Genomic DNA, 55,423 nt, shown 5'->3' with positions numbered 1-55,423 from the left:
GGATCGCGCGTCTGATCGGGATATCGTACGTCTCCATAGGTCTCTCGCCGGACGATACGGCAAGAATATCCGACAGTTACGATATTCCCTATGACCTGCGCCGTCGCACACCCGACCCGTCTCACCTCTCCTCGCCGACAGTATCTTGTCGCCGGCCGTCGAACGACCGGACGTTATGTCAGACGAGGTTACCCGGCTGTTGAAGAAGGCCTATCAGGACGAGATCGAGACCGTGATGAACTATCTGTCGAACTCGATCGTCCTCGACGGCGTCCGCGCAGAGGAGATCAAAGAGTCACTCCAGCAGGACATCCAGGAGGAGCTCACTCACGCCGAGCAACTGGGGAACCGACTCAAGCAACTCGACGAGCAGCCCCCGGGATCCGCCGAGTTCGAGGCGAACCAGATGAGCCTCCAGCCGCCCCAGGACAGCACCGACGTCCTCTCGGTCGTCGAGGGCGTTCTCGACGCCGAAGAGGACGCAATCGAGACCTACCGTGCCCTCATCGACGCCGCCGAGGAAGCCAACGACCCCGTGACGGAGGATCTCGCGGTGACGCTCCTCGCCGACGAGGAGGCCCACCGCACGGAGTTCCGGGGCTTCGAGAAGGAGTATCTGCAGGCGTAACTGACCGATCGAGTCGGCAGGTCCGAACACGTCCCTGTTTTTGCAGCGGTGTCTCTCTTATCCGACGCACGACCGATCACAGCAACGCTGCCCCGACGAGTGCGGCGACGACGACGAATCCGAGCGCGTCCGCCCGCCCGAATCGAAGCGCCGGAAGCGTCGGATTCCACGCGAAACAGCGCGCCCGAAGCGCGAGCGCGAGCCGGTCGGCACGGGCGAACGCTCGCCGGATGCCGGCAGCCCCGACGAGTCGCATCCGGTCACGCAACGGACGCTCGTCGCCCAACCGCGCCGTCGAGGCCTCGCGGACGCGCCGAAGGTCCGCACGCAAGAGCGGGAAGAACCGGAATACGAGCGCGACGCCGACGCCCAGGAGGCGGCCGACGCGACCCGGCACGAGCCGCTGGATCGCCGCGCGAGAGTCCCGAACGGGCGTCGTGTGGAGGTACACGGCCGAGACGAATAGGATGAGGAGCACCCGATAGCTCGCTAGCAACGGGTCGACCGCCGCGTTCGGCTCGATCCCAGCCGAAAGCGCGCTGACGTCGATATTCACTGCGGCGATCAGCGGCCCCGCAGCCAGAAACGGGAGCGCGGGGAGGTAGCCGCGGATGGCGCGCGCAGGCGACAGCCGCCCGGCCGCGAGAAACGCGGCTGTGAGGACGGTGAGCACGGCGAGTCCCCGCGGCGTCGTGTGTGCGAACGCCGCGGCCGCGAACGCCGCCTGTGCGAGCAGTTTCGTCCGCGGATCGAGTCGATGAGCGAGCGAGCCGCCGGGGTGGTAGGTCAGCATCGGCGCTGGGGTGCCTGGTGGTTGGCGCTCGGCCGCTCGGCGTTCGCTGCGCCCTCGGGCACGCGGACGTCGTGCTCGGGTAGCGACGCGAGGGCGCCAGCGGGAGCGTCGTCGACGACGACGCGACCATCAGCCATCGCGACCACGCGGTCCGCCAGCCCGAGCACGTCGCGGAGGTCGTGGGTGACGATCACGACGCCCGTTCCCGAGTCGGTGAGCGTCCGAAGTCGGTCGAGCACGGACTCGCGAGCCGGTGCATCGAGGCCGGTGAACGGCTCGTCGAGGACGAGATGGTCCGGCTCCATCGCGAGTGCGCCGGCGATGGCGACGCGCTCGCGCTCGCCGCCGGAGAGTTCGCCGACGCGCTCATCCTCGCGACCCTGCAGATTCACGGCCGCCAGCGCGTCCTCGACGCGGCGATCGATCTCCGCGCGCGAGAGGCCGAGGTTCTCCGGTCCGAAGGCGACGTCCGCGCCGATCGTGGCCGCGACGAGTTGATCTCGGGGGTCCTGAAACACCATCCCGACGGCGGCCCGGGCGGCGACGAGGTCGTCGCTCACTGGACGGCCGTTCACTTCCACGATCCCCTCGTTCGGTTCCAACAGACCGTTGAAGTGGCGGACCAGCGTCGTCTTCCCGGACCCGTTCGCGCCCGCCAGCACGACGCACTCGCCGTCCGGGATCGTGATCGAGACGTCGTCGACGGCGACGACGTCCCCGTAGCGGTGGTGGAGTCCGTCAGTGCGGATCATCGTTTGCTGCGGGTCATCGTTTGCTGCGGGTCACTGCCCGTCGAATCTCGGCGTCTTCCATCGCGATTCAGGCCGCTGCGGCGGCGTCACTGCGGACGACGCCGACGGCCGCGGCGATCTTCACGGCCTCGAAGGGGACGAACGCGAGCGCGCTCACGGTGAACGCCTCCACGAGACCGACGTTCTGGACGACGGCGAAGCCGACGGTCCCGAGCGCGTAGATGACGACCGTCCCCGCCAGCATTCCGGCGACGAGACGGGTCGTGGCGACCACTTCGGGGTCGTCGAGGCCGTCGAATCCGTGGACGACGGCGCCAATGAGCGCCGCGGCGATCGGGTACGACCAGAGGTAGCCCGCGGTGTAGCCAACCAGGGGGCCGATTCCGGCCGAGCCGCCGGCGAAGACCGGCGCGCCGGCAGCCCCGGCGGCGAGATAGAACACGATCGATACGCCGCCCCAGACCGGTCCGAGGAAGACTCCGGCGAGAAAGACGCCGAGGACCTGGAGACTCACTGGGACGGGCGAGATCGGATTCGGAAACGATACGTACGCGAACGCGCCGGTGAGCGCCGCGAACAACGCCGCCCGCGCGACGTTGCCGACGACGTCCTCGCCGACGAGTTCGACTGATTCCGTCTCTGCTGCCATACCCGCCACTGTCTCGTAAACCTGTATGAAAGATTCGGTTTACGACGCCACGCTTTAGTACGCCGGCCGCTCTTAGGAACGCCTGATGAACGATAAGACGGCCGAACTCCGGGACATCTTCGTGGAGACGACTGGCGAGGAGAGCGTGACCGAGTCGCAGTCGGATTCACGGGGCTCCCTCTCGTCGACGGCCGACGACGCGACCGTCGCGGAGCGACTCGCGGAGTTGGTCACGGCGATGCGCGAGCGCTACGACTTCGCGTCGTCGCTGTCGGACGCGGACCTCCGCCGCGTCGTTCGTGGCTTCTTCGACCCCGACGCGGTGGGTGCAGACGCCGACTCGTGGTCGTCGGCCGCCGACGCCGCGCTCGCGGAGTCGCTGTCGGCGGACGTCGACGCCGACGAGGTGTTCCGCGCGCGGATGGACCTCCACCTCGTCGCCGACGCGGACCGCGCGGCGCCGTTTTCGTTCGATCGGTTGCGGAGCCTCCTTCAGCAGCGCTCCGCCGAGGCCGTCGACGACGACGCGGTGGCCGCCGAACTCGCGTCGGGGGCCGACGCCAAATCAGACGCTGACGCTGCGTCGGACGCGAACACCGACCTCGACGCCGAAACGGTCCGCCGCTACCGCCGCGTCGCCGAATCAGATCTCGCGTCTCGGCAGGTAAATCACCGCTTCCGCGACGCGTTCTCCGATCTGCTTACCGACGCCGACCTCTCGGCGCGACTCGCCGAAGACGCCCGTCGCGACGGCCTCGAAGAGGCGACCGAGGACATCGAAACCGACGTTTCGCTGTAGATTCTTCTTCCCGCGGGCCGTCGTCTTGGAATCCGATCACTTTCGCTCCGGGTGGCGAAGACTCTTACCCGATGAGAACCCTACTCCGGTGCGATGGCGCAGGCCCCCCAGGACTCACGCGACCTCACCGACCGGTTCATCCAGTTCTACCGCAAGTACTACCGCGACGAGATCGGCAAGCTCGCCCAGCAGTACCCGAACGAACAGCGGTCGCTGTACATCGACTACGAGGACCTCTACAAGTTCGATACGGAACTGGCCGAAGACTACAAGAAGAAACCCGACCAGATCCGCGAGTACGCCGAGGAGGCGCTCCGCCTCTACGACCTCCCGGCGGACGTCAAACTCGGCCGCGCGCACGTCCGGCTCGCGCACCTCCCGGAAACGGTCGACATCCGCAGCATTCGCGTTCACGACGATCATATCGGCCGGATGATCGCGGTCCAGGGGATCGTCCGCAAGGCGACCGACGTCCGACCGAAGATCACCGAGGCCGCTTTCGAGTGCCAGCGCTGCGGGACGATGACGTACATCCCGCAGTCCGACAGCGGCTTTCAGGAACCGCACGAGTGTCAGGGGTGTGAGCGCCAGGGGCCGTTCCACGTCGACTTCGACCAGTCCGAGTTCATCGACGCACAGAAGATCCGCGTCCAGGAGAGCCCCGAGGGCCTGCGGGGCGGCGAGACGCCACAGAGCATCGACATCGACCTCGAAGACGACGTCACCGGCGAAGTCACGGCCGGCGACCACGTCACCGTGACGGGTGTCCTTCACATCGAACAGCAGACCTCCGGCAACGAGAAGACACCCATCTTCGACCTCTATATGGACGGCGTCGCGGTCGAGATCGAAGACGAGGAGTTCGAGGATATGGACATCACCGACGAGGACGTCGCGGAGATCGTCGACCTCTCGAACGACCCCGACATCTACGAGAAGATGGTCGGCTCGGTCGCGCCCTCGATCTACGGCTACGAGCAAGAGAAACTCGCGATGATCCTCCAGCTCTTTTCGGGCGTGACCAAACACCTCCCCGACGGCTCGCGGATCCGCGGCGACCTCCATATGCTCTTGATCGGGGACCCTGGTACGGGGAAGTCCGCGATGCTCCAGTACATCCGGAACATCGCGCCCCGATCGGTGTACACCTCCGGGAAAGGCAGTTCGTCCGCCGGTCTCACGGCGGCCGCCGTCCGCGACGACTTCGGCGACGGCCAGCAGTGGACGCTCGAAGCCGGTGCGCTCGTGCTGGCGGACAAGGGGATCGCGGCTGTCGACGAGCTCGATAAGATGCGATCGGAGGACCGGAGTGCAATGCACGAAGCGCTGGAACAGCAGTCATACCATCCGAACTCGGAGGTTTTACTCTCAGACGGCCGTCGCGTCGAGATCGGTCCGCTCGTGGACTCGATGATGGACGAGCGCGAGGGGGACGTCGTCGACGGCGTCGACTGCGAGATCCTTCCGGTCGAGGACGTCGGCGTCCACACTGTCGATCTCGATACGAACGACACCGAGAAGACCTCGGTCGATCGCGTGAGCAGGCACGAAGCCCCAGAGGAGTTCGTTCGGGTGTCCTTCTCGAACGGTCGCTCGGTTCTCGTCACGCCCGAACATCCGATGTTCGTCGACGACGACGGAGCGGTCGGAACGGTCGATGCCGCGGCGATGTCTGTGGGCGATTTCGTCCCTGCGCCGCGAAAACTCCCGAACTCTGCAGCCCCACGGCCGCTCACTGACGAGGAGCACCGCGGCAAAGAGCGCGATGTCGACCTCCCGGACGAGATGTCGCCTGGCCTCGCGGAGCTGCTGGGGCTCTTGACGGCCGAAGGACACTCGTACTCCGGCGGTCGCACGCACGAAATCGGGTTCTCGAACCAAGACGACAGGCACCTCGATCGGGCAGCGCAGTTGATGGCCGACATCTTCGGTCTCGAAAGCACGGACGCGGTGAACGGTGCCGGGACCACGACGAAGCGATGGGTATCGACGAAACTGTACCGGTGGTTCGAGTCCAACTTCCCGGGCGTGATGCGGAAATCGAGGGACAAACGGATGCCGGACGCCGTCCTCGGTGCCTCCGAAGAAGAGATTCGCCGGTTCCTCGTCGGTGCGTTTGCGGGCGATGGCGGCGTCGAGAGTGAAGCGATGTCGTTTTCGACCGCCTCCGAAGGTCTCGCAGCGGATTACGCCGATGCGCTCGCGAAGCTTGGTATCGGGTCGCGAATTCACTATGATTCGGCCGAAGACGCCTGGGAGACGTACGTGATGGGCGACTCCACCGAACGGTTCGTGTCGGCGGTCGTCGATCCTGCCGACGACCGCTACGAGAAGGCCCAAGCGTTCGTCGAGCGGAGCAACGAGACCGAACGGCACCACGACGTTCTGCCGACGAGCGCAGCGCGAGAGATCAGATCGCTCAAACGACTGCTCGGTGTCTCCCTCGACGGTCGATTCCGCCCCGCACTCGACGAGGGCTACGGCGTCCAAATTAGCGCTGTTCAGGCAGAAATCGAGTCGCTCCGAGATCGCATCGAAACAATCCGAAACGGGCTCGATTCGGCAGCGACGCTCGCAGAAGCCAGAGATCGTATCGGCTGGTCCGGCAGACAGCTCGCCGAGCGGCTCCCGGACGCGACGACGAGCGCGGTCCACTACGCCGAAGACGGCGGCTACACCGCTGCGAGACGGGCATCGCTTCGCACAGGTGCCCTGGACGCGATCGCGGAGGCGCTCGACGAAGCGGACGAGCGGCTCGATGCCCTCGAATCGCGATGCGACCTCCGATACTACCGCGTGACCGACGTCGAGACTGTCTCGAACGAGGGGGAACACGCCTGTGAGTGGGTCTACGACGTGACCGTCGAACCGACGAACACGTTCGTGAGCAAGGGCGTCGTCCTCCACAACTCGATTTCGGTATCCAAGGCCGGCATCAACGCGACCCTGAAATCCCGGTGTTCGCTGCTCGGCGCGGCGAACCCGAAGTACGGCCGCTTCGACCAGTACGAGCCGATCGGCGAGCAGATCGACCTCGAACCCGCGCTCATCTCGCGGTTCGACCTGATCTTCACGGTGACGGACAACCCCGACCCCGAGAGCGACGCCGAACTCGCAGAGCACATCATCAACACGAACTACGCGGGCGAACTCCACACCCAGAAGTCGAAGGTGCCGAGTTCGGAGTTCACCGATGGGGAAGTCGCGGACGCGACCGAGGAAGTCACGCCCGTCATCGACGCCACACTCCTGCGGAAGTACATCGCCTACGCGAAGCGCAACTGCTACCCGACGATGACCGACGAAGCGAAGGAGGTCATCCGCGACTTCTACGTCGACTTCCGCGCGAAGGGGGCCGACGACGACGCGCCGGTGCCGGTGACGGCCCGGAAGCTCGAAGCGCTCGTCAGGCTCTCGGAGGCGTCGGCGCGGCTCAGACTCTCCGACACCGTCGAGCGAGAAGACGCGGTCCGCGTCACCGAAATCGTCGAGTCCTGCCTCCGCGACATCGGGATGGACCCCGAGACCGGCGAGTTCGACGCCGACATCGTCGAGACCGGGACCTCGAAGAATCAGCGCGACCGCATCAAGGACATCAAGCACCTCATCGAAGAACTCGAAGACGAGTACGAGGAGGGCGCGCCGGTCGACGAGGTCATCGAACGGGCAGGCGGCGATCTCGGACTCGAAGAGTCGAAGGCCGAAGACGAGATCGAGAACCTCAAGCGAAAGGGTGAGCTCTACGAACCGCGGCAGAACTACCTGCGGACGACGTAGAATGGACCGCATCTCTGCCCTTCGGAACGTCGAGGAGGCCCTCAGCGACTTCGAGGCCGGCGAATCGGACCTCGCCGCGACCGAACAGCGCGTCGTGACCGTCCTGCGGACGTACGCCACCGACTTCGAGGGGGAAGGCGGGATCCGTGCGTATCAGGCGACCGGCACGGGCCGTGCCCACGGGCTCGTCGTCGTCGCCGAGAGCGAGAGCGACGCGCGCGAGCGGATCGCCGACCTCCTCGACGAACGACCGGACCACATCGACGCCGACATCTCGCCGGTGTAAGTGGGTTTTTACCGCCGCCCGGAAATTGAGGCGTAGTCGTGTTGTTGGTAGTGACGTACTCGCGTCGGGCACGCGAGACGCTGCGAAACGCCTGTCGAGCACACGAAGAGACCGTCGTCCGGCGGTTCGGTCGCGCCGCGCTCCTGCGGGAGACGGAGTACGGCGCCTTCTTGGCCTGTCGGCTTCGCGAGCGACACGCCGCCGACGTGCAAGTCGAACGCACGGAACCGTTCAACGAGTTCGCCGACGCGCCCGACGCGGTGCGAAAAGCCGCTGCCGCATACGAAAACCGGGAGTCGCCGAGCACGCCGTACGACCGATTTGCCGCCGGCACCGACCATCCGGAGTCGGACGCGATGCGCGAGCGGGAACTGTGAGCGGCCGGTTCGATGCCGTCGCCGACACCGCTGTCCGGCTTCCCGATGGTTCGACGCGCGACGGGCCGATCGTCGACCTTCGTGACGTTGAACTCGGTCCCTCACGCGATGCGCTCGACCGCGTGGTCTGCGCTGGCTGCCCGACGACGAGCGGCGCGCTGACCGTTCACTCGCCGCCTCCGCAGTCGGTCCACCGGCACGTGTCGCCACTCACGCCCGCAACGACGCTCGATCGTCGCGCGGCGCTGGCGGCGCTCGCTGCGGCGCGCGGCGTCGAGACCCCCTACGACGACGATCTCCGAACTGCGAGACGATCGCTTCGCTCCGCGGCGCCCGCGGCGGTCGGCGTCGCAGAACTGCGTACCGCCCGTCGCCGCGCCGCAGCGGCCGGTGCCGAAACCGAACGGCTTCGGGAACGGGTCGCGACTATCCGCGGCCGGGTGAACGCGCTTCGCGACGCGGATCACGGGACGAGTGACGACGGACTCGCAGAAGCCGAAGCGTCGCTCTCGGAGACGACCCGGCGGCTCTCCGAGGTCGCGACCGAGCGCGTCGCCGCCGCCCAGCGGCTGGAGCTTCTCGAACGCAACGCACGGTCCGCACGCGACACCCGCGACGCACGACTGCGGCTCGAAGACCGCGTCGGCAACCTCGAACGGGCCGTTCGCGACGCCCGTATCGCGGCTGTCGAGGACGACGTTCTCGCCGCGCGCCGAACGGTTACCGCTCGACTCTCGCGGACCCGACCCCCTGACGCCGCCGTCTCGAACGGCGTCTGCGACGCCCTCGCAGTGGCTCGGGCCGCGCCGATCCGCGCACCGGTGGTCGTCGCGCCGGACCTCGTCGGCGCACTCGGCGGACCGACGTCGACACACGACGTCCTCGACGCACCCATCCTGATTCACTGACGGATCGGCCGCTTCCTGATCCGCTGACGGGTCTGCTCCATCCCGAGACGACAGTTTATGTACCAGCCCGCGGCCAGGCCGCGCGTGCAGACCGACGCTCACGCCGCGCCCGTCGATGTGCCGCCAGTTCGAACGACGACCACCACCTCTCGCGTCGCGGGCGTGACGCTCGTGCGCGTCGAACTTCGGAGCGACCTCGCGGTCGAGATGCGCGTGCGCGTCTCGAACGAACTCGATGGGCCCGTTCTCCCGCCGCGTCGTGCGGGCGTCCCGTCGGCTGGCTGGGATGCGGACGGATTCTCGGGGACGATCCCCGCCTCGGGACGACTCGGCATCGGATACGCCTGTCCGGCGGTGAACGATCCGGATCGCTCGCCGGGTGTCTCCGCAGACGACCCGGGAGACTCCTCGGACGGGTCACCGGGCGTATCCTCGGCTAATCCGGACGCGTCTGTCGTCTCCGTCGACCTCCTCGGCCCCGCGGACGCCGACACCGACGAGCGTGACCTAGTCAGTTCGGCCGTCCGGACGCTCGGGCGTGCGACTCCCCCCGCCGACGCCGTGCCGACTGAGACGGTTGCCGCGACGCCTTCGGGGGGTTCGGGAGCCGGACCGGACCGTACTGGCGGGGCTGACGCTCCGCTCCCCGACGCCCTCGACGCGTGGCTCGACGCGGTCGAAACGCGCGTGGAACACGCCGAGCGATTGACCGACGCGTCTGTTTCCGAGGCGACTGCGGTGCTCGACGCCTGCGGCGGCATCGATCCGATTTCAGACCTCCCCGACTCGCTCGCTGCCGATAGAAGAGCACTCCGGACCGTCGCGGCGCGGATCGACGACCTCACCGCTCGTGCGGCTGTTACCGACCTCGATCCAGTCGTCTCGGCGCTGGCAGAGGCTGCCGAGGGGCCAGCGGTGCGAGAGAACCCGACGGCGTCGCCGTCCACGGAGGACCGATGATCCTCGCCGTCACCGGCGGCAAAGGCGGCGTCGGCAAGTCGACGCTCTCGGTCGAATTCGGTGCGGCGCTCGACGCGACGGTCGTCGACGCCGACCTCGGGATGGCCGATCTCCCGACCGGACCCGGCCCGGACCTCCACGACGTGCTGGCCGGTCGTGCCGGTCCCCTCGAAGCGGTTCGTGAGGGGCGCGGCCCGGTACGCTTGCTCCCCTGTGGTCGGTCACTCGCGGGCGCTCGGGCGGCGGACGTCACAGCCCTCGACGAAACGCTCCGCGCCGTCGAGCGCGCGTACGGCGACGTCGTCGTCGACTGCCCGGCGGGAATGAAGGCCGACGCGGGCGTTCCCCTGGCGGTCGCAGACGCCTGCGTCGTCGTGGCGTCACCGCAGTCGTACGCGCTCGCCGACGCCGTTCGCTCGCGGGAACTCGCCCGCGAACTCGACGCGGGACTCGTCGGCGTCGTGATCAACCGTGCGGTCGACGACCCACCGGAGCGAGCCTTCGAGGAGGTTCTCGGCGCACCCGCGGTCACCGTGCCCGCCGATCCACGCGTCGGAGAGACGATCGAGTCGTTCCGTCCCGTCGTGCAGGCCGCGCCGTCGACACGTGCGGCTCGCGCAGTGGTGACGGTCGCCGACGCGGTCCAGCGAGCCAAGCGAGTCTGATCGGTCGCTGATGTCGCGCACGAGTCTGATTGGTCGTCGACGTAGCGGTCGCTGAGTCGCGTCGGCTGGTGCTCCACACCGACAGCGTCGTAGAATCAGTCGATAGTGCTGGTCCCGTTCGTCCGCCAGATCTCGCTACTCGTCGTCTCGGAGCTTCTGGTACGTCGACCGCAGCGTGACCGGCGTGACGCCGGCGGCGTCGGCGGCCTCCCGCTGGGTCAGGTCCGCGTCGCTGTCTCGGGCAGCCGTATAGAGACACGCGGCGGCGACGCCGCTTGGGTTGCGGCCGACCGCGAGGCCGGCGTCGACCGCTTCGGCGACGTACTCTCGTGCCCGCCGTTCGACGTCGCCGGCGAGGTCCAGTTGCGAGGCGAATCGAGGGACGTACTCCGCGGGATCGATCGGACCGACCGGCAGGCCGAGTTCGCGGTTGATCGCGTCGTAGGCGGCAGTCTGTTCGGCTTCGGTCGCTTTCGCCGCGTCTGCGACCTCGTCGACCGTCCGCGAGACGCGGGCGACACGACAAGCCGCATAGACACAGGCTGCCGCGAATCCCTCGAGGGATCGTCCGCGGAGGAGATCCTCCGACTGCGCGGAGTCGAACAGCGAGCAGGCGTGATCGCGGATCCGTTCCGGCAACGAGAGCGCGCTGGTGAGCCGGCGGATCTCGGTGAACGCGTACACCTGATTCCGCTCGCGCTTCGTCGAGATCCGGGCGCGGTTGTGCTGGCGGCGCATCCGAGCGAGCCGGCGCCGCTTCCGTCCTTTCACGCGCGTCGAGCGGCCGATTTCGGTCGAGAGGCCGCGGTCGTGTCGCGAGCGCGTCAGCGGTGCGCCCGTCCGTTTCGGGTCCGTGTCGTCGTCGGCGAACGAGCGCCACTCGGGCCCGTGGTCGATCCGGTACTCCGAGAGCACGAGTCCGCAGTCGCCACACACCGTCTCTCCGCGCGTCGTCTCGGGGCGACCCTCGCATTCGGGGCAGGCGTTCGTCGTCGTGCTGGCGTCGGCGGTGGGTGCTTCACTCATCACAATTGAAACTCGGTCGCGAAGCCATATTTAAAGACGGGAGAATACGGGGTATTGAGCCCGCTATCGCCGCGTAGTACCTACCGGTAAACGATAGGTAGTGATATCTAATCTGATATTTGGGTCGAAACCTCTTATTCGGACTGGCGGAAAGGACTCGACGATGGGTTTGTCGGAGATCGCAGCGGGGTTGGAACTGACGACGAAGCAGACCGAGCGCGGCGTTGCGACTGTCGACGACACCGACGTCGACCTCGACGCGCGGCTCAGAACGTTCGAAGACGACCTCCCGTGTACGGCCGCGGCGGCGTCGACCGTCCTCGATCGCTACGACGCGGGCGTGAGCGTCGGCGACGCCGGAGAGGCTGCCGCGCTCGCACCGGTCACGGCCGCGAAGCTCCTCCACCGCTGCGGCGTCGAGGGCGTGACACCGATTTCGCCCACGGCGCGCCGCGTGCTCCGGGACTGGCTCGACGGTCGGATCGCGCGTGCGGACGCACTCGAACTGACGAACGCTGAGGAGTCGGAGTTCGCACTCGCGGCGTACGTCGAAACGCACGAACCGATTCCCGAACTGGCCGAGGCCGTCCGACGCGACGCGTCGGCACCGATCGCCGGCGACGCGCTGGTCTCGAAGCGCGACGCGCTCGCCGAGACGATGAGCGCCGGCGCCGACTTCCAGTAGTCGTTCCGGTCGCCGCGCAGGGCCTTGCTTTCGTTTTGCGGTTCTCGCACTGGCGCTGGGAACCCCTCCGGTCTACCGACCGACGTACTCGCCGACGGTACCGAGGAGCCCGCTCTGTTCGGTGTCGGTGCCCGTAATTTCACGCCCCGTCACCGCGGCCGCGACGCGCTCGACCGCTGCGGCGAATGCGCTGTCCTCGTTCGGTACCCGCGGTTCCGTCTGTACGTCGAGCGACCCCGCGTCGGGGATCGAGACGTCGGCCGTTTCGAGTTCGCCGCGCGTCGACACGACGAGCGACGCTTCCGCGCCGACGTCGGCGAGGCGCTCGTGGGTCCGCTGGATCGCGGTCGCGCCGCGGTCGCTCGCCGGTGCGACGACGGCGACGTGATCTGCGACGTTCACCGCGGCGACGGCCTGGTTCGCCGCGATCGGCGGGACGTCGAGGAGGACGCGGTCGAACCGCGACGCCGCAGTCGCGATGCGGGATTCCAACGTCTGGGCGGCATCCACGCGCTTTGCGCGAGCCAGACGCTCGAAAGGCGCGTGAGCGGGACAGACGGCGATGCGACCGGCAACGTCGCGGCCGACGTCGAGTTCGGAGAGGCCGGTCGAGAGATCGGCGCCCTCCTCGTCGGTCACGAGCGCCGTCACGTCGGGATCGATTCGCCCCGTGAGGTAGTCGCTGAGTCCTTGCGTTCCGAACGCGGCGTCGACGACGGCGACCGTCCGGCCGTCGGCCGCGAGCGCGGCGGCCACCTCGACGACCGTTCGGGTCGTTCCCGCGCCGCCCGTCGCGCCGACGAACGCCGCAACGCCTGGCGTCTCTGGTGTGGACATACGCCACGTGGCCGCGCACTCGGATTTAAGTGGTCCGGTCCCGCAGTCGTGCGGTTCGACCGCTGTGCGGGACGCCCGCTACTCGCCGGACTCGATGGAGTCGGCGATGTCGTCGAGTTCGTCCTCGGAGAGGTCCGGTCGGTCGCCCGCGACGGCGTGGATCGGGCCGCCGCCGTCGCCCTCGAACCGCGGCACGACGTGGACGTGGACGTGCGGGACTTCCTGGCCGGCCGCTTCGCCGTTGTTCACGCCGACCGTCGTCGCGTCGGCATCGACGGCCGCTTCGATGCGAGGAGTCAGCTCCTGCACCGCGGCCCACAGGTCGGCGGCGACGTCCCCGGGAATCTCGTCGAGCCGCTCGTAGGGCTCTTTCGGCACGACGAGCGTGTGACCGGGCGCGAGCGGGTTCGCGTCGAGGAAGGCTGCGACGGTCTCCGTCTCGTAGACGATGCGCGCCGGGATGTCGCCGGCGATGATCTGCTCGAAGATGGTCGGGTCTCCGCTCATAGGCGTCACGTCGGACGGATCGCCGAAGTAGGTTCGGGTCGCTGAAAAATCAGTCGTCGCCGACAGCTTCGTCGATCGCCACACGGACCGCCGCCCGGTACTCGCCGTCGTCGTAGCCGAGTCGGGCGCGCCAGACATCTTGGTACGACGGATGGAGAACCGGGAGCAACGTCGCGTTCGCCCGCTCCAGTTCGGTGGGCTCCAGCACCCGATCGACGAAGCCGTCCAGTTCCCGCCCGTCGAGTGCGAGCGCGCTCGCGGTGGCGTGTTTGCCCGTCGCCACGATGACGGCGGGATCGACGGTATCGATCTCCGTCCAGAGGTGGTCGCGGCAGTTCGCGCGCTCGTCCGGCGTCGGTTCCCGGTTCGACCCCGCGCCGTCGCAGGGGAAGCATTTCACGGCGTTCGTGACGTAGGCGTCGGGATGGCCGGCGTCGGCGAGCAGTTTCCGAACGCGACGCCCCGAATGCCGGGTCGTGTACGCTCGCCCCGTCCAGTTGCCGCCGCGCCACGTCTCGGCGTCCGGTTCGCCCGCGCCGGGGGCTTCGCCGACGACCAGCACTGCCGCATCGCGGTCGCCGGTCCCCCACGAGATCCGCTCGCGGCACGCGACGAGCGCGGGACAGCGCGAACAGTCGGCTTCCAGCACGTGCCGGTCGTCGGGGTAGTACTGGTCGGCGTCAGCCGTTCCGCTGGACGAAGGCTCCGGGTCGGTCATCCGGCGTTACGCGGCTTCGACGGCGTCGACGGCGGCGGCGACGAGCGGCGCGACCGAGACGACGCTCACGTCGCGCTCGATGGTGTCGGTGCCGATCACGCGCTCGATGCCGGCGCGTTCGAGTTTCGTCCGGGCGTTCTGTGCGAGCAGCGGATGGACGCACGCCGCGAAGACGCGGGCCGCCCCATCGTCGTCCAGATGCGACACGGCTTCGCTCATCGTCGTCCCGGTCGCGACGATGTCGTCGACGATGACGACGTCTCGGCCCTCCGTGTCGGCATCGCTCGGCGCGATCTCGACCTCTGTCCCGGAGTGGCGCGTCTTCTCGAAGTAGTCGGTTTCGCCGCTCCCGTAGGCGTCACACGCCGCTTCGGCGAGTTCGGTTGCACCGGCGTCCGGCGACAGAAAGAGCGGGTCGGCCAGATCGTCCGGAAGCGGTTCGGCGAGTCGCCCCGCGGCGTCACAGATCGTCACGTGTGCGTCGAAAAAGTCGGAGATCGACGTCTCGTGGGGGTTAACGAGCACCACGCGATCCGCGCCGGTCGAGACGGCGCGAGCCATCGCGCGTGCGGAGACGGGCTCGCCCGCCTCGAAGGCGCGGTCCTGTCGCGCGTAGCCCATATACGGGATCACGGTGACGACCTCGGACGCACCCGCCTCGCGAACGGCGTCCTGTAACTGCAGCAGTTCGACCCACGCGTCGTTCGAGTCCGTCGTCGCGACCACGACCGCGCGCTCGGCGTCGAACTCGGGGACGGCGGCGAGCGTCTCGCCGTCCGGGAAGCGATTGTACTCTACGGCCGCCAGCGGTTCACCCAGTTCCGCCGCGAGCGCGGCCGCGAGCGCCTGTGAGGATGCGCCGGGTACGATCATACTGGTGTTCTCACGATCCGCGCTAAAACCCCTTTCCGTCTTCGCGCCGCGTGCGAGTGGGGCGCACTGCTCTTTCCCCGTCGCGATGGGCCGTCAGACCGCGGCCGCTGCGACGTCTCTCACTCCGAGTCCGCGGTGCCGCCACTCGTCGTCTCCCAGTCGCACGGCGAGCGTCCCGTCTGCCGTGACCGCGTACGAGGACTCCGCGCCGTGGGTCACGGCCACGACGTCGCCGTCGACCGGCAGGGCGTCCTCGTGCCAGGCCTCCTCGTCGGTGTCGGCATCGGGGTCCCGCGCGTACAACGTCCCCTCGCTCACGGCGTGCGCGCGGGAGCCGACCGCGTCGACGGCGTCGACCGGATCGGAAAGCACGTCCATCCAGCCGTTCCCGAGTTTGAACAGTCCGGATCCGGTCGCCACGAGCGGTTCGGCGTCGACGTCGCGGGCGTCGTCGAGGCCAGCGTGCGTCGCGCCCGCGTCGTCGACGCGATAGACGCCGTCGGCGGCGGCGACGAGGCCGCCGTCGATCGCGCGCACCGCGCCCACGGACCCGACTTCTGTCCAGGTCGCGTCCGCGTCGCCGGCGGCGTCATCCGGGACCGCACACCGACCGATCCGTCCCTCCCCGTCGCCAGCGAGAAGCGCGTCCGCGTCGAATCCGACGGCGGTCGCGGGCCCGAAGCCGGTCGCGGCGAAATCGAGCGCGTCGGACGGGCCGGCGGTGGCGGCCGCGTCGCCGTCCACTGTGCTCCGATCAGCCACCAAGACGTCCTCGTCGGTCGCGACCGCGACGAGCGGGCCCGCCGTCGCGACGTCGCGGGCGTGACACCGAGCTGCGACGCCGAACTCCCCGATCAGGTCGTCGGAGACGGAGACGGCGACGACGCCGAGTCCCGTCGCGAGATAGACCGTCTCGGTCCCGGAGTTGTCGGTGTACACTCGCTTCTCGTCGATCGTTGGCATACCCGAAATTCGCCGAGACGTGGTAAAAACGGTGCGGAGCGCGTCTCGACGGGGTCTATATGAACTCCCGAACCTCGGAGTACCACATCTCGTGGTAGTCGACTTCGCCGATGCGTTCGGCGATGGCGACCGCGAGCACGTGCCAGCAGCGCTCGTGGGGGTCCTCCGGATCGAGGTTGTACGCGCTGTCCTTACAGGTGCACCCGCCGTCCTCGACGACGTACTCGTCTTCGTGGCCGACGACGACGGTGAAGTCCCGGTAGCGCTTGATGCGACCCTCCGAGACGGCTTCGATGGCACGCGCGCCGCGGCCGTCGTGGAGTCTGATCAGCGTGTCGACCGCGTTCGGCGTGAGTTCGCCCGCCTCCGCCAGTTCGCGCCGCCAGGCGGTTTCGGCGTCGCTGTCCGTCTCGGTCGGCACAGCGTAGTCGTCGTGGGCGTTCTCACTAGGGTCGGCGTTCTCACCAGGGTCGGTGGCGGAGGCGCTGTCGGTGTCGTCGGTGACGTCGCCGGCTGTGTCGCTGCCCGCGTCGCTGGCGACCACGTCGACCCCGTCTGTGTCGTCCGTCGACCCGCGCTCGTCGGTCGGGCCGCCGTCGCCGTCACTCACGCCCGTCGCTTGCTCGGGGGCGGACAAAACGCCACCGGTGCCCACTTCGGCCGTCGGCCGCTTCTCCCGAGAGGTTCTCCGGACCGTGCATCGCATCGCTTTTCGCCGCGGGGCGTCCGAACCGAGGTATGGACGTTCGTGAGGGCGATGTCGAGCTTTCGGTCCCCGACGCTCGCGACGGCGCGTCGGAGGGGGCGGGCGACGGCGTGTTCTACAACCCGACGCAGGAACTCAACCGCGACGTGACGGTGGCGACGCTGCGGGCCTACCGCGAGCGCGAACCGCGTCTCACCTCGTATCTCGACGCGATGGCGGCCAGCGGGATCCGGGGCGTCCGCGCCGCCGCCGAAGGACTCGACGTCACGTGTGTCGACGTCGACGCCGACGCGGTCGAACTCGCCCGCGAGAACCTCGCGCGCAACGACCTCGGCGGCGACGTGGTCGAACGCGACGTCAACGCGCTCCTCCACGAATCCGTGTTCGACGTCGTCGATCTCGATCCGTTCGGCACGCCGATCCCCTTCGTCGACGCCGCGTTCGCGAACACGCGCAACCTGGTCTGCGTCACCGCCACGGACACCGCGCCGCTGTGTGGCGCCCACCAGCGCTCGGGCATCCGCAAGTACGCGACGCTCCCGCAGAACACCGACTACCACCCCGAGATGGGGCTTCGTGTCCTCCTCTCGGCGCTCGTCCGCACCGCCGCGCGGTACGACAAGGCCGCGGTGCCGATCCTCTCGCACGTCACGCGCCACTACGCCCGAGTGTACCTCGAACTCGACGCCCGCGCGACGCAGGCCGACGCGCTCATCGACCAACTGGGCTACGTCCACCACTGCGAGGACTGCCTCCACCGAACTCACGAGTTCGGCCTGATCGCGCACCCGCCCGAGACCTGTGCCGCCTGCGGTGGCGACCGCCTGCTCGCCGCCGGGCCGCTCTACCTCGGGCCGATCTCCGAACCCGACTTCGTCCGTGCGGTCCGCGAGCACGTGACCGAGGAGATGGGCGAGGCGGCGCGCGCTCGGCGGATGTTAGACACCGTCGCGAGCGAACTCGACACGCCGACGCACTACGACCAGCACCGCCTCTGCAAGCAGTGGAGCCGCTCTGCACCGGCGATGGACGACTTCCTCGCGGACCTCCGGGACGCCGGGTTCGAGGCGACGCCCGCCCACTACTCGGGCACGTCGTTCAAGACCGATGCGACGGTCGAAGAGATTCGCGACGCGACGGTCGACGCCGAGTAGTCGCCGCTCGAACGCATCGCTCGGGCCGCTCCGGTCCGCGCACCGGGATCGATGACCTCCGCGACGCACGCCGATCTACCACCTACACTCTTGTGTCAGTCCGGCGAACAGACTCCCGTGAGCGTCCGGACTCGTGACCCACTCGTCGTAACGCGTGCGATCGTCGACACCGTCCGTGAGCGGGAGGTGACGTTCCTCGCGGCGAGCATCTCGTACTACGTGCTCGTCTCGCTCGTCCCGCTTCTCACGCTCGCTGTCGTCCTCGCGACCGTCATCGGCGGGGCGGAACTCGCCGGTCAGATCCGGACGATCGCCCAGCAGTATCTGCTCCCGTCGGGGGCCGACCTCGTGGAGAACGCGCTCGCCGACCGCACCGGACAGGGCACCCTCTCGATCGTGAGCCTCCTCGTCACGGTCTGGGGCGCGCTGAAACTGTTCCGCGGCATCGACGTCGCGTTCTCTCGGGTCTACGGCTACCCGACCAGTTCGATGGTCGACCAGATTCGCGATGGCCTCTTGACCCTGCTCTCGCTCGGCGGGGCGACCATCGGCGTCGCCGTCGCTGCGACCGTCATCGCCATCGTCGACGTGCCGTTCGTCGGGATCGTGAGCCCGCTCGTCCTCCTGGCGTTTCTCGTCGTGGCGTTCGTCCCGCTGTACGCGCTCATCCCCGACGTCCCGATCACGCTTCGACAGGCACTCCCGGGAGCGCTGTTCGCAGGCGTCGGCTGGGCGATTCTCGGCGTCGTCTTCGGCTTCTACGCGCAACTGTCCAGCGGGGTCGCGGGCGCGCTCGGAGCGCTGTTGTTACTCGTCACCTGGTTTTACTTCTCGGGCATTCTCGTGCTCACCGGCGCGGTGGTCAACGCCGTCCTCGCAGGGGAGGTCGACGCCGCAGACCGAGAGACTGCGGAGTCGGACGGCGACGCCGACGAGCGAGACCGGCAGGTACAACACCCGCGGGGCCGACGTGACGAGCGGACGATGAGTGCGGACGACGCGACGACACCCGACGACGACGCCGCGGAGGATGCGACGACGCCCGAGGAGGACGTGGAGGGCGCCGCGAGCGCCGGCAGCGGACCACGTGGGGGCGACGACACCGACGTCGAACCCCGCGGCGCGCCCGACATCGAGGACCTCGATCGCCGCATCGAGGAACTGCGCGCCGACCTCGACACGTTCGAGGAGGACGTCCAGTCGCGCACGGTCGAGCGCCCCGACGTCGAATCCGAGATGCGCCGCTACGTTCGCGGGCGACTCCGCCGGGGGAAAGCCCGCGGCTGGGGGCCGTATCTCGTCTTGCTGTACGGGACGGCGGCGACGATCGGCGCGTTCTATCTGCTCGACGACGACCTGCTCGCGGTGGTCGCGATGCTCGTCATCTACCTCTCGACGCTGGGGCTCTACGCCCTCTTCGTGATCTTCGGCGTCGGACTGAACGCGCTCGGCGTGCCCGGGCGGCTCGTCGACTGGGTTCGCGATCGGCGTTCCTGAACCGGCCAGTCCGCGCTCGCTTCATACCCGCGGCGCGTCTCACCCGCGCTCGCTTCACACCCGCCACGTTCGTTCCGTCGCGTTCGATTGCTGGGTCCCGCTTTTCTGCCCTGTCATATCCTCGAAAGCGGTGACACCGACGAACCCGACGATATTTGTCGCTCGCGCAGCGAGAGACGCACCGATGACTCCGACCGCAACGCCGCTCGCCACGCGCGGCATCGGCGAAGTCGCGTTCGCCGAGTCGCTCCCGGACGCCATCGTCGCGGTGTTCTGGGCGCTCACGCACCTCGGAAACCCCTATCTCCTGCTCGCGTGCGTCGCGCTCGCGTACCTCCTTGGGGACCGCGTCGGCATCCCGCGCCGCGGGGCGGCGTTCGCCCTCGCGCTTGGCCTCTGTGCGATCGGCCTCACGATCGGACTGAAGCACTTCTTCGGCCTCCCCCGCCCGCCGATCTCGTATCGCGACGGACTCGGCTTTCCCAGCGGGCACGCGCTCGGCTCGACGATGTTCTGGGGCGGCGTCGCCGTGCTCGCGACGTGGGGTCGCTGGCGACGGCGACTCACCGTCGCGGGCGTCGTCGTCGGTACCGTCGCCCTCTCGCGCGTGCTGATCGGCGTCCACTACCTCGCGGACGTCGTCGCCGGCGTCGCCATCGGGGTAGCGTTCCTCGCAGCGGCCTTTGCGCTCGGACCCGGATTCTCGCCGAAGTCACCGAGCGGTGCGCTCGCGACGCCCGAGCACCGCCACGTCACCGCGCTGTTCGTCCTCGCGGTCGCACTCGGGCTCGCGGGGCTCCTCGTCGCTCCCGGGGAGAGTGAACTGTTCTTGGGCATCGGCACGGCCGCTGGCGGGGTCCTGGCGTGGCAGCGCTTCGGCCGCCGCGCGGCCACGGTGACTGTCGAACTGTCGACCCGGACGTTCGCCCTCGGCGGCGGCGGACTCCTCGTCGCGCTCGGCGTGATGAGCGGCACCGCAAAACTGGTCGAGAACGGCCCGCTCATCGCCGTCGCCGGGGCGGTCGGCGCCGTCGGACTGCTCGCGCTGCCGCTCGTCGTCGACGCTCGCGACGTGGCTTGAGGCGACGTTCGGCCACGAACGGCGCCCGCTCCGCTACGGCGTCGGAGAACGGCAGACGAAAGAACCGAAGAAGGGAAGAACGAAAACGGAAGGACCCGCAGTCAGGCGTCGGCGTCGCTCAGTACTTTTCGAGGTAGCGATCGAGTTCCCACTGGGACACGTCGATGCGGAACTCGTCGTACTCCTGGGTCTTCGCCTCGATGAACTTCTCGGAGACGTGCTCGCCGAGGGCTTCCTTGATTACCTCGTCGTCTTCGAATTCGGCGACGGCCTGACCGAGGTTCGCCGGCAGCGTGTCGATACCGTACTCCTCGCGCTTGGCCTCGTCGAACTCGTAGATGTTCTCTCGGACCGGGTCGGGCGCTTCCAGGCCCTTCTCGATCCCTTCGAGACCGGCGTGGATGATCGCCGCGAAGGCGAGGTAGGGGTTACACGACGGGTCGGGCGAACGCAGTTCGATGCGCGAGGCTGCCGGCACGCGCGCGGCCGGCTTGCGGATGAGCGCCGAGCGGTTGCGGTCGGACCACGCGACGTACACCGGCGCTTCGTAGCCGGGGACGAGGCGCTTGTAGCTGTTCACCGTCGGGTCGGCGACGGCCGTGATCGCCGGGGCGTGTTCGAGGACGCCGGCGAGGAAGGCGTGGGCGGTCTCCGAGAGGTTGAACTCGTCGTCGTCGTCGTGGAAGGCGTTGTTGCCGTCCTCGTCGAACAGCGAGACGTGGGTGTGCATCCCCGAGCCGTTGATCTTCGGGATCGGCTTGGGCATGAACGTCGCGTGGAGGTCGTGCTGGGCCGCGATGGCGCGAACGACCGTCCGGAACGTTCCGACGTTGTCGGCGGTGGTGAGGGCGTCGTCGTACTCGAAGTTGATCTCGTGTTGGCCCTCGGCGACCTCGTGGTGACTGGCTTCGATCTCGAAGCCCATCTGTTCGAGGCCGTAGATGATGTCGCGGCGGACGTCGGAGGCGAGGTCCTTCGGCGCGAGGTCGAAGTAGCCGCCGGCGTCGTTGGTCTTCGTCGTCGCGCGGCCTTCTTCGTCTTCCTCGAAGAGGAAGAACTCCGGCTCGGGGGCGACGTTGACGGTGTAACCCATCTCCTCGGCGCGTTCGAGCGTGCGCTTCAGGACGCTCCGCGGGTCGCCCTCGAAGGGCTCGCCCGTCGTCGTGTTGATGACGTCACAGATGAGACGCGCCGAGCGGCCGTCGCGCCACGGGAGGATCGCGAACGTCTCGGGGTCGGGCTTGAGCCGCATGTCGGACTCCTGAATGCGGACGAAGCCCTCGATGCTCGACCCGTCGAAGTAGATCCCGTCAGTGAAGGCCTTCTCGGCCTGCGTCGCGGGTACGGCGACGTTCTTTACGGTGCCGAGGATGTCGGTGAACTGCAGGCGGAGGAAGTCGACGTCTTTCTCCTCGATTTCGTCGATGACGTGCTGTGCTTCGGCGGAGAGGCCACCGTCTGCGACGGCGGCACCGGATTCATTTTGGTCCGTCATGTCCTGGACAATCGAATCCGAACACTCCCAGTATAAAGACGTTATCGCTTAGTGCAAATGCCCGCAGTCGCTATCCTAATTGGATATTCGTAAAATTCTAATGTACCCAGACGCATCGTGAGTGTAATGACGTACGAAAACCTGGATGCAAAACTGATCAACGCATTACTTGGCGACGGACGCGCGAGTCTTCGGAGCCTCGCCGAAGAACTCGACGTCTCGGTCACGACAGTGTCGAATCACCTCCGCGACCTCGAAGATCAGGGCGTGATCGAGGGCTACACCCCCCGTGTCAACTACGACGCGCTCGGCTACGACGTCACGGCGATCATCCAACTGAAGGTCGAAGGGAGCGCGCTCCCCGAGATCACGGAGCGACTCCGCGGCCACAAACAGATGACCACCGTCTACGAGGTGACGGGCGATTACGACGTCATCGCGGTCGGCAAATTCGAGGACACAGACGGGATGAACGCACAGATCAAAGAACTCCTCACCGACGCGGACATCCGCGAGTCGAACACGAGCGTCGTCCTCAACGCCGTCGTCGAAAACGAGCAGTTCGACCTCGACGTCGAGGAGTAATCTCGGGTTCCGGAGTCGCGACGATCGGACGTTCGGCTGGTCGACCCTGTTCCGCTCGCCTCCCCTCTGAGAGCGGCGGTCAGTCGTCCGCAAGTACGTCGTCTTCGGCGTGAGCGCGCACCCAGAGTTGCCCGATGCGCGAGAGCCGCGTCCGGTAGGACTTCCCGTGTTCTTCCTGTTCGATGTAGCCCTTCCCGCCCGGCCCCAGCCGGTCGACGTTGTAGATGACCTTCGAGCGGAAGGAGTCGGTGTACTCCTCGTTCATATCGCGCGCCAGCGTCTCTGCGAGTTCCGAGACGGAGTCGAACTCGCCGTACTCGCCGAGTTCGAAGAGGATGACCTCCTCGAACGGTTTGACGTTCCGGAACGAGGCGACCGGGAGCTCGACGATGTGGCTGTCGCCGATGCGCTTCGCGCCGATGGTCGTCCCGCGCTCGTCGAATTCGTCGAGGATGTCGGTCGCCGACTCGTAGCGCTCGCGGACTCGGTCGTCGTCGACGTCAGCCCCCGCGAGGACCTCGCCCAGCAGGTCTTTGGCTGCGCGGACTTCCTCGGCCAGTTCGGTTTCGAGATACTTCTCCGGGGCCGTGTAGTAAGTGTGAATCCGCTCGCGGTCCTCCTGGCGCTCGACCATAATCGAGTGGGCGGCGGTGGCGAACGCGAACGAGACGGGACGGGGCATCGCCGAGACGTTCACCCACACTTCCGAGTCGTCGGCGGCGTCGAGTTCGGCGTTGATGAGATCGTAAGCCTGCTCGAACGCGGCGTCGTAGTCGTAGACGTCGGCGACGACGACGCGCTCCGTGTCGGCGCCCAAGAGGTTCTGGAAGTCCTTCTCTAACTTCCCCGAGAGGTTTCGAGAGTACTCGACGTTCGACTCGCTGCCGACTGCGCCCTCCAGAAGAATCACCCGGTCGACGTCCTGCTGGTCCCGGATGAGGGGGGCGATCAGCCGGTCGTAGTCGAACCCGACCGGGACGATGTGGGTCTGCATACGCCGTCGTAGGAGCGACCGGGTGTTAAACCGCCCGTCACCTGTTCGGGTCGTAGCCGGGAGGCTCGCTACCGCCACCGTCGCCGAGCCTGCCGATGCCGACGGACGTCACAGCGAGCGTCCCGATGCCGCCGCTGCTCGAGACCGATCCGAAGACGACGCCGACCTGTGGGGCCGAGACGCCGAGCAGGCCGGGGAGTGCCACCGCGAGCGCGCCCACGGCGAGCGCGAGGTCGCCGGCCCCGGCGAAGACGTACCAGGGGACCGACCACGACCCGATCCGGACCCGCTCGCACCGCCCCGCGACGACGAACGCGACGCCGGCACAGGCGGTGCAGGCGACGAAGACGCCCATCGGAACGTCGATAGCTGGGCCGCCGACGACGAGCACACCGCCGACGACGAGGACCAGCCCGGTGCCGAGGAGGGTCAACAGGGCGCGGGGCATACGTAGCCCATCTCACGCGGCACAAAAATGCGTATCGGCGGTAGAGAGGCTCTACTATCCCGTTGTTGCCGTAATGCGTGACTACCGACGTGTGCGTCTCACGGCCGCGAGCACGTCGTCGGTGCTCGCCACGTCGGCGAACTCGCGGTACAGATGCGTCAGCGCCGTGCGGTGGATCTCCGCGGCCGCGTAGTGCGTCCCGTCGGGGGCCTCGCGCTCGAACGTCGCCGTCGCGTCCGAGACGACGATGGGGTCGAACCCGAGGTTCTCGGCCAACCGCGTCGTCGTCGAGACGCAGTGGTCGGTGGTGAGCCCGACGACGACGACCGTCTCACAGCCGCGTTCGCGGAGCCACCCTTCCAGGTCGGTCCCGACGAAGGCGGCGTTCACGCGCTTTGTCATCACGGTTTCACCGCTCTCGGGCGCGGTCTCGGGCTTCCACGCGAAACCGGGAGCGTCGGCGCGAAGTGGCGATTCGGACTCCGTGGAGTCGTGGCGGACGTGGACCAGAGGCAAGTCCGCCGCACGCCAGGCGTCGAGCAGCGCCGCGGCGTTCGCCTCGGCGTCGGGGTTGTTGCGGTCGCCCCACACCGGGTCGTCGAAGCCGGTCTGGAGGTCGACGAGGAGCAGCGCGGGCCGGTCACCGAGCGCGAGCGCCTCGGCAGTCTCGGCTGGCGTGTCGGACGTCATCGACGGATTTCAGTCGTCCGCCGGCGTCGGCCGCGACCGGGGGTCGGCGGCCTTCGGGTGTTCGCGCGTCACTTCGATCGGGCACTCGTCGGGCGACTGCTCGGGGTCCTCCCGGAACAGATACTGGGTCCACTCGCGGTCGCCCTCGACGCCCCAGTCGCCGAGGTCCGCGTGGGGGCAGACGCCGTCGTACTCCTCTAGACGACCCTGGATCTGCTCGCGGGCGCGCCGTCCCGCCTCGGTGTCGTGCGTGATCCCCTCGAAGAGCGTCCGTGGCTGGAAGGTGATCTCCAGTCCGATCGGGCAGTAGCGGCTCTTGCGGTCGTCGTAGAAGGGGGCGCGACAGGTCGGGAACATCGGCTCGCCGCCGAAGGAGAACTCCCAGCGGGGATCGTCGGGGTCAGTGGGGATGTCTTCGGGCCACGGCTCCGGATCGCGCACGTGGAGGAACTGGAGGAGATGCCACAGCGTCTCGTGGTAGTCCGCTTCGGTGAACTCCCGCTCGGCTGGTTTGAAGAACGTCACGAATGACGCCTGCCCCGGCGCGTCGCGATAGGTGTCGAGGTATTCGAGCAGGGTGTCTCGGAACGACAAGAGCGCGTCGGGATCCGTCATCGACGGGACCGCGGTGTAGAGCGGTTCGCCGTCGCGCACCGACTGTGCGCCGAAGTGACACGGGAACGACGTCCCGTTCCGCTCGCCGAGGAGTGCCTCGGTGAACGTCTCGAAGTGGCGCCGAACCCACTCGGGGGTGTCTCCGGATTCGACGCGGGCCGCCAGCGTCTCTTGATCCATCAGCGACTGGATGCCCGGCTCGTTCATACTTCAGACTTGGATCGATCGACCAAGAGCGCTTCGCTCCGCGTCAGTTCCCGAGAACGGGCCGACGCAGCGTGACGCTGTCAGATTGCGTCAGTCCGCGCGCGAGCCCACAGTGAACGTGTCGGCGCGCTCGTCGGCGTCGGCGGTCGTCAGGAGCGACCCGCCGACGGTGAGGACGAGCGAGAGGGCCATCCCGTAGAGCGCGAAGTCCCAGGTGAAGTACGTCGCGCCGAAGAGCGTCACACCGCCGAGCGTGATCGACGGGATGAACACGTGCGCGACGTAGTACAGCTGCGATCCGGCGATCCCGGCGAGTATCCCCTGCCGCGTCGTCTTCGGCCAGTAGAGCGCGACCATCACCGGCAGCGTGAGCTGTGCGAAGCCGCCGAAAGCAGTGTCGCCGACGGTGATGAGCGTCCCGGGGCGGAACAGACTGACGACGAACGTCCCGAGCGCGAAGACGGCGACGCCGAGGCGGGCGACCCACGCCTCGCGCTCTTCGCTCGCGTCCGGATTCACGAACGGGCGGTAGAGATCGCGCGTGAGGTACGACGATCCCGAGAGCAGCATCGAGTCCGAGGAGGACATCATCGCCGCCATCGCGCCGGCGACGACGAGCGCCGCGAACCACCCGGGCGTGTACGCGTTCAACAACACCGGAACGACGTTCGAACCCTCCGGTACCGACACGCCGAGACCCGCCGCCCAGGTCCCGAGCAGGAACGCCGGCACGAACAGCAGCACGACGAGGATCGGCCACAGCGCGAACGAGCGCTTCAGGACGCGGGCGTCCTTTGCGACGAAGAAGCGCTGGTTGATCTGCGGGAACATCGTCACGCCGAACGCGATGGTCACGGCGGTCGAGATCATCCACTGCGGCGAGTAGAGGCCGCCGCCGAGCGCGAGGAACTCGGGCTTCGTGTCCGCTAGCGACGTGGAGACGGTGTCCAGCCCGCCTGCGCTCGTGAGCACCCAGACGACGGCGATCCAGACGACCGAGAGCATAAACATACCCTGGATCGTGTCGGTCCACGCGACGCCGCGGAGTCCGGCGAGGACGACGTAGACGATCATAAACAGGGTGATGAGCGCCGCGCCGACCCAGTAGGGGATCGCACCGTTCGTGAGGCCGACGATCGCCTCGCCCGCGCCCATCTGCTGGAGCATCACGTAGGGAAACAGCCAGAACAGCGAGACGCCGGCGACGAGCGCGCGGAGACGCGTCGATCCGAACCGGTCACCGAGCATCTCGCCGAGCGTGACGTACCCCTGGAACTTCCCGATCAGCCACTGTCGGTAGCCGATCACGTACCACAGGATTGCAAACAGGATGCCGTCCATCAGCCCCATCACGAGGATCCACTCGGGGCCCGCCCCGTACGCGAGATTCGGGCCGCCGAAGAAGGTGAACGCCGACAGCAGCGTCGCGAACGTCGTAAACAGGAGGACGACCGTTCCGATCGAGCGACTCGCGAGGTAGTAGTCCTCGGCGTCACGGCCGGTCAGTCGGTACGCGAAGACGCCGACCGCGAGCGCGACGAGGAGGTACGCGCCGACGACGCCGAGTTGGACGAGCAGCTCCGACTCAGCCATCGAAACCCACCTCCTCGGGGTCGACGTTCATCCCGCGGTCCCACGCACCGCGTGCGAAGAGCGCGAATGCGAGCGACGCCAGTCCCATCCAACCGACGTGCCACCAGAGCCACACCGGCAGTCCGAGCCACGTGCTCGCGTCCCGCCAGAGGAACCACGGGATTGCGAACGTAACGAGGACTGCGAAGACCCCAATCCAAAGGTAATCTGTCTTCTGTTGCGTCATCGAATTTCACTCATCACTCAGTGTATGTAAATATTGCTCTCCCGAGTTCGGTTTGGACTTGTGAAGAAATATTTTCTTCGTAGATGGAGAACGGTAGATTTCTAACGCCAAGAGCGCCCCCTCGCTCCACTGTCACTCGATAGCCGGTGCTCGCGGCCGAGAGAGGGGCGACCGACCAAAAAGAGACGCTACGGCCGTCGAAACGGTTCTTCCGGACTCCTGTGAAAGGACAGAAAGGCGGCGTTTTTCTCGGGTACGATAGATATTTGCCGAGAGCAGCCCATATATAAGCACGTCATCGGGTTTCCCATGACACTCACATCACCATCACCCCTCCATATCGGGGGAATCAACCAATGGAAGACACGGAAAAATATCTCATCCACGCAGCGATCACCGCAGACGGCGTCGTGGAGCGCTCCGACGTCGTCGGGGCCATCTTCGGGCAGACCGAAGGGCTCCTCGGCGACGACCTGGACCTCCGCGACCTCCAGCAGTCGTCGAAAGTCGGCCGCATCGACGTCGAAATCGACTCGCAGAACGGTCAGTCGTTCGGGACCGTCACCATCGCGAGCAGCCTCGATCGGGTCAAGACGGCCATCCTCGCCGCCTCCCTCGAAACGATCACTCGCGTCGGTCCCTGCCGGGCCACCGTCGAGGTAACCGACATCGAAGACGTCCGGGAAGCAAAGCGCCGCGAAGTCGTCGAGCGCGCGAAGGAACTCCTCTCGGAGTCGTTCGACGAGAGCGTGATGTCCTCGACGGAGATCCTCGACGAGGTCAAAGAGAGCGTTCGCATCGAGGACATCAGCGAGTACGAGGGCCTCCCCGCCGGTCCGCACGTCGCCGACTCGGATGCCGTCATCGTCGTCGAGGGGCGCGCAGACGTGCTCACGCTTCTCGGATACGGCATCAAAAACGCCATCGCAGTCGAGGGCACGAACGTCCCGGACGCCGTCGCCGACCTCACTAACCGGCGGAACACCACCGCCTTCTTCGACGGCGACCGCGGTGGGAAACTCATCCTCCGCGAACTCGCGCAGGTGGGCACCGTCGACCACGTCGCGTTCGCGCCCGAGGGCCGCTCCGTCGAGGATCTCAAGCGCCACGAGGTGTTCGCGGCTCTCCGCGATAAGGCCCCGATCGATTCCGTCGGACTGGAGGAGACATTCGAGCCGACGACGTCCGACGACGCCGAGGCCGAGGCGAGCGCGGGCGGTGAGCGAACGGACCCTCGCGAGGGGTCGCCGACGACTGAGTCGGTGACCCCCGGTCCGGGAGCCCTGGACGCGGTGTCCGAGACGAAATACGACACCGCCGAACGCTCGGCGGCCGACGTCGATCTATCCGACGCCTCGGCCGGTGACGTCGTCGCCGACGGAACCGCAGCTGACGGCGCGTCGCTCGAAAACGACCGCCCGAGACGGTGTACGCCGAGCGGTCCGATCGGCGAGCCGACAGCGTCCTCGGAGCGCGATTCCGTCGAGGACGAGACCGCCGAAGGGGTCGAGGCTACCGAAACGACCGAGACTGCTGAGACGACCGAGACTGCTGACGCAGCGGCCGAGGAAGCCGAAGACATCGACGCGGAGCCGGACGCCGAGACGGAGACCGAACCGGACGCCGAGGCTGCTGACGCAACCGCCGAGGAAGCCGACGACGAGGCCGCTCGTCCGCAGTCGCTCAAAGATCACGTCCGCGAGGTCATCGACGCCCAGAGCGGGACGATCCGCCTCCTCGACGACGACCTCGTCGCTGTGGCCGAGCACCCGGTCGACGACGCGTTCGACGCTATCGCCGACGCCGATCCGGCGCCGTACGCGGCAGTCGTCGACGGGGAGTTCACGCAGCGCCTCCTCGACGTGGCGGCCCAGCGCGGCGTCGATCACGCCGTGGCCGCCTCGACCGGCGAGTTCGTCAAGAAACCGGTCGGCGTGCGACTGCTGACGGCTGACCAGTTGGCCAACTCGGTCACGAGCTGAACGGTCCGAGTTCACCGGACGCAGGCGCGGTCACGGCTCGGCGCCGTCGCCACCGACGTCGTAGGCGTAGACGACGGCGTCCGTCGCTTCGCCGTTTTCTGCCTCGTAGAAGCCCGGTCGGGACTCGATCTCTCGAAAGCCGAGCGACTCGTACAGCGACCGCGCCGGACCGTTGTCGGCGTCGACGACGAGCGTCACTCGCGTGCCCGGTGCCGAGCGCTCGATCGCCGCTTCGAGCAGTGCCCGCGCGTGTCCCTCGCGCCGGTGCTCGGGGTGGACGACCAGTTCCGCGAGGTGGGCGTCCTCGCCGTCGATGACGAGCAGGTAGCCGACGGGCCGGTCGTCGCTCTCGTCGACGGCGACGAGACACGTCCCGACGGCGGCGAACGAGGCGAGCAGTTCGGGTGCGGGCGCGTCGAGATACGACTGGAGCGTCGCGAGCGCCTGCGCGTCAGAGGGGCGCGCGGGACGGATCACGGGTCAGAACAGGACGAACGCGGCGAGGGTGCTGACGACCGCGCCGACGAGCGTCGCGACGAAGTTGACCGCCTCGTTTCCGAACTGCGGCCCTTCGACGGTCGCTCCCAGGACGCTGTCGGCGGTCATCCCGAGGAAGCCGCCGACCGTGACGACGGCAGCGCCAAGCAGCGTCACCTCCGGGAGGAGCGCGAGGGCGACACCGCCGACGATGCCCGCGCCGAGCAGCCCCGATACCTCACCCTGCCAGGTCACGCCGCCGTCGGTTCCCGGGGAGACGGGCTCGAGCGTCGTGATGAGTCGCGGGTCGTCGTAGAGGCCGCCGATCTCCGAGGAGAGCGTGTCGCTCAGTGCGGCCGCCATTGACCCGGCGAAGGCGAACTGAAAGAGCGTGCCGTCGACCGGCAGCGAGTGGCTGGCGGCGAAGCCGATCACGCAGACGAGCGCGACCGTGGCGTTTCCGAGGACGTTGCCGGTGCCGCGCGCGCCTTCGTTCTCCTCGGCGACGCCGCGGCGCTTCTTCTCCTCGTATTTGAACTTCGTCGAGAGCGCGCCGATGCCGAAGAAACTGATGAGCACGGCGAACCAGCCGAGGCCGCCGAAGACGATGACGAGGAGGCCCAGCAGGACGCCCGAGAGCATCCCGGCGACCGAGGCGGCCCCGAGCGCGTAGGAGGCGTACCCGAGGAGAATCGTGACGCCGAGTGCGGCCGCCACGTCGACCGTCCCGACCGAGACCGCGAGCGCGTCGAACAGCCACAGCAGCAGGCCCGTCGAGAGCATCACCAGCGGGTCGTCCCGCTCGAAGAGCATCTCACGGAAGAGCGCGGCGACCAGCGATCCGGCGACGGCGAGGAAGGCGAACCGCGGGGCGACGATCGGCGCGGCCGTCAGCGAGGCGACCGCGGCCTGTCCGGCGACGCCGGCGACGCTTCCACCGATCACGAACCCGGCAGCTCCGAGGAACGGCTCGTCGGAGGTTTCGGCGACGAGTCGCTTGCCGAGGTTTCCGTACGCGAGGACTAACACGGCGGCGACGAACAGCGGGACCGGGAGTCCGATTTCGGTCGCGAGAATTGCGAGTCCGGCGGCCGCCAGCGCGAAGCCGGCGAGCCCGTTCAGCCGCCCCTCCCGTCTGTCGCTGGGGCGGGCGAACAACTCGAACAGCGGGCCGTCCGTGATCACGAACGCCGCAAAGAGCGCGACGGCGGCGAACGGGACGAACGCCGCTCGGCCGAGCACCGGCGCGGCAACCGCCATCGTCCCCACCAGGGCGAACCCGCTCGCCCGCCGGAGCGTCGATTGCACACCCCCGGATACCCCCGACGCGCACTTAACCCTCCCGACATCGGGTGTGGTACTGCGTCGACGTCGCGGTCGTAACCCCGGCTTGAACCCGGTTAGAGTGTCGTCGTCACCTGTTCGGCGCTCGCGATCTCCGGGATGATCACCTCGTCGGCTCCGGCGCGGCGCGCGAGCGGTTCGTACATCTCGTCGCCGACCCGAACGACCAGTCGCACGGTCGGCGCGATCTGGCTCGCAGCCATCGCGATCTGGATGTTCGCGTTCGAGTCGTCGATCGCGCCGACGACGGTCGAGGCCTGCTTGACGCCGGCATCAGTCAGGGTCTCCTCACGCCGCGCGTCGCCCTGGATCGCGAGGATCTCGTCGTCGAGCGCGCGCTGGAACGGGGCGTTCTCCTGCTCGATCACGACGACGTCCGTTTCGGCGTCCTGCATCGATCGAGCGACCGTCTTCCCGAACGTCCCGTATCCGCAAATGATGATGTGTCCGTGCAACTCGTCGACCGTCCGTTCGATTTGCATCTCTTTCAGCTCCGTCTGAATCTGTCCGCCGAACGCGGCCGAGAAGACCGTCTCGCCGATCCACAAGCCGGCGACGACGAGTCCCGACAGCACGACGACCGCGTATCCTTTCACCAGCGTCTCCGGCCCTTCGTGCGCCTGAAAGTGGAGTTCGATGCTCGTCGGGTCCAGCAACCAAAAGAGCGCGTCGACGATGCCGATGCCGCCGAGCGAACTGAACCCGGCGACGCCGACCGCGACGACACCCCCAAAAGCCGCTACCGGACGCAGCAGATACCGCAACAGCGGTCGCTGCAGCACCTCCCCGAGCGGGTTCATCGGGCGTGGATCCCCCGAACTGCTATTCGCGTAAATTCAAATTGATTCACTATCGTTCGCATTCCTATTTGCTTCCGCGATTTATCCGCAAATCACCGTGCATACTTAAACATAATAGGGCTTACTCAAACATCATTAATTGCTATACTTCAATCCGCGTTGCAGGCGAACCCGGAGGCATATATCGCTCCGGGGCGCACGCTCTCGCGTGGGACTGTACGATCGCTATCTCGCCCTCCGCCACCGACTCCACGACGCCGACCCGCCCGCACACGTCGCGGTCGTGATCACCGAGCGCGACCTCTTAGAGCAAGGCGCCTACGAGACGCTCTCGGAGTTCCTCGGGTGGGCCTTCGAGTACGGCGCCGAGCGCGTCACGATTTCGGTGAGCGTCCTCGACGAGGCCGTCGTGCCGACGCTGGAGCGCGAACTGCGGACCGTCGACGGCCCCCGCCCGGTCGCCGTCCGCGGGCCGGGCGACACCGAACGCGCCGACGCACCCATCCGGATCAACATCGGTCTGGGGGGAAAGCGCGAGTTCGCCGCCGCCGTGCAGGGCATCGCCGAATCGGTCGACGCGGGCGACCTCGATCCCGAGTCGGTCGACGCCGAACAGATCGAGGACCGGCTCGTCTTCGACGACGAACCCGACCTCCTCATCAAGACCGGCGCCGAGCGGCTCTCGGACTTTCTCATCTGGCAGTCCGTCTACTCGGAACTGTACTTCACCGACGTGAACTGGCGCGATTTCCGCCGCCGGGATTACCTCAGGGCCGTCCTCGACTACCAGAATCGGCAGCGACGGTTCGGTCGCTGACTGCGCGCCGGCCGACCGCTGATCGTGCGTCGGTTCGGCCGTCAATCGGCGCGCTCGACCGGCTCGGACCCACGCTGGCGCTCCAGTTCGGCGGACACCTCGCGCGCGCCTGCGGAGGGGAGTTGGCCTCGGAGCCGCGTGGCGACGGCCTTCGCGTCGGCGAGTTCGGTCTCGGTGACGGCGCGGAGGAGCGCGACCGCGCGTTCCGTTCGCGACTGCCGCCAGGACTGCTCGCGCGACTCGTACGTGCGGAGGCCGCGCAGGAAGTCGACCTTCGAGAACTCCGGCCAGTAGGGCGCACAGAAGTAGACAGCGGCCTCGTTTCCGTTGGCGTGCCACGGCAGGAAGTTCGAGGTCCGCTCGTCGCCGCCGGTCCGGATGATCAGGTCGACGTCTCGCGTGGTGTGCTTCGCGAGCCGCCGCTCGACGGCGTCGACATCGACGTCCTCGGGGTCGAGATCGCCGGCGGCGACCTCGCGGGCGACCTCTCTGGCCGCGCCGAGTAGCTCCGAGCGGCCGCCGTACGCGAGCGCGATATTGAGCCGAAGCTGGTCGTAGTCAGCCGTTCGCGACTCTGCGTAGTCGACGGCGTCGCGGACGCGCTCGGGGAGCTCGTCGACGTCGCCGATCGCGCCGATCCGAACGCCGTTCTCGTGGACGCGATCGGAGTCGGCGAACTCGTAGAGTTTCGACTCCAGCAGATCGAAGAGCGGCTCCAACTCCTCGTCGGGGCGCTCGAAGTTCTCCGTCGAGAAGGCGTACAGCGTCAGCTCCTCGATCCCGAGGTCGTCGCACCACTCGAGGACGCGCTCGGTGGTCTTCGCTCCCTCGCGGTGCCCGTCGGGGGCGTCGTCGCCGCGTTCGCGGGCGTACCGGCGGTTGCCGTCCTGAATGATCGCGACGTGGGTCGGCGCGACGTCGAGCTGTCGCCGGAGCATTCGCTCGTACGCGTCGGTGAACCGTCGACGGAGCCAATTCGACATATCTGGGTTCACTCCGTCCTCGGGTATGTGTCTTTTCGTTGTACACCCCCGGTAGCGACCCGTCCATCCGGCAGATTCACAGATCGAACCCCCGCTCGACGCCGCTCGCGGATGCGACACGGTTTTGCCGGGTCCCGAAGAAGCGACTGGTATGATCGGGAGACAGTTCCTCCGCGAGAACCCCGAGGCGGTTCGCGCGGCCCTGGAACAGAAAGGCGTCGAGGACGTCGATCTCGACTCCGTCCTCGCAACCGACAAGGAGTGGCGGGAGCTCAAACAGCGCGGCGACGACCTGCGACACGAACGCAACCAGATCTCCTCGAAGATCGGGGATCTGAAGGCCGAAGGCGAGGAGGAGGAGGCCCAGGAAGCCATCGAGCGCTCACAGGAGCTGAAAGCGGAACTCGAAGAGATCGAGGAGCGCGCCGACGAGCTCGAAGCCGAACTCGAAGCGGCGCTCCTAGAGATTCCGCAGATCCCCGACGACGACGTCCCGATCGGCGACGACGAGTCCGAGAACGTCGAACGCCGCCGCGAGGGATTCGACGACCTGCGGAGCCTCCCCGAGGAGGTCGTCCCTCACTACGACCTCGGCGAGGAACTGGAGATCCTCGACTTCCAGCGCGGCGCGAAAGTGACAGGTGGCGGCTTCTACTTCACGAAGGGCGACGGCGCGCGACTCGAACACGCCCTGGTCCAATTTATGCTCGACGTCCACCGCGAGCAGGGCTACACCGACGTCTTCCCGCCGATCCCGGTCAACTCCCGGTCGATGATCGGCACCGGCCAGTTCCCGAAGTTCACCGAGGACGCCTACCGCATCGGCGGGGCGAACGAGGAACCGTGGGACGACGACGACCTCTGGCTCTGCCCGACCGCGGAGGTTCCGGTGACGAATATGTACCGCGACGAGATCCTCCTCGACGACGACCTCCCGCTGAAAGTGCAGGCGTACACGCCGAACTTCCGACGCGAGGCGGGCGAACACGGCACCGAAACCCGCGGTATCGTTCGCGTCCACCAGTTCAACAAGGTCGAGATGGTGAACTTCGTCAGACCCGACGAGAGCGAGGAGCGCTTCGAGGGCCTCGTCGACGAGGCCGAGGCGGTCCTCCGCCGACTCGAACTCCCGTACCGCATCCTGGAGATGTGTACGGGCGACCTCGGCTTCACCCAGCGGAAGAAGTACGACCTCGAAGTGTGGGCGCCCGGCGACGATATGGAAGACGGCCCCGCAGAGGGCGGCCGCTGGCTCGAAGTCTCCTCGGTCTCGAACTTCGGCGCGTTCCAGGCGCGCCGGGCCGGCCTGCGCTACCGTCCCGAACGCCACGAATCGGCCGACTACCTCCACACGCTGAACGGTTCGGGGCTCGCAATCCCCCGCGTGATGGTCGCCATCCTCGAATACTACCAGAACGACGACGGCACCGTGACCGTCCCCGAACCGCTCCGGCCGTATATGGGCGGTACCGAGGTCATCGAGGGTCACGAACCGGTCGGCGAGTCGGCCGTCGGCGCTGGCAAGCGCGAGTGACCGGACATCTGCGACCGAAACAGGTCCGATAGCCCGTTCTTGGGCATCATAACTTCTCGGTAACGCCGACACCCGGCTGAACTGGGCTAAATCCGGACGCACCGTCGCGCCGTTTCTTGGGATCGACAGCGGTAGTCCCTGCTATGACCGATCGATCCGGACACAGACGGGGCGCGACCGACTGGGAGTTGATCGCCCGTCACGACTTCGGGGGCACGCAGGAACTCGATGCGACGATCGTCGCCGCGCTCGGTGAGGACGGCTGCTGGGACGGAGCGCCGCTCTACACCGCCGCCGACACCGAACGCGCCGAGCAGTTCCTCGCGTCCGTCGACGGCGACGACGCGCGCGTCGTCTTCACTGTCGCGGGCCACACCGTCCGCGTGTCGGCAGACGGCACCGTCGAGGTGCAGGCGACAGACGGTGGCCCACGGGAGGCCTGATACTGTCGGACAGAAGTTCGACAGTATGACCCCCGCGACGTCGCGGCCGTGACGAACGCCTTTTCTCCGCTGCGCTCGTCGTCTCGGACGTGACTGTCGACGCTGCGGACGCTGCACCGGACGACGCTGCCGAGGTGCTTCACGTGCGCTACGAGGGCGACGACGACCCCGACAAGTGCACGGCGCGAAAGCTCGCGCGCTTCGATCTCGTAGAACTCCACCGGTCCGACCGAGCGACGCCGTACGGCGTCGTCTTGAACCCCCACGCCGAGCGTGCGCTCTCGCCTGCAGACGCCGACGCGGGCCCGCTCGTCGCGCTCGACTGCTCGTGGGAATCTGCGGGCGAGGCCCGCTTCTCACTCCCCGGCGAACACCGCGCGCTCCCGTACCTCGTGGCCGCGAACCCGGTCAACTTCGGGCGGCCGATGCAACTGACGACCGTCGAGGCGCTCGCCGCCGGACTCGTGATCTTCGGCCGCCGCGAGCGGGCCGAGCAGTTGCTCTCGAAGTTCACGTGGGGCCACACCTTCCTGGAGCTGAACGAGGAACCGCTCCGGCGGTACGCCGACTGCGATGACTCCTCGGAGGTCGTCGCCGTCCAGCAGGAGTATCTCGACCGGGGCGAAGGCGAGTAATTCGGTCTTTAGAGACCGTCTAACTACCCGCTGATCAGGCCACCGATCGCCCCGCCGATCGCGCTGTCGATGGCGAACAACACCGTGAGGACGATCCCGACGATGAAGACGCCCGCACCGCCGAGGAATCCGCCCAGCGGACCGCCGGCGAGGCCGAGCAGGCCGCCGATCGTCGCGGCGAGCACAGAGAGCACGATGCCGGAGATCGAGCCAGCGATTAGCCCGTTCCACGCGCCGTTTCCGACGCCGCCGGCCAGATAGCCCGCGACGAACCCGCCGATGAGGCCCGCGCCGACCTGGCCGACGAACGGGAGCGAGAGGCCGACCGCGCCGACGACGAGCATCACGAGGAAGCCGATGCCGACGGCACGCCAGTCTGTGTTCATACTCGTGTCCACGCTTCCGAGCGCCAAAACGTCGGCGGGTGTCCGACGGATCGCTCTCAGGGCCGCGTTTCCGACAACGTCGCCGCACGGCCTGTGACAGGGCCGAACGGACGCGCTTTTACGGTTCGGCCGAGTACGGACCGCATATGATTTTCGAGTCCCTTCCGACGACGCCCCGGTCGGAGGAACTTCTCGACAAGGCGTTCTCGCGGGCGGCCCGCGCGGGGCGCGCGAAGTCCGGGCTCGAGGCCCAGCAGTCGATGCTGCAGACGGCCTCGTCGATCCTCTCGGACAACCTCGAGAACGTCGTCACGCAGTGGCCCGACTTCGGCACGGTCGATCCCTTCTACTACGAACTCGCGGACGCGATCGTCGATGTCGACGAACTCCGCCAGAGCCTCTCGGAGGTGACGTGGGCGAGTCGGCAGATCGCCGAACTCCGCCGCGAGTACCAGCCGAAGCTCCGCAAGACCGACCCCGAGACGGCACGCAAACACCGCAAACAGGCGTTCGCGCGGATGGCGGACGTCGTCGAGGAAGTCGCAGACGACCTCGAACGGATCGGTGAGGCCCGCGACGCGCTGAAGACGCTCCCCGACATCCGACCGGACGAACCGGCGATCGTCGTCGCCGGCTATCCCAACGTCGGCAAATCGTCGTTCGTCAACGGCGTCACCCGCGCGAAGAACGAGATCGCCCGCTATCCGTTCACGACCAAAGGCGTCCACGTCGGACACTTCGAGCGCGATCGGGTCCGCTATCAGATCATCGATACGCCGGGCCTGCTCGATAGACCCGAAGACGAGCGCAACGACATCGAGCGGCAGGCCGTGAGCGCGATCGAGCATCTCGCGGACGCGGTCGTTTTCGTCCTCGACGCCAGCGGGGCGTGCGGCTACCCGCTGGACGCGCAGTTGGAACTCCGCGACGCTGTCGCCGAGCGGTTCCGCGAACGCGACGTCCCCGTCCTCACTGTCAACAACAAGTGTGACCGCTCGCGGGACGTCGAGGCGGACCTCCAGATGAGCGTCGAGACCGGCGAAGGAGTCGACGAGGTGCTCGACGCGGCGGTCGAGGCGGTCGGTTGGGAGCCCGACATCCCGCCGTCGCGACAGGAGTAGTCCCGAATTACTTTCGTCACTGCGACTGACAGGTCCGAGTACGTGTGACTGATGTTTGATCCGCTTACTGCTCCCTTTGTCGACGTCCTCTGGCGTCTCCTGGTCGCGCTCGGCCTCGGCGCACTCGTCGGCCTCGAACGCGAACAGAGCGAATCCGGCGGCAAGTTCGCGGGGAGTCGAACGTTCCCGCTGTTTGCACTCTATGGGGCGCTCGTCTTCATTTTCTTCCGCAGTGCTTTCCCGGTCGCACTCGGTCTCCTCATCGTCCCGCTCACCGTCGCATACGTCGCGAAGGTCTGGTACGAGGGGGACATCGGGCTGACAACCCTCGTTGCGGCGTTGCTCACGACGCTTCTGGGGGCGATGACGATGCACTCCGACCGCGGTGCGACGCTCGCGGTCGTCGTCGGCGGGGTCGTCACGATCCTCCTCTCGGTGAAAGAACCCATCCACACGTTCGCCGACCAGATCGAGGAACACGAACGGCGAGCGTCGGCGAAGTTCATCCTCGTCGCGTTAGTCGTTCTCCCGGCGCTCCCCGACCGATCGATGGACGTACTTTACGGCCTCAATCCGCGGTTCGTCTGGCTGATGGTCGTCTTCGTCAGCGGCCTCGGGTTCGTCGCGTATCTGCTCGGTCGCTTCTTGGGGCCGGAGCGTGGCATCGCACTCACCGGCGTCATCGGCGGATTCGTCTCCTCGACGGCGACGACGGTCTCGATGGCGGGCAAGACGGCCGAAAACGAGACGCTATACCGCATCTGTGGCTTTGCGGTCGTCACCGCGTCGGTCGTGATGTTCCCGCGGGCTCTCGTCGAGGTGTCCGTCGTCAACCCTCAGTTGCTCCCGAGCGTCGCGCTACCCCTGGGAGTGATGACGGCCGTCGGGGCCGTCTCGGCAGCGTTCCTCTACTGGTGGACGGCCACCACCGAGACCGTCGAGGTCGACGAACTCAAGAATCCGTTTCGACTGCAACCGGCGCTCGTTTTCGGCGCCGTCTTCGCGGTCGTGCTTCTCGTTTCTGAGTCCGCCAACGAGTGGTTGGGCGCGTCCGGCGTGTACGCGACGGCGTTTTTCTCCGGACTCGCCGACGTCGACGCAATGACGATTACCCTGAGCCGACTCGCTGCCAAAGGCACCGTCTCGACCGAGGTCGCGACGACGGGAATCGTCATTGCGGCGATCGCCAACACGTTCGTCAAGGCGGTGCTCGCGCTGTTTCTCGGCACGTACCGATTGGGACGACTCGTCGCAGTCGTTCTCGGTGTCGTCGTTCTCAGCGGCGTGGCGGTTCTCTTTCTGATCGCCTGACCTCGACGTGACTTACGCAGCGGTGTACGTCACGTCGACTCGCGCCGTGACAGTGACCGAGCCGGCGTCGAACTGTGTCGGCGCGCCACCTGCGTCGGCAGCGGTCTCACGCACTGCGTAGACGGGGCCGTAGTCACCGCCGGTCGACGCGGACTGGACGCCCGTCACGGTGAGATTGGCTGCGGCGGCAATCGCGTCGGCGTCGGTCCGTGCGGCGTTCATCGCCCGTTCGAGTGCCCGCTCGCGGAGCTCGGCGCGTGTCTCCGCACTGAGCGTGAACTGCACGCCGTAGACCTCGCTGGCGCCGTTGCCGATGGCAGTGTCGACGACAGTCCCGGCAGCGTCGGGCGTCGTTTCGATCCGGTACGCGTGGACGGCCTCGTAGCCGGCCACGTCGCGCTCACCGGTCTTGCGGTCAACGTCCGCGTAGTAGGGCTGGAGTCGGTAGGACGCGGTCGTCACCGACTCGTCGTCGACCCCGGCGTCGCGGAGCGCGTCGCGCATCTGCGTCGCGTTCTCGGCGACTGCGCTACGGGCCGCCTCGGCCGTGTCGGCGCGAGCGGTGACCGCGACTGTCACCACTGCTCGATCGGCGTCCGCCGACACCTCTCCGGTGCCGGTCGTCGAAATCGTTCGTGTCGCTTCTCCCGCCGCTGTGCCGTCTGCTGCGCCTCCGGTCGGTGCCGCGTCGGTCGTCGTAGACTGGAGGGGTCCGCTACACCCGGCGAGGAGGACGAGCGCTGCAACGAGGACTGCTGTGAATCCGATTCGACGGTTCATACACACCCGTTCGTTCGCTCGGCTATTGAACGCGCGCTTGGCGCAAGGAACTCTTTGAGCCTTTCGCGCTGACTTTGGCGTATCTTACTCAGAGGGCACCCGAGGTTCCGTGACAGAGTTGGCTACGCCGTCGCGCGATCGACGCCGACGTAGCGGATCTCGACGCGGATCTCCTCGTGGCCGAACGGCCCGATCGGATCCGGAGCGAGCGCCGAAACGCGGTCGCGTATCGCCGTGGCGACCGGCGGCGGCGACGCTGACGGTGGGTGGCCGACTGTCACGACGATCGTCTGCGGCGTCTGGAGCGGAAAGCCCCCGTAGGTCACTTCGAGATCTAACAGCATCGCTTCCGGCGGCAGTTCGGCTTCGATCGCCGCTGTCGCGTCTTTCTCGAAGTCGTTCGTCCGATAGGAGCTGTAGGTGAAGGCGCCGAGCATCCCCGTGAGAAGTAAGAGGACTACCGCGAGCACCGCGATCCGCTGTATCGTCGTCGATCGGGCCTCCTCCTCGCGGAACCAGAGCTTCGGGCGGTAACCCAACCGCCAGAGCACGACGAGCGCGACGAGGTTGATCGCGAGGATGTTCACGAGCACGAGGACCGCAGACCCGACGACTGACTGCGGCTCGCCCCACGCGATGCCGATGCCGACGACTGCCGTCGGCGGGACCAGAGCGGCGGCGATCATCACGCCCACGAGTGCCGAGGAGACGCCCGAGGCGAGCGAGACCGCACCCGCAGCGCCCGCGCCGAGCGCGATCACGAGCGAGAGGACGTCGGGCGCGAGACGCTCTCTGACCTCACCGATCGCGAACACCTCCGCGGCCGTGAGCGGCACCACGTTCGTCACCCGCAACAACGCGGCGAAGAGCGCCGCGGCGGCGATCGCGAGGCCGCCGCCGAGTGCCTGGAGCTTGACGCCGCGGATCGCGAGGTCGCGGTCGTCGACGACGGTGCCGACGCTCGCGGCCATCGCTGGGCCGATCAGCGGTGCGATGACCATCGAGCCGACGACGACGGCGGGCGAGTCGAGGAGTAAGCCGGCCGTCGCGACCACGGCACTGACGGCAGTCATCAGCACGTACGGTCGGACCGTCGGTGCCATCTCGTCCGCTCGCGCGACGAGTTCCTCGCGGGCGATCCGGTCACCGTTTCCGTTCTCTTCTTCTTCTGCCTCGTAGCGTTCTTCGAGCGCCTCGAACCGATCGGACACGACGGTCTCGGCCTGGACGACGACGGTGTAGGCGTCCCGCTCGATACCGACGCCCCGCAGTTGGTCCAACACTGGTTCGACGGCCGCCGTCGGGAGCGGGAACGTGACGACGGCGGTGTAATCGCGGCCGCTGGTCTCGTCGGAAACGGCGTAATCGACGTCCTCGCCGTCGAGAACGTCGAGTACGGCCTCTCGCTTTCCGGTCGGGACCATCACCTGGACGAGTCGCACGTCCGAGCCTCACGCTGGGACGACAAGAATCCGACGGGTCGACTGGTGAGTGCGGACGACCGTACACTGGGGCGAACAGCCGACACGCCGCTCCTCGACCGGATTCGGTGGGGGTGGGTTGCGCTACCGCCGGTCGACGGCTCCCGCGCCGGTGTGTCGGACGACCGCGACTCGGCGCGGGGCGAACACTACGTCACGGCGAGGCTGGCCGCGCCCTCGTATAAAAATCTGCGCGAGCGACCTGCGCGCTCGCCCAAGCACTCATAGCGGTTCGGGTTCGACGTACAGACGATGCGGCGCGTCTCGGTGACGAATCTGCTTACCCCCTTCGCCAACGGGGTGCGGCCGGTCCTCGCCCAACACCGTTCGCTATCCGCTCCGATCACGGACTTCCTCACGGTGGCGGTGTGCGCAGTCTATGCGCTCCAGGCCTTCCAGACCGTCCTGTGGGACGCGCCGTCGGTGTTCGTCACCACAAACTACGTGTATCTCCGCACGCCGTGGCTCGCCTGGCCGTTGTCGCCGTTACTCCACGGTGGATTAGCGCACGTCGTCCCCAACGTCCTCACGCTGTTCGTGTTCGGGCGGATCGCGGAGGTACACCTCTCGAAGATCCGATTCGCCTCGATGGCACTCCTGGCGGCGGCTGGCTCGATTGCGGCGCTGGCCGGCTGGGGGATCGCCTTCGGATCGGACCCGAACGTCGCCGTCTACGGTATCAGCGGCGTCGTCTTCGCTGCCGCCGGGTTCGCCTTAGTGCACGTCCCACAGCACGGGCGAGTGACCGACCTCGAACTCCTGGCGCTTTTGTTCGGTGTCTGTGCCGCCGGACTCGTCGGCATCGAGGTTTTCACAGCCGTACTCCTCCGATCACCCGCGAGCATCAACGTCGGCCACGCAGCGGGCCTCCTCGTCGGCGTCGGGACGGCCGCCGTCAGCCAGGAGTGTGGAGACGCCCGCCAGCAGGCTTCGACCGCTGAAACCCGTCAGCGGTGAATCAGTACATTCAATTCTCCGGATCCAATGCTGGGAGGTAGTGAAGATCAAGCGCGCGTTCTTGCTCTCGATACTGATCGTCGGGATCATCCTCTCGGGAGCCGTCTTTGTCGGGTTTCAGCAGTACAAAGACACCCTGTACGCGCACGAGGAGATGGAGGTCCAGCGATCGGCCGAACACGTCAGCTCGGAGCTCCAAAAGCAGTTCACGGCGCTGGAGCGGACTGTCTCTGTCGCGGCCGCGAATTCGGCTATCGGAGACCACGGGAGCACCGCCCAACAGCAGGCCTTAGCGAGGTTCGTGAATCGGTCGGGATTCTCGGGCGCGTCAGTCATCGCAGCCAACGGGACGATGACGAACATCGTCTCCGACGTCTCTCCGGAGACCCGTCGGGAACTCGTCGGATCGGAGTTCGGCGACCGCGAGTACTTCCAGCGCGCAATGAACGGAACGACGTACGTCAGCGACCCAGTCGAAGCCGAATCCGGCAACCACATCATCACGGTCAGTGCGCCGATCTACCGTGACGGCCGCGTCGTCGGCACGCTGAACGCCGTGTTTCACCTCTCGGAAGACGAGTTCTTCTCCCGGTTCGCGTCGACGCTCGACGGCGAGGAGTGCTTGCGGCTCTACTCACGGGACGGGACGCGAATCTTTGCCAGCGGGTCGCCGACGAGCACGGACTTCGTTCACAACGTAACCGTCTCGGAGACGGGCTGGACGGTCAGCGTGCGCGAGGACCGCTCGGAAGTGGAGTCGACGATCCAGATGGTGACGTTCGTGCAGATCGGATCGCTCCTGGCGGTTCTCAGCATCCTCTTCGGGTTCGGGTGGTGGATCTACCGGCAGAGTATCCAGCAACTCACGCGCCTGCTGGGCGGCTTTCAGGCCCTCGAAGACGAGCAGTACGGCACCACGGTCGACCTCGACGACACCGACGAGTGGCAGCACGTCGAGCACGGATTCAACCAGCTCAGCAACGCGCTCGCCCAGTCGCGCGCCGAGCGCCGGGAGCGCGAGCGCGAACTCAGACGCGAACGCGACCGTTTCGAGGCGCTGTTCGAAGGCGTCCCGGAGCCGATCGTCACCGTCGAACTCACCGACGGCGGAGCGATCCTCTGCGACGTCAACGAGGCGTTCGAGACGACGTTCGGCTACGACGCCGAGGCGGCGATCGGCGCAGACATCAACGACCTCATCGTTCCACCCCATCAGGAGGCCGCAACGGAGGCTGAACTGCTCGACGAGAAGGCAGCCGACGGCCAGCGCTTGACGCGCGAAGTGCGGCGTAGGGGCCGCGACGGCGTCCGGGACTTTCTCTTCCGGTCGGCCCCGATCGAACACGACGGCGACGTCACGCACCAGTTCGGCGTGTACATCGACATCACCGACCGCAACGAGTACGAACAGCGCCTGCGCGAGCAACGCGACAACCTCGATACCCTGAATCAGGTGGTCCGCCACGACATCCGAAACGACCTCCAGTTGGTGACCGCCTACGCGGACTTGCTCTTGGAACTCCGCGAAGCGGAACTCGAGGACGCGGAGACGAACGAAGAGCGCGAGTACATCCAGAAGATCCGCGAAAGTTCCGCTCACGCGGTCGAACTCACCCAGACCGCGCGGGATATGGCAGAGGTGATGCTTACGGACGAGAGCGAGCGTCGGCCGGTGAGCCTCCGCGCCGCACTCGAAAGCGAACTCAGCAATCTCACATCCGAGACCGACGCCGTCGTCACTACCGAGGGGCAGATTCCGGAGGTGCGGGTGCTGGCAAACGGCATTCTCGGCTCGGTGTTCCGGAATCTCCTGACGAACGCCGTTCAGCACAACGACAAGGAGGTGCCCGAGGTGACCGTCTCGGCGACCGTCGACGACGACGCCGAGGTGGTGCAGGTCCGCGTCGCGGACAACGGGCGGGGCGTGCCCGAATCACAGAAGGAAGCCATCTTCGGCAAGGGCGAGAAAGGTCTCGAGAGCAGCGGTACGGGCCTCGGTCTGTATCTCGTCCAGACGCTGGTCGACACCTACGGCGGCGACGTCTGGGTCGAAGACAACGACCCGGAGGGTGCGGTCTTCGTCGTCGAACTGCCGGCCGCCGAGTAACGAGGGCGGTCTCGAAGCCGTCTCACCCCGGGTCGCCCGCGTCGCGGAGTTTTTTGCCTTCCGGCCCCGCCGCGAGGAGTAGAATTATGAAGGATCACCTCGTTCGTGGGGACGATGGAGGACAGCGAGTACGACGACCTCACTTCGTCGCTGACGCCGCACGAGTCGGCGGGCGGGGTGACGACGTATCGGAACACTGTGAGTATCGCCTGTCCCGCGTGCGGTGACCCGTTCGACGATCTGGTCATCTGCGAGGACGAGTACAACAGCCTCGAACTCAGTATGCTGCTCGATCTCTGCGTAACGACACACGAGGACGAAGTTCTCCTCTTTACGCACAAAAAGCAGTAAGCGGCCCGGCCGCGCGGTCGCGAGGCGCTTACTCGTCCCGCAGATCGATCCGCTCGGGCGGAAGCCCTTCTTCGTTGACCACGTTCCCGTCGTCGTCGACAGTGACCACGCCGCGGTTGTTGACGGCGTGTGGGTCCAGATGCACCTCTTCGAGGAACTGTTTGTAGAGCCGTTCGGCCGTCTCGCCGTCCTTCTGGCGTTCGGACGCGCGGTCGCACAGTTCGACTAAGTCCTCGGGGACGTCGTTCTCGTGGACGATCCAGTGGTTGATGAGGTCCGACAGTCGCCGGATGGGCGAGGTGAAGTGCCCGTAGATGTCGAAGTTGAGCGCGTAGTGACCGCCGAAGGGATCGTTCATATACTTCGCGCGCGGCATCACCTTCAGCACCGCCCGCTGGATCTTGTTGAGCGCTCGCGAATCGGAGTTCTCCAGGGCGTCGTTGACGGCCTTTCGGGGGTCGTCCCAGGAGGCACCGGAGATATTCACGCCGTCGAGTTCGGTGATTTCGCGGAGCGCCTCGTCCCACTGGTCGGGGGTCGGCTGGGGGTGGACGCGGTACATCGCCTCGACGCCGCGGTTCCACATCAGTTCGTGCGTGACGGCCTTGTTGGCCTTTAGCATACACTCCTCGATGATCGTGTGCGCGCGGTCGCGGCTCGGATTCAAGACGAGCGAGCCGTCCTCCTTCCGCTGTTCGTGGAGTTGATCGGCGAGTTCGTAGACGAGCGCGTTCTCCCCGTGGAGCGGCGCCTCGGGGTCGTCGAGGCGATTTTCACACTGCGTGTAGGTCAGCCGCTCGTTGGAGTGGATGACGGACTTGTAGATGTCGACCTCCTCGAAGGAGAGCGTCTCTTTGTTGATCTCCATCTCGACTGTGTGTGCGAGACGGTCTTCCTCGGGGACCAGAGAACAGACCGTCTCCGCGAGGACCGGCGGGAGCATATGGATCGTGTAGCCGGGGAGATAGACCGTGTTCCCACGCTCGACGGCTTCGTTCCACATCTCGGACTCCGGGTGGACGTAGTGGGTCACGTCGGCGATGTGGACCCACAGCGTGTACGTCTCCTCGTTCTCGCGGATGCTGAGGGCGTCGTCGAAGTCCTGAGCGTCGATGGGGTCCGTCGTCCAGGTCGTCAGATCGCGGAGGTCCTTGCGCTCGTCGAGTTCGTCTTCGATCTCGTCTTGGATGCCTTCGGTGCGCGAGCGCGCCTCCGAGAGCACCGGCGACGGGAACTGATCGCGGATTCCGAACTCCTCGAAGAGTTCCGCTCGCTTTTCTTCCAACTGCCGGGCGACGTCGATAGAGATTTCGACGGGGCCTTGCCCCTCGGCCGTCCCGGCCTGTGACTGCGCGTCGTTCGACATACCGCTTCTTACTGGGGAGAGGTAGTTAGTGGTGTCGCACGTGAGTCCCCAGCGAGTCGAGGACGGCGAGCGCCGGGATCGCCCGGAGCGGCGAAACGGTACCGGTTTAATCGCCCCGCTCGGAGCACTCTGTCGTGTCCCGCGTACCGCTCCCCGCAGAGATGCGCCGCGGCGTCCGCGATGCAGCGCCGATTCTGATCGGGATCGCCCCGTTCGGGCTCGTCGCGGGCGCGGCCGCCATCGACGCCGGACTGACGCCGCTGCAGGCCGTCGGGCTGTCGGTCGTCGTCTTCGCGGGGGCCTCACAACTGGCCGCTATCGACTTGCTGGGGAGCAACGCCGAACTGCTGGTCGTCGTCGTCACGGGCCTCGTGATCAACCTCCGGATGGTGATGTACTCCGCGTCGATCGCGCCCCACTTCCGGCCGCTCCGAACCTGGTGGAAGTCGCTCTGTTCGTACGTGCTCACCGATCAGGCGTACGCGCTCTCGATCGCGCGCTATACGGACCGCGACCTCGACTCCACCGAGCGGCGAGACTACTACCTCGGCGTCGCGGTGTCGCTGTGGGTCGTCTGGCAGTGTTGTACCGTCCTGGGCATCGTCGTCGGCGCGCGCGTCCCCGACTCGTGGGGGCTGGAGTTCGCCGTCCCGCTGGTGTTCTTGAGCCTCCTCGTCCCCGCCGTCACCACGCGACCGAAACTCGTCGCGGCGCTCGTCGGCGGCAGCGTCGCCGTCGCCGGCGACGTCTTCGGCGTGCCGTTCAACCTCGGCCTCATCGCCGGTGGCCTGGCGGGCGTCGTCGCCGGCGTGATCGCGGACGAGCGACTGGCGACGGCGAGCCGTGACACCGACGACGGGGGTGCTCACTGATGCCGACCGACTACGGCCCGCTCTCTGTCTGGGGCGTCGTCGTCGCGCTCGGCCTCGCAACGTTCGGCATCCGCGCGTCGTTCATCTACCTGTTCGGTCGGATCGACGACGTCCCAGAGCGGGTGACCGGTGCGCTTCGCTTCGTTCCGCCCGCGGTCTTCGCCGCGCTCGCCGTCCCGTCGTTCGTCGCGCCCGGTGGCGCGGTCGCAGTCGTCGGCAACGAGCGACTGCTCGCGGGCATCGTCGCGGGCGCGGTCGCGTGGTACGTCGACGACGTCTTCGCGACGATATTCGCCGGAATGGCGGCGCTGTGGCTGCTCCGGTTCGGTCTTTGAGTCGCGGGGGTCGCGGAATCTGTCCCCCGCACAACCGCACCAGAGGGACCCGGCCCCGACGCGTAAACGCGAGACCCGCCTGCAGGCGTTCAACCACGAACAACGGACTGCGTCCGGAACGGCTGTACCTTTAATTCGCCCGGGTGTGTCGTACCGCTATGAATTGGCGGGAGGCGGAAGCGGCGTTCGACGACGACGTCCTCGGCGAGACGACGCTGGCACGGATGTTCGACGAGAGCGCGGCCCGGAACGCGGACGCCGTCGCCCAACGGTACAAAGGCGGCGTCTACGACCGCTCGCTCGTCACAAACGGCGTCGTATCCGCCGCACCAGACGGCGACTACGCCGGAGTGACGTACGCGGAGATGCGCGAGATGGTCCGCGGACTCGCCGCTGGCTTCCGCTCGCTCGGCGTCGACGCCGGCGACCGTGTCGGTATCTTCTCTGGTACGCGGATGGAGTGGGCACAGACCGACTTCGCGCTGCTCTCGGCGGGCGCCGTCGTCACGACCGTTTACACCTCCTCCTCGCAGTCACAGGTGCAGTATCTCCTCTCCGATCCCGGCGCGAGCGGCGTCGTCGTCGAGAACGCCGAGTTGCTCTCGCGGGTCCTCACCGTCGAAGACGACCTCGATCTGGGGTTCGTCGTCGTCGTCGACGAGATCCCGGACGGAAGCGGGATGGCCGGCGCCGTCCGCGACCGCGACGACATCTACACGCTCGCAGAGGTCTACGACCGCGGGACCGAGGCCTTCGACGAGACTGCCTACGAATCGTGGCTGGACGAACGCAACCCCGGAGACCTCGCCTCGCTGATTTACACGTCGGGGACGACCGGCCAACCGAAAGGCGTCGAACTCACACACCACAACTTCCGGTCGAACGTCAATCAGTGCTACCGGCGGTTTGGCCCGCGACCGGACAAGACAGGCGGCGTGATCTCCGCGGGATCGACGACGCTCTCGTTTCTCCCGCTCGCGCACGTCTTCGAGCGTCTCGCCGGGCACTTCCTGATGTTCGCCGCGGGCGCGACCGTCGCCTACGCCGAGAGCCCCGACACGCTCCGGGAGGACTTCCAGCTGGTCCGGCCGACGGTCGGCACGAGTGTCCCGCGGGTCTACGAGAAGCTCTACGACGCGATCCGCTCGCAGGCGGCCGAGTCACCGGTCAAACGCCGGATCTTCGAGTGGGCGGTCGACGTAGGGCAGGCGTACCACGCGGCCGACGATCCGGGGGCGGTGCTGTCGGCCAAACACCGCCTCGCGGACCGCCTCGTCTTCGAGCAGGTTCGCGAGGCGCTCGGCGGGCGCGTCGACTTCTTCATCAGCGGCGGCGGGAGCCTCTCACCGGAGCTGTGTCGGCTGTATCACGCGATGGGCCTGCCGATCCTCGAAGGCTACGGCCTCACCGAGACCGCCCCCGTCGTCGCCGTCAACCCACCTGAAGAGCCGAAAGTGGGAACGATCGGCCCGCCGCTTCCGGACGTCGAGGTCGACCTCGATCAGAGCATCGTCGGCGATCAGTCCGGCGCCGCCGGCGGCGACGTGGGTGAACTGCTCGTCCGGGGACCGAACGTTTCCGACGGCTACTGGAACCGCCCTGACGACACTGCCGCGGCGTTCTCCGACGACGGGTGGTTCCGCACCGGCGACATCGTCGAACTGCGGCCGGACGGGTACATCACCTTCCGCGAGCGAGCGAAGCAGATCCTCGTGCTCTCGACGGGCAAGAACGTCGCCCCGGGACCGATCGAGGACGCCTTCGCCGCGAGCCCCGTCGTCGAACAGTGTCTCGTCGTCGGCGACGGCCGGAAGTTCGTCTCCGCGCTCGTCGTCCCCAACTTCGAGGGCATCCGAGAGTGGGCCGACAGCGAGGGCGTCGACCTTCCCGCAGACCGGGCCGAGATCGCCCGCGACGACCGCGTCCGCGAGCGGATCCAACGCGAGATCGACGCCGCCAACGAGAACTTCGAGTCCTACGAGCAGATCAAGCGCTTCCGTATCCTCTCCGAGGAGTTCTCCGAGGAGAACGACCTGTTGACGCCGACGATGAAGAAAAAGCGCCGGAACATCCTGGCTCAGTACGGCGATCAGGTCGAGATGCTCTACGACCCCGACGCGGATACGACGATCTCGAAGTAGAACCGGACATTCGTCCACCAATTATACGAGCAAATTTCGTATTCACTACCTAGTGACGGTCGAAAACCGGCCGGAATGTGTGGATTTATACCCTTCGGGGGATCAAAACGGAGGTATGGAGGTGTCCTAGTGGCGACCGCAGGCGGGGCGAATCTCATCCCCATCGTAGCCGCGATCATCGGGATCGGCGTCATTTCACAGATCCTCTCGGATCGCTTTCGCATCCCGAGCGTCGTCTTTCTGATCGCGTCCGGAATCCTCCTCGGCCCGGAAGTGCTCGGCGTCGTCGGACCGGACTCCTTCGGCAACGCGCTGAGTGCGATCGTCGGCCTCTCGGTCGCGATCATCGTCTTCGAGGGGGCGTTTCACCTCCGCATCCAGAAGCTCCGGGAGGCGCCGGCAGCGACACTCAAGCTGATCACGCTCGGGGCCGCCATCGCTCTCGTCGGGACTGCCGTCGCCGTCCACGTCCTGCTGGCCGCCTCGTGGTCCCTCTCGTTCCTGATCGGTGCCTTACTCGTCGCGACCGGGCCGACGGTCATCACGCCGATTCTGGAAGTCGTCCCCGCACGCGACCGCGTCGAGGCCGCCTTAGAGACCGAGGGGATCGTCAACGACGTGACCGCGGCGATCCTCGCGGTCGTCATCTTCGAGGCGATCATCTCCGGCGTCACGGAACCGATGGCGCTCCTGACGCTCTTCGCCGAGCGCCTGGGCGTCGGCGTCGTCATCGGCGGCATCGTCGCGGCCGTGCTTCTCTATGCGCTCCGGTACGTCGACCTTTCGCCGGGGAACGCACCGCAGAACGCCCGCCTCCTCACTCTCGCGGGCGCGCTCGTCGCCTACGGAGCCGCAGACACCATCGCGACGGAGGCGGGGATCGCCGCCGTCGCCACCGCGGGTATTCTGATGGGCAACGCCGACATCCCGTACGAAGAGGAGATTTCGGCGTTCAAAGGCGACGTGACGCTGCTCGTCCTCTCGTTCGTCTTCATCGCGCTGGCGGCGCTGTTGCAGTTCGACATCCTGCGGACGATCGGCCCCCCCGGCCTCCTCGTCGCCGCCGTCGTCGCACTCGTGTTGCGCCCGGCGCTCGTGTTCCTCTCGGCGCGCGGCGATCGCTTCAGCACCGGCGAGAAGTGGTTTATGAGCCTCGTCGGTCCTCGGGGGATCATTCCGGCCTCGGTCGCGACGCTTTTCGCGATCGAACTCCGGAACGCGGGCCTCGACGAGGCGGCGAACACACTCGTCGGCACGGTCTTTCTCGTCATCCTCGTCACCGTCGTTCTCGAAGGCGGATTCGCCCGACAGATAGCTGAATACCTCGACATCATCCCAATGCGCGTACTCATCATCGGAGGCGGGAAGGTGGGCCGAACGCTCGCCGAACGCCTCGAAGGCCGCGGAGAGAACGTAGTGCTCATCGAACAGGACCAAGAAACGGTCGAAACCGCTCGGAACGCCGGCTTCACCGTCCACCACGGCGACGGCACCGACACTGACGTCCTCCGGTCGGCCGGCGCGGAGAACGCGCGGATCGTCGTCGGTGCGACCGGCAACGACGACGTGAATCTGCTCGTCTCACAGCTCGCCAGCTCGAAGTTCGACCCCGAGACGATCCTCGCGCGGGTGAACAACCCCGACAACGCCGAAGCGTTCGAGGAACTCGGCGTCCGCACGATCTCGGCGACGCTGGCGACGGCGCAGGCGATGGACAACTACATCGAGCGGCCGTCGATGATGGACTGGATGGGCGAGATCGGTCGCTCCGGCGACGTCCAGGAGATCGAAGTCACGTCCGAGGAGATCGTCGGCCGCACGATCCGCGAGGTCGGCCCCGAACTTCCGGACGACTCGCTCATCGTCCTCGTTCAGCGCGAGGGCGAGACCCGCGTCCCCGACGCGGACTTGACGCTCCAGCAGGGCGACCGGATCACGATCATCGGTGGCCGCGAGGAGGTCCGAGAGGCGATCCAGTACGTCCACCCCGACAAGTAGCGCGCGTCTGTCTCCCGCACTTCGATTCAGCGCCGGTACCGCCACCGACACTCGCATTGCGTCGGTGTCGACGCTACCGCAGGAACTCGATCGCCTCGCCCTGTCCGAACCCGACGCAGAGCGTCGCGAGCCCGCGGTCGACGTCGCGCTTTTGCATCTCGTGGATGAGTGTCACGGGTAGTCGCGCGCCGGACGCGCCGAGCGGGTGGCCGATCGCGATCGCGCCGCCGTTGACGTTGTACCGCTCGCTCTCGACGCCGAGTTCCCGCCGGGCGTAGACGCACTGGCTGGCGAACGCCTCGTTGAGTTCGACGAGACCGTAGTCGTCGATGTCGGTGCCGGCGCGTTCGAGCAGCGCGCGCGTCGCCGGCACCGGGCCGATTCCCATCACTGTCGGATCGACCCCGGCGACGGCGTTGGTGCCGACCTCTGCGAGGACGTCGAGGCCGTGTTCCTCGGCAAACGACTCGGAGGTGACGAGCACGGCGGCCGCGCCGTCCGTCACCTGCGAGGAGTTGCCGGCGGTGACGGTGCCGTCGCCGGTGAACGCCGGCGAGAGCTCCGAGAGCACCTCACGGGAGGTGTCGGGGCGGATTCCCTCGTCTTCGGTGACGGTCCCGTCGTCGGTCTCGACGGGGACGATTTCGTCGTCGAAGCGCCCCGATTCGGTCGCGTCGGCGGCCCGCTGGTGTGAGCGGAGGGCGTACTCGTCTTGCGCCTCGCGGGAGACCTCGTACTCGTCTGCGACCTTCTCGGCGGTCATCCCCATCTGGAGCTGGAAGACGTTGTACTCCTCCGTGAGATCGGGGTGGAGGTGCTGATAGGAGTCGCCGTCCATCGGCACGCGGCTCATACTCTCGACGCCCCCGGCGACGATGCACTCGCGGTTGCCCGCGGCGATGGCGTCGGAGGCGGAGACGATCGCCTGCATCGAGGAGGCGCACCAGCGGTTGATCGACGTCGCAGGTACGTTCTCTCCCAGCTCCGAGAGGAGGGCGATGACGCGGGCGAGGTTGTTGTCCTGCTCGCCGCGCTGCTGGGCGACGCCCCACATCAGGTCGTCGACGTCGTCGCGTTCCACTCCGGTCTCCGCTAGGATGTGGTCGATCAGCGTGACCGAGAGGTCCTCACTGCGGACGTCCGCGAAGACGCCACCGGCCTTTCCGAACGGCGTGCGGTACGCAGCGGCGATGACTGGCGTTGGCATAGCATACGATGACACCCCCGTCGGGATAAAAGGGTACGAACGCGCAGGACTGCACACAGAGTTGTACGGGCGTGCAGTTCTTCGACGGGCGTACAATCTTCTCTGTACGCAGCGCCGCGGTCACGCTGTCGAGCCCGTTGTCGGTTCTTCTCCCACCGTCGTTTCGACGCGCTTATGCGCGTGAGTGGGTAACGTCTTCGGGATGAGTAACCGGGCTCTCGAAGTGGTCGAGTTCCTCCTCACGGCACATCTCTACACCGAAGACCGTGACCTCGACGAGAACGATCTCCCGCCGCGGTACCGCCGAGTTTTCTGGACGGATCCGTCCGACGAGGACGGCGATGACGACGACGAAGAATCGAACGTCGTCGGTATCGAGCGGCCGCTCGTCGTCACCAACAGCGTCGCGCGAAAGGCGACCGGGGTCGAACACCCCTGGGAAGCGGTCTCGGATCTGCTCTTTACCCAGCGCGAGGAGTTCTCCGGCCGCATCTCGCTGACGCAACCCGAGATGGCGATCGAGTGGTTCCTCGACCGGGCCGACCGCGAGCGACTGGCGACGAATCCGACGATCGCGGCCGCCGTCGAGGGCCACGACGGCGTGGACGTGACCCACGCGGAAGCGCGCGAGCAGACCCGTCCGATCCAGGCCGACCGCGTCTGGATCGACAGCCTCCTCGACGAGTATTTCGACGAGGAGGAAGACGCCGAGATGCTCGATCTCGTGCACGTCCGCGCGCCCGAGGAGATCGAGATGACGCTCGACGACCTCGTGTTGACCACCGACCAGGAGGGAGAGATACAGAAGCTGATGCAGGCGATCGAACACCGCGAGTACCTCGCCGAGATCGGTCTCCGCGAGATCGGGAAGATCCTCTTCGTCGGGCCGCCGGGGACGGGGAAAACGACCGTCTCACGCGCCCTCGCGCACGAACTCGGTCTGCCGTTCGTCGAGGTCAAGCTCTCGATGATCACGAGTCAGTACCTCGGCGAGACGGCGAAGAACGTCGAGAAGACCTTCGAGGTCGCAAAGCGGCTCTCGCCGTGTATCCTCTTTATCGACGAGTTCGACTCCGTCGCGAAGACGCGCCGCTCCGACGAGCACGCGGCGCTGAAGCGCGCGGTCAACACCCTCCTGAAAAGCATCGACGACATCTCGCTGATCCGCGACGAGGTGATCCTCATCGGCGCGACCAACCACCCCGACCAGCTCGACGCGGCGGCGTGGCGGCGCTTCGACGAGATTGTCAACTTCCCGAAACCCGACAGCGGGATGCGGGCGGACATCCTCCGCATCATCACAAAGCGGATGGACATCGCCGAGTTCGATCCCGATGCGGTGGCCGAGCGGACCGAAGGGCTCACCGGATCCGACCTCCGGATGGTGCTCCGGGAGGCCGTCCTGGAGGCGTTGACCGAGGAACGGACGACGCTCACCCAGGAAGACATCGTCGAAGCCGTCGAGGACTTCGAGGAGCGGGATAACCTGAAGAATATGGATATGATGTCGGACGGCGAACAGCTCGTCGCGGGCGACGGCGACGGGCACGCACACGACCACGCGCACGATCACTGACCGACGCCGTCGGTCGATTCGTTTTCACCAGTCACCTGTCGTCTGTTTCGAGAACGAGCAGCCCGAACGGTCCCGCGACGAACGCGCGGCCGGCCGCGACCACGGGCGAGGCGTACGCGGTCGCGTGGACTGAATCCTCACGCCACCGGAGACGCTCGGGGCCGAGCAACCCACCGGCGTCCCGCCGGAACGCGCGGACGCCGCTCCCAGCGACGAGGACGTCCTCGTCGGTCACGACGGGCGCGGCCGTCCCTTCGCTCGGCACGTGTGCCTGCCAGTTCGTGTCACCTGTCTCTCCGTCGAGTTCGTGGAGGTCGCCCGCGATCACGTAGACATCGCTCCCGCCGACCGCAACTGGGGCGCGGCTCTGGAGGTCGCGTCGCCAGCGCACCTCGCCCGCACGGTCGACCGCGACCGTCTCCTGCCACCCGGTCTGGATCACGCCGGACTCGTCCGCGACGGCGGCGGCGTACGGCGTATCGACCGGCACGCGCCAGCGCTCCTCGCCGCCGTCGCGACCGAGTTTCACGAGCGCGTTTCGATCCGGGACGTAGACGCCTTCGTCGGTCACGGCGGGCGGGATCTGCGTCGCGGTCGAGTCGCCGAGGTTGTACTCGTCGTAGACGAGTCGATCGAGCGAGCGCCGCCAGCGCTCGGTGCCGTCGGGTGCGAGCCTGACACACGCGGTTGCACTCCGGACGTAGACCTCGCCGTCGGCGACGGTGACGCCGTACGTCCGCTCGTCGCCGACGCGGTAGGAACCGATGACGTCGCCCTCGGCCGTCGAGAGGACGGTGACCGACGCTCGCTCCGTTCTGGTGTCGCCTCCCTGCTCGGCGTCGTCTGCCCGCCCCACGTCCCGCGTTGGGACGTACAGCCGTCCGCGTTCGGGGTCGAGAGCGGGCGCGCCGGACACCTCGCGGTC

56 protein-coding genes (2 of these 56 only partly in view) are annotated in these 55,423 nt (G+C 67.2%); 29 read left to right on the top strand and 27 right to left on the bottom strand.

The window, feature by feature from the left end; translation table 11 throughout:
- Together D3D02_RS03705 and D3D02_RS03700 are read left to right on the top strand one after the other, a co-directional pair.
- Positions 1-15 carry the 3' portion of a ferredoxin family protein gene (locus D3D02_RS03705; RefSeq protein ID WP_121568634.1) on the top strand. The gene continues 306 nt to the left of window position 1, outside the view, so the window shows 15 of its 321 coding nt (coding positions 307-321); its start codon lies off the left edge, out of view; it ends in the stop codon at positions 13-15.
- 160 nt (positions 16-175) lie between these two features.
- Complete coding sequence (locus D3D02_RS03700; protein ID WP_121568633.1) at positions 176-628, top strand: ferritin-like domain-containing protein; 453 nt, start codon at positions 176-178, stop codon at positions 626-628.
- Positions 629-704: 76 nt separating this feature from the next.
- Here the strand turns inward: D3D02_RS03700 and D3D02_RS03695 are convergent, their stop codons facing one another.
- The 3 genes from D3D02_RS03695 to D3D02_RS03685 form a co-directional block, all read right to left on the bottom strand.
- Complete coding sequence (locus D3D02_RS03695; protein WP_121568632.1) at positions 705-1,421, bottom strand: energy-coupling factor transporter transmembrane protein EcfT; 717 nt, start codon at positions 1,419-1,421, stop codon at positions 705-707.
- Entirely contained in the window at positions 1,415-2,173 is a 759-nt protein-coding gene (locus tag D3D02_RS03690) for an energy-coupling factor ABC transporter ATP-binding protein (RefSeq protein WP_121568631.1), read from the bottom strand. Before D3D02_RS03690 ends, D3D02_RS03695 begins: the two co-directional genes overlap by 7 nt.
- Before the next feature lie 67 nt (positions 2,174-2,240).
- Complete coding sequence (locus D3D02_RS03685; protein WP_121568630.1) at positions 2,241-2,822, bottom strand: biotin transporter BioY; 582 nt, start codon at positions 2,820-2,822, stop codon at positions 2,241-2,243.
- An 85-nt stretch (positions 2,823-2,907) separates the two neighbouring features.
- On the opposite strand from D3D02_RS03685, the gene D3D02_RS03680 reads away from it, so the two are divergent.
- The 7 genes from D3D02_RS03680 to D3D02_RS03650 all read left to right on the top strand — a co-directional run bounded on the left by D3D02_RS03680 (position 2,908) and on the right by D3D02_RS03650 (position 10,594).
- On the top strand, positions 2,908-3,621 hold the full coding sequence (locus D3D02_RS03680) for a conditioned medium-induced protein 4 (protein ID WP_121568629.1): 714 nt from the start codon (positions 2,908-2,910) through the stop codon (positions 3,619-3,621).
- Positions 3,622-3,714: 93 nt separating this feature from the next.
- Complete coding sequence (locus D3D02_RS03675; RefSeq protein WP_121568628.1) at positions 3,715-7,398, top strand: LAGLIDADG family homing endonuclease; 3,684 nt, start codon at positions 3,715-3,717, stop codon at positions 7,396-7,398.
- A gap of 1 nt (position 7,399) precedes the next feature.
- Positions 7,400-7,684, top strand: a complete 285-nt coding sequence (locus D3D02_RS03670) for a hypothetical protein (RefSeq protein ID WP_121568627.1) — start codon at positions 7,400-7,402, stop codon at positions 7,682-7,684.
- 38 nt (positions 7,685-7,722) lie between these two features.
- A complete protein-coding gene (locus D3D02_RS03665) occupies positions 7,723-8,061 on the top strand; it encodes a hypothetical protein (protein ID WP_121568626.1) in 339 nt (112 codons plus the stop codon).
- The gene (locus D3D02_RS03660; protein ID WP_121568625.1) at positions 8,058-8,969 is read left to right on the top strand and encodes a hypothetical protein; all 912 of its coding nucleotides are present in this window, start codon (positions 8,058-8,060) and stop codon (positions 8,967-8,969) included. Before D3D02_RS03665 ends, D3D02_RS03660 begins: the two co-directional genes overlap by 4 nt.
- An 84-nt stretch (positions 8,970-9,053) precedes the next feature.
- Positions 9,054-9,929, top strand: a complete 876-nt coding sequence (locus D3D02_RS03655) for a hypothetical protein (RefSeq protein WP_199722998.1) — start codon at positions 9,054-9,056, stop codon at positions 9,927-9,929.
- On the top strand, positions 9,926-10,594 hold the full coding sequence (locus tag D3D02_RS03650) for a chromosome partitioning protein ParA (protein ID WP_121568624.1): 669 nt from the start codon (positions 9,926-9,928) through the stop codon (positions 10,592-10,594). Before D3D02_RS03655 ends, D3D02_RS03650 begins: the two co-directional genes overlap by 4 nt.
- A 135-nt stretch (positions 10,595-10,729) precedes the next feature.
- Here the strand turns inward: D3D02_RS03650 and D3D02_RS03645 are convergent, their stop codons facing one another.
- On the bottom strand, positions 10,730-11,620 hold the full coding sequence (locus tag D3D02_RS03645; RefSeq protein WP_121568623.1) for a transcription initiation factor IIB family protein: 891 nt from the start codon (positions 11,618-11,620) through the stop codon (positions 10,730-10,732).
- Between the two features lie 163 nt (positions 11,621-11,783).
- On the opposite strand from D3D02_RS03645, the gene D3D02_RS03640 reads away from it, so the two are divergent.
- A complete protein-coding gene (locus D3D02_RS03640) occupies positions 11,784-12,305 on the top strand; it encodes a hypothetical protein (RefSeq protein WP_121568622.1) in 522 nt (173 codons plus the stop codon).
- Positions 12,306-12,377: 72 nt separating this feature from the next.
- On the opposite strand, the gene D3D02_RS03635 is transcribed toward D3D02_RS03640, so the two are convergent.
- The 6 genes from D3D02_RS03635 to D3D02_RS03610 form a co-directional block, all read right to left on the bottom strand.
- Positions 12,378-13,142 (bottom strand): AAA family ATPase, encoded by a 765-nt coding sequence (locus D3D02_RS03635; protein ID WP_121568621.1) that lies wholly within the window; start codon positions 13,140-13,142, stop codon positions 12,378-12,380.
- Between the two features lie 78 nt (positions 13,143-13,220).
- On the bottom strand, positions 13,221-13,649 hold the full coding sequence (locus D3D02_RS03630; RefSeq protein WP_121568817.1) for an HIT family protein: 429 nt from the start codon (positions 13,647-13,649) through the stop codon (positions 13,221-13,223).
- A 49-nt stretch (positions 13,650-13,698) separates the two neighbouring features.
- Positions 13,699-14,367 carry a uracil-DNA glycosylase family protein gene (locus D3D02_RS03625; RefSeq protein WP_121568620.1) on the bottom strand — a complete coding sequence of 223 codons (669 nt, stop codon included), beginning with the start codon at positions 14,365-14,367 and terminating at the stop codon, positions 13,699-13,701.
- A 6-nt stretch (positions 14,368-14,373) separates the two neighbouring features.
- Positions 14,374-15,240, bottom strand: coding sequence for a ribose-phosphate diphosphokinase (locus D3D02_RS03620; protein ID WP_121568619.1), 867 nt, complete (start codon positions 15,238-15,240; stop codon positions 14,374-14,376).
- 93 nt (positions 15,241-15,333) lie between these two features.
- Complete coding sequence (locus D3D02_RS03615; protein ID WP_121568618.1) at positions 15,334-16,203, bottom strand: hypothetical protein; 870 nt, start codon at positions 16,201-16,203, stop codon at positions 15,334-15,336.
- A 55-nt stretch (positions 16,204-16,258) separates the two neighbouring features.
- Positions 16,259-16,624 (bottom strand): hypothetical protein, encoded by a 366-nt coding sequence (locus D3D02_RS03610; RefSeq protein ID WP_121568816.1) that lies wholly within the window; start codon positions 16,622-16,624, stop codon positions 16,259-16,261.
- Positions 16,625-16,941: 317 nt separating this feature from the next.
- Here D3D02_RS03610 and D3D02_RS03605 point away from each other — a divergent pair, with 317 nt between their 5' ends.
- The 3 genes from D3D02_RS03605 (at position 16,942) to D3D02_RS03595 (ending at position 20,641) form a co-directional block, all read left to right on the top strand.
- Positions 16,942-18,063 (top strand): tRNA (guanine(26)-N(2))-dimethyltransferase, encoded by a 1,122-nt coding sequence (locus D3D02_RS03605; protein ID WP_121568617.1) that lies wholly within the window; start codon positions 16,942-16,944, stop codon positions 18,061-18,063.
- Between the two features lie 117 nt (positions 18,064-18,180).
- Positions 18,181-19,560, top strand: coding sequence for a YihY/virulence factor BrkB family protein (locus tag D3D02_RS03600; RefSeq protein WP_233560574.1), 1,380 nt, complete (start codon positions 18,181-18,183; stop codon positions 19,558-19,560).
- A gap of 184 nt (positions 19,561-19,744) precedes the next feature.
- Complete coding sequence (locus D3D02_RS03595) at positions 19,745-20,641, top strand: phosphatase PAP2 family protein (protein ID WP_121568615.1); 897 nt, start codon at positions 19,745-19,747, stop codon at positions 20,639-20,641.
- A gap of 118 nt (positions 20,642-20,759) precedes the next feature.
- Here the strand turns inward: D3D02_RS03595 and glnA are convergent, their stop codons facing one another.
- Positions 20,760-22,136 carry a type I glutamate--ammonia ligase gene (glnA, locus tag D3D02_RS03590; protein WP_121568614.1) on the bottom strand — a complete coding sequence of 459 codons (1,377 nt, stop codon included), beginning with the start codon at positions 22,134-22,136 and terminating at the stop codon, positions 20,760-20,762.
- 126 nt (positions 22,137-22,262) lie between these two features.
- Here glnA and lrp point away from each other — a divergent pair, with 126 nt between their 5' ends.
- Positions 22,263-22,721 (top strand): HTH-type transcriptional regulator Lrp, encoded by a 459-nt coding sequence (gene lrp / locus D3D02_RS03585; RefSeq protein ID WP_121568613.1) that lies wholly within the window; start codon positions 22,263-22,265, stop codon positions 22,719-22,721.
- Positions 22,722-22,800: 79 nt separating this feature from the next.
- On the opposite strand, the gene D3D02_RS03580 is transcribed toward lrp, so the two are convergent.
- From D3D02_RS03580 to D3D02_RS03555, 6 genes are all read right to left on the bottom strand, one after another.
- Entirely contained in the window at positions 22,801-23,715 is a 915-nt protein-coding gene (locus D3D02_RS03580; RefSeq protein ID WP_121568612.1) for a DUF6293 family protein, read from the bottom strand.
- A gap of 37 nt (positions 23,716-23,752) precedes the next feature.
- Positions 23,753-24,163 carry a hypothetical protein gene (locus D3D02_RS20255; RefSeq protein ID WP_147435568.1) on the bottom strand — a complete coding sequence of 137 codons (411 nt, stop codon included), beginning with the start codon at positions 24,161-24,163 and terminating at the stop codon, positions 23,753-23,755.
- Between the two features lie 81 nt (positions 24,164-24,244).
- Positions 24,245-24,853 (bottom strand): cysteine hydrolase family protein, encoded by a 609-nt coding sequence (locus tag D3D02_RS03570; RefSeq protein ID WP_121568610.1) that lies wholly within the window; start codon positions 24,851-24,853, stop codon positions 24,245-24,247.
- Positions 24,854-24,862: 9 nt separating this feature from the next.
- The gene (locus D3D02_RS03565; RefSeq protein WP_121568609.1) at positions 24,863-25,675 is read right to left on the bottom strand and encodes a YqcI/YcgG family protein; all 813 of its coding nucleotides are present in this window, start codon (positions 25,673-25,675) and stop codon (positions 24,863-24,865) included.
- A 90-nt stretch (positions 25,676-25,765) separates the two neighbouring features.
- Positions 25,766-27,268, bottom strand: a complete 1,503-nt coding sequence (locus tag D3D02_RS03560) for a sodium:solute symporter (protein ID WP_121568608.1) — start codon at positions 27,266-27,268, stop codon at positions 25,766-25,768.
- Positions 27,261-27,494, bottom strand: coding sequence for a DUF3311 domain-containing protein (locus tag D3D02_RS03555; protein ID WP_121568607.1), 234 nt, complete (start codon positions 27,492-27,494; stop codon positions 27,261-27,263). Before D3D02_RS03555 ends, D3D02_RS03560 begins: the two co-directional genes overlap by 8 nt.
- Before the next feature lie 356 nt (positions 27,495-27,850).
- On the opposite strand from D3D02_RS03555, the gene dnaG reads away from it, so the two are divergent.
- On the top strand, positions 27,851-29,476 hold the full coding sequence (dnaG, locus tag D3D02_RS03550) for a DNA primase DnaG (RefSeq protein WP_121568606.1): 1,626 nt from the start codon (positions 27,851-27,853) through the stop codon (positions 29,474-29,476).
- A 30-nt stretch (positions 29,477-29,506) separates the two neighbouring features.
- Here the strand turns inward: dnaG and D3D02_RS03545 are convergent, their stop codons facing one another.
- The 3 genes from D3D02_RS03545 to D3D02_RS03535 form a co-directional block, all read right to left on the bottom strand.
- Positions 29,507-29,953, bottom strand: a complete 447-nt coding sequence (locus D3D02_RS03545; RefSeq protein ID WP_121568605.1) for an N-acetyltransferase — start codon at positions 29,951-29,953, stop codon at positions 29,507-29,509.
- A 3-nt stretch (positions 29,954-29,956) separates the two neighbouring features.
- Entirely contained in the window at positions 29,957-31,213 is a 1,257-nt protein-coding gene (locus tag D3D02_RS03540) for a DUF92 domain-containing protein (protein ID WP_199723009.1), read from the bottom strand.
- Between the two features lie 140 nt (positions 31,214-31,353).
- Positions 31,354-32,097 carry a TrkA family potassium uptake protein gene (locus D3D02_RS03535; RefSeq protein ID WP_121568603.1) on the bottom strand — a complete coding sequence of 248 codons (744 nt, stop codon included), beginning with the start codon at positions 32,095-32,097 and terminating at the stop codon, positions 31,354-31,356.
- A gap of 208 nt (positions 32,098-32,305) precedes the next feature.
- On the opposite strand from D3D02_RS03535, the gene D3D02_RS03530 reads away from it, so the two are divergent.
- On the top strand, positions 32,306-32,914 hold the full coding sequence (locus tag D3D02_RS03530) for an undecaprenyl diphosphate synthase family protein (RefSeq protein WP_121568602.1): 609 nt from the start codon (positions 32,306-32,308) through the stop codon (positions 32,912-32,914).
- A gap of 41 nt (positions 32,915-32,955) precedes the next feature.
- Here D3D02_RS03530 and uppS read toward each other — a convergent pair whose 3' ends face one another.
- Positions 32,956-33,897, bottom strand: a complete 942-nt coding sequence (gene uppS / locus D3D02_RS03525) for a polyprenyl diphosphate synthase (RefSeq protein WP_121568601.1) — start codon at positions 33,895-33,897, stop codon at positions 32,956-32,958.
- A gap of 151 nt (positions 33,898-34,048) precedes the next feature.
- Between uppS and serS the strand changes: the two genes are divergently transcribed.
- The 3 genes from serS to D3D02_RS03510 all read left to right on the top strand — a co-directional run bounded on the left by serS (position 34,049) and on the right by D3D02_RS03510 (position 36,509).
- Complete coding sequence (gene serS, locus D3D02_RS03520) at positions 34,049-35,431, top strand: serine--tRNA ligase (protein ID WP_121568600.1); 1,383 nt, start codon at positions 34,049-34,051, stop codon at positions 35,429-35,431.
- A 143-nt stretch (positions 35,432-35,574) separates the two neighbouring features.
- A complete protein-coding gene (locus D3D02_RS03515) occupies positions 35,575-35,874 on the top strand; it encodes a HalOD1 output domain-containing protein (RefSeq protein ID WP_121568599.1) in 300 nt (99 codons plus the stop codon).
- 134 nt (positions 35,875-36,008) lie between these two features.
- Positions 36,009-36,509 (top strand): DUF367 family protein, encoded by a 501-nt coding sequence (locus tag D3D02_RS03510; RefSeq protein ID WP_121568815.1) that lies wholly within the window; start codon positions 36,009-36,011, stop codon positions 36,507-36,509.
- 23 nt (positions 36,510-36,532) lie between these two features.
- Here the strand turns inward: D3D02_RS03510 and D3D02_RS03505 are convergent, their stop codons facing one another.
- A complete protein-coding gene (locus tag D3D02_RS03505) occupies positions 36,533-36,895 on the bottom strand; it encodes a DUF5518 domain-containing protein (protein ID WP_121568814.1) in 363 nt (120 codons plus the stop codon).
- A gap of 146 nt (positions 36,896-37,041) precedes the next feature.
- On the opposite strand from D3D02_RS03505, the gene D3D02_RS03500 reads away from it, so the two are divergent.
- Together D3D02_RS03500 and D3D02_RS03495 are read left to right on the top strand one after the other, a co-directional pair.
- Positions 37,042-38,016 (top strand): NOG1 family protein, encoded by a 975-nt coding sequence (locus tag D3D02_RS03500; RefSeq protein WP_121568598.1) that lies wholly within the window; start codon positions 37,042-37,044, stop codon positions 38,014-38,016.
- Positions 38,017-38,067: 51 nt separating this feature from the next.
- Positions 38,068-39,327 carry a DUF4010 domain-containing protein gene (locus D3D02_RS03495; protein ID WP_121568597.1) on the top strand — a complete coding sequence of 420 codons (1,260 nt, stop codon included), beginning with the start codon at positions 38,068-38,070 and terminating at the stop codon, positions 39,325-39,327.
- A gap of 12 nt (positions 39,328-39,339) precedes the next feature.
- On the opposite strand, the gene D3D02_RS03490 is transcribed toward D3D02_RS03495, so the two are convergent.
- Together D3D02_RS03490 and D3D02_RS03485 are read right to left on the bottom strand one after the other, a co-directional pair.
- Positions 39,340-40,107, bottom strand: a complete 768-nt coding sequence (locus tag D3D02_RS03490) for an SIMPL domain-containing protein (RefSeq protein ID WP_121568596.1) — start codon at positions 40,105-40,107, stop codon at positions 39,340-39,342.
- A 122-nt stretch (positions 40,108-40,229) separates the two neighbouring features.
- Positions 40,230-41,549, bottom strand: a complete 1,320-nt coding sequence (locus D3D02_RS03485; protein ID WP_199722997.1) for a TIGR00341 family protein — start codon at positions 41,547-41,549, stop codon at positions 40,230-40,232.
- 291 nt (positions 41,550-41,840) lie between these two features.
- Here D3D02_RS03485 and D3D02_RS03480 point away from each other — a divergent pair, with 291 nt between their 5' ends.
- The 3 genes from D3D02_RS03480 to D3D02_RS03470 all read left to right on the top strand — a co-directional run bounded on the left by D3D02_RS03480 (position 41,841) and on the right by D3D02_RS03470 (position 45,003).
- Entirely contained in the window at positions 41,841-42,545 is a 705-nt protein-coding gene (locus D3D02_RS03480; protein WP_121568595.1) for a rhomboid family intramembrane serine protease, read from the top strand.
- A 40-nt stretch (positions 42,546-42,585) separates the two neighbouring features.
- Entirely contained in the window at positions 42,586-44,652 is a 2,067-nt protein-coding gene (locus D3D02_RS03475; RefSeq protein WP_121568594.1) for an ATP-binding protein, read from the top strand.
- A 114-nt stretch (positions 44,653-44,766) separates the two neighbouring features.
- The gene (locus D3D02_RS03470; RefSeq protein ID WP_121568593.1) at positions 44,767-45,003 is read left to right on the top strand and encodes a hypothetical protein; all 237 of its coding nucleotides are present in this window, start codon (positions 44,767-44,769) and stop codon (positions 45,001-45,003) included.
- Positions 45,004-45,031: 28 nt separating this feature from the next.
- On the opposite strand, the gene D3D02_RS03465 is transcribed toward D3D02_RS03470, so the two are convergent.
- Positions 45,032-46,369, bottom strand: coding sequence for a ribonuclease catalytic domain-containing protein (locus D3D02_RS03465; protein ID WP_121568592.1), 1,338 nt, complete (start codon positions 46,367-46,369; stop codon positions 45,032-45,034).
- Positions 46,370-46,530: 161 nt separating this feature from the next.
- Between D3D02_RS03465 and D3D02_RS03460 the strand changes: the two genes are divergently transcribed.
- The 4 genes from D3D02_RS03460 to D3D02_RS03445 all read left to right on the top strand — a co-directional run bounded on the left by D3D02_RS03460 (position 46,531) and on the right by D3D02_RS03445 (position 51,715).
- On the top strand, positions 46,531-47,241 hold the full coding sequence (locus D3D02_RS03460) for an AzlC family ABC transporter permease (protein ID WP_121568591.1): 711 nt from the start codon (positions 46,531-46,533) through the stop codon (positions 47,239-47,241).
- Positions 47,241-47,576 carry an AzlD domain-containing protein gene (locus D3D02_RS03455; protein ID WP_121568590.1) on the top strand — a complete coding sequence of 112 codons (336 nt, stop codon included), beginning with the start codon at positions 47,241-47,243 and terminating at the stop codon, positions 47,574-47,576. The genes D3D02_RS03460 and D3D02_RS03455 overlap by 1 nt, the downstream gene beginning before the upstream one ends.
- A gap of 158 nt (positions 47,577-47,734) precedes the next feature.
- Positions 47,735-49,717 carry a long-chain fatty acid--CoA ligase gene (locus D3D02_RS03450; RefSeq protein ID WP_121568589.1) on the top strand — a complete coding sequence of 661 codons (1,983 nt, stop codon included), beginning with the start codon at positions 47,735-47,737 and terminating at the stop codon, positions 49,715-49,717.
- Between the two features lie 129 nt (positions 49,718-49,846).
- Positions 49,847-51,715: a cation:proton antiporter gene (locus tag D3D02_RS03445; RefSeq protein WP_121568588.1), complete on the top strand. Its 1,869-nt coding sequence runs from the start codon at positions 49,847-49,849 to the stop codon at positions 51,713-51,715.
- Between the two features lie 73 nt (positions 51,716-51,788).
- Here the strand turns inward: D3D02_RS03445 and D3D02_RS03440 are convergent, their stop codons facing one another.
- Complete coding sequence (locus D3D02_RS03440) at positions 51,789-52,922, bottom strand: thiolase family protein (RefSeq protein ID WP_121568587.1); 1,134 nt, start codon at positions 52,920-52,922, stop codon at positions 51,789-51,791.
- Positions 52,923-53,124: 202 nt separating this feature from the next.
- Between D3D02_RS03440 and D3D02_RS03435 the strand changes: the two genes are divergently transcribed.
- Complete coding sequence (locus tag D3D02_RS03435; RefSeq protein ID WP_121568586.1) at positions 53,125-54,498, top strand: ATP-binding protein; 1,374 nt, start codon at positions 53,125-53,127, stop codon at positions 54,496-54,498.
- A 31-nt stretch (positions 54,499-54,529) separates the two neighbouring features.
- Here D3D02_RS03435 and D3D02_RS03430 read toward each other — a convergent pair whose 3' ends face one another.
- Positions 54,530-55,423 carry the 3' portion of a PQQ-binding-like beta-propeller repeat protein gene (locus tag D3D02_RS03430; protein ID WP_121568585.1) on the bottom strand. The gene runs 363 nt beyond the window's last position, so the window shows 894 of its 1,257 coding nt (coding positions 364-1,257); its start codon lies off the right edge, out of view; the stop codon is at positions 54,530-54,532.

Origin of the sequence: Halobellus sp. Atlit-38R (genome assembly GCF_003665925.1) — an archaeon.
In the GTDB taxonomy this organism is placed as follows: Archaea; Halobacteriota; Halobacteria; order Halobacteriales; family Haloferacaceae; genus Haloquadratum; species Haloquadratum inordinatus.
Note: the sequence above shows the minus strand (reverse complement) of the source record. Positions and strands in the feature narration are given on the sequence as shown.

Coding starts and splice junctions, on each gene's coding strand:
- D3D02_RS03700 (WP_121568633.1), top strand. CDS start 176: ATGTCAGACGAGGTTACCCGGCTGTTGAAGAAGGCCTATCAGGACGAG.
- D3D02_RS03695 (WP_121568632.1), bottom strand. CDS start 1,421: ATGCTGACCTACCACCCCGGCGGCTCGCTCGCTCATCGACTCGATCCG.
- D3D02_RS03690 (WP_121568631.1), bottom strand. CDS start 2,173: ATGATCCGCACTGACGGACTCCACCACCGCTACGGGGACGTCGTCGCC.
- D3D02_RS03685 (WP_121568630.1), bottom strand. CDS start 2,822: ATGGCAGCAGAGACGGAATCAGTCGAACTCGTCGGCGAGGACGTCGTC.
- D3D02_RS03680 (WP_121568629.1), top strand. CDS start 2,908: ATGAACGATAAGACGGCCGAACTCCGGGACATCTTCGTGGAGACGACT.
- D3D02_RS03675 (WP_121568628.1), top strand. CDS start 3,715: ATGGCGCAGGCCCCCCAGGACTCACGCGACCTCACCGACCGGTTCATC.
- D3D02_RS03670 (WP_121568627.1), top strand. CDS start 7,400: ATGGACCGCATCTCTGCCCTTCGGAACGTCGAGGAGGCCCTCAGCGAC.
- D3D02_RS03650 (WP_121568624.1), top strand. CDS start 9,926: ATGATCCTCGCCGTCACCGGCGGCAAAGGCGGCGTCGGCAAGTCGACG.
- D3D02_RS03645 (WP_121568623.1), bottom strand. CDS start 11,620: ATGAGTGAAGCACCCACCGCCGACGCCAGCACGACGACGAACGCCTGC.
- D3D02_RS03640 (WP_121568622.1), top strand. CDS start 11,784: ATGGGTTTGTCGGAGATCGCAGCGGGGTTGGAACTGACGACGAAGCAG.
- D3D02_RS03635 (WP_121568621.1), bottom strand. CDS start 13,142: ATGTCCACACCAGAGACGCCAGGCGTTGCGGCGTTCGTCGGCGCGACG.
- D3D02_RS03630 (WP_121568817.1), bottom strand. CDS start 13,649: ATGAGCGGAGACCCGACCATCTTCGAGCAGATCATCGCCGGCGACATC.
- D3D02_RS03625 (WP_121568620.1), bottom strand. CDS start 14,367: ATGACCGACCCGGAGCCTTCGTCCAGCGGAACGGCTGACGCCGACCAG.
- D3D02_RS03620 (WP_121568619.1), bottom strand. CDS start 15,240: ATGATCGTACCCGGCGCATCCTCACAGGCGCTCGCGGCCGCGCTCGCG.
- D3D02_RS03615 (WP_121568618.1), bottom strand. CDS start 16,203: ATGCCAACGATCGACGAGAAGCGAGTGTACACCGACAACTCCGGGACC.
- D3D02_RS03605 (WP_121568617.1), top strand. CDS start 16,942: ATGGACGTTCGTGAGGGCGATGTCGAGCTTTCGGTCCCCGACGCTCGC.
- D3D02_RS03595 (WP_121568615.1), top strand. CDS start 19,745: ATGACTCCGACCGCAACGCCGCTCGCCACGCGCGGCATCGGCGAAGTC.
- glnA (WP_121568614.1), bottom strand. CDS start 22,136: ATGACGGACCAAAATGAATCCGGTGCCGCCGTCGCAGACGGTGGCCTC.
- lrp (WP_121568613.1), top strand. CDS start 22,263: ATGACGTACGAAAACCTGGATGCAAAACTGATCAACGCATTACTTGGC.
- D3D02_RS03580 (WP_121568612.1), bottom strand. CDS start 23,715: ATGCAGACCCACATCGTCCCGGTCGGGTTCGACTACGACCGGCTGATC.
- D3D02_RS20255 (WP_147435568.1), bottom strand. CDS start 24,163: ATGCCCCGCGCCCTGTTGACCCTCCTCGGCACCGGGCTGGTCCTCGTC.
- D3D02_RS03570 (WP_121568610.1), bottom strand. CDS start 24,853: ATGACGTCCGACACGCCAGCCGAGACTGCCGAGGCGCTCGCGCTCGGT.
- D3D02_RS03565 (WP_121568609.1), bottom strand. CDS start 25,675: ATGAACGAGCCGGGCATCCAGTCGCTGATGGATCAAGAGACGCTGGCG.
- D3D02_RS03560 (WP_121568608.1), bottom strand. CDS start 27,268: ATGGCTGAGTCGGAGCTGCTCGTCCAACTCGGCGTCGTCGGCGCGTAC.
- D3D02_RS03555 (WP_121568607.1), bottom strand. CDS start 27,494: ATGACGCAACAGAAGACAGATTACCTTTGGATTGGGGTCTTCGCAGTC.
- dnaG (WP_121568606.1), top strand. CDS start 27,851: ATGGAAGACACGGAAAAATATCTCATCCACGCAGCGATCACCGCAGAC.
- D3D02_RS03540 (WP_199723009.1), bottom strand. CDS start 31,213: ATGGCGGTTGCCGCGCCGGTGCTCGGCCGAGCGGCGTTCGTCCCGTTC.
- D3D02_RS03535 (WP_121568603.1), bottom strand. CDS start 32,097: ATGAACCCGCTCGGGGAGGTGCTGCAGCGACCGCTGTTGCGGTATCTG.
- uppS (WP_121568601.1), bottom strand. CDS start 33,897: ATGTCGAATTGGCTCCGTCGACGGTTCACCGACGCGTACGAGCGAATG.
- serS (WP_121568600.1), top strand. CDS start 34,049: ATGATCGGGAGACAGTTCCTCCGCGAGAACCCCGAGGCGGTTCGCGCG.
- D3D02_RS03515 (WP_121568599.1), top strand. CDS start 35,575: ATGACCGATCGATCCGGACACAGACGGGGCGCGACCGACTGGGAGTTG.
- D3D02_RS03505 (WP_121568814.1), bottom strand. CDS start 36,895: ATGAACACAGACTGGCGTGCCGTCGGCATCGGCTTCCTCGTGATGCTC.
- D3D02_RS03500 (WP_121568598.1), top strand. CDS start 37,042: ATGATTTTCGAGTCCCTTCCGACGACGCCCCGGTCGGAGGAACTTCTC.
- D3D02_RS03495 (WP_121568597.1), top strand. CDS start 38,068: ATGTTTGATCCGCTTACTGCTCCCTTTGTCGACGTCCTCTGGCGTCTC.
- D3D02_RS03490 (WP_121568596.1), bottom strand. CDS start 40,107: ATGAACCGTCGAATCGGATTCACAGCAGTCCTCGTTGCAGCGCTCGTC.
- D3D02_RS03480 (WP_121568595.1), top strand. CDS start 41,841: ATGCGGCGCGTCTCGGTGACGAATCTGCTTACCCCCTTCGCCAACGGG.
- D3D02_RS03470 (WP_121568593.1), top strand. CDS start 44,767: ATGGAGGACAGCGAGTACGACGACCTCACTTCGTCGCTGACGCCGCAC.
- D3D02_RS03465 (WP_121568592.1), bottom strand. CDS start 46,369: ATGTCGAACGACGCGCAGTCACAGGCCGGGACGGCCGAGGGGCAAGGC.
- D3D02_RS03460 (WP_121568591.1), top strand. CDS start 46,531: ATGCGCCGCGGCGTCCGCGATGCAGCGCCGATTCTGATCGGGATCGCC.
- D3D02_RS03455 (WP_121568590.1), top strand. CDS start 47,241: ATGCCGACCGACTACGGCCCGCTCTCTGTCTGGGGCGTCGTCGTCGCG.
- D3D02_RS03450 (WP_121568589.1), top strand. CDS start 47,735: ATGAATTGGCGGGAGGCGGAAGCGGCGTTCGACGACGACGTCCTCGGC.
- D3D02_RS03440 (WP_121568587.1), bottom strand. CDS start 52,922: ATGCCAACGCCAGTCATCGCCGCTGCGTACCGCACGCCGTTCGGAAAG.
- D3D02_RS03435 (WP_121568586.1), top strand. CDS start 53,125: ATGAGTAACCGGGCTCTCGAAGTGGTCGAGTTCCTCCTCACGGCACAT.